This window comes from Micromonospora sp. NPDC047738, from assembly GCF_040642675.1.
In the GTDB taxonomy this organism is placed as follows: Bacteria; Actinomycetota; Actinomycetes; order Mycobacteriales; family Micromonosporaceae; genus Micromonospora.
Window position 1 is genome coordinate 1 of sequence record NZ_JBEYSO010000043.1, and the last position, 45,046, is coordinate 45,046.

37 protein-coding genes and 3 pseudogenes are annotated in these 45,046 nt (G+C 69.8%); 26 read left to right on the top strand and 14 right to left on the bottom strand.

Translation table 11 applies throughout. From position 1 onward, the window contains the following. Nucleotides 1-614: 614 nt before the first annotated feature. The 3 genes from ABZ783_RS34165 to ABZ783_RS34175 all read right to left on the bottom strand — a co-directional run bounded on the left by ABZ783_RS34165 (nucleotide 615) and on the right by ABZ783_RS34175 (nucleotide 3,910). Complete coding sequence (locus ABZ783_RS34165; protein WP_357446181.1) at nucleotides 615-1,778, bottom strand: DNA methyltransferase; 1,164 nt, start codon at nucleotides 1,776-1,778, stop codon at nucleotides 615-617. 4 nt (nucleotides 1,779-1,782) lie between these two features. Further along, the gene (locus tag ABZ783_RS34170; protein ID WP_357446183.1) at nucleotides 1,783-2,676 is read right to left on the bottom strand and encodes a hypothetical protein; all 894 of its coding nucleotides are present in this window, start codon (nucleotides 2,674-2,676) and stop codon (nucleotides 1,783-1,785) included. A 364-nt stretch (nucleotides 2,677-3,040) separates the two neighbouring features. After that, nucleotides 3,041-3,910 carry a hypothetical protein gene (locus tag ABZ783_RS34175; RefSeq protein WP_357446186.1) on the bottom strand — a complete coding sequence of 290 codons (870 nt, stop codon included), beginning with the start codon at nucleotides 3,908-3,910 and terminating at the stop codon, nucleotides 3,041-3,043. A 1,080-nt stretch (nucleotides 3,911-4,990) separates the two neighbouring features. Between ABZ783_RS34175 and ABZ783_RS34180 the strand changes: the two genes are divergently transcribed. From ABZ783_RS34180 to ABZ783_RS34205, 6 genes are all read left to right on the top strand, one after another. Then, nucleotides 4,991-5,365 (top strand): pilin, encoded by a 375-nt coding sequence (locus tag ABZ783_RS34180; protein ID WP_357446189.1) that lies wholly within the window; start codon nucleotides 4,991-4,993, stop codon nucleotides 5,363-5,365. A 1-nt stretch (nucleotide 5,366) separates the two neighbouring features. Further along, the gene (locus tag ABZ783_RS34185; RefSeq protein WP_357446192.1) at nucleotides 5,367-6,284 is read left to right on the top strand and encodes a hypothetical protein; all 918 of its coding nucleotides are present in this window, start codon (nucleotides 5,367-5,369) and stop codon (nucleotides 6,282-6,284) included. Beyond that, nucleotides 6,281-7,249, top strand: coding sequence for a PrgI family protein (locus tag ABZ783_RS34190; RefSeq protein WP_357446195.1), 969 nt, complete (start codon nucleotides 6,281-6,283; stop codon nucleotides 7,247-7,249). The genes ABZ783_RS34185 and ABZ783_RS34190 overlap by 4 nt, the downstream gene beginning before the upstream one ends. Beyond that, nucleotides 7,246-9,036 (top strand): DUF87 domain-containing protein, encoded by a 1,791-nt coding sequence (locus ABZ783_RS34195; protein WP_357446198.1) that lies wholly within the window; start codon nucleotides 7,246-7,248, stop codon nucleotides 9,034-9,036. The genes ABZ783_RS34190 and ABZ783_RS34195 overlap by 4 nt, the downstream gene beginning before the upstream one ends. A 38-nt stretch (nucleotides 9,037-9,074) precedes the next feature. After that, entirely contained in the window at nucleotides 9,075-11,573 is a 2,499-nt protein-coding gene (locus ABZ783_RS34200; RefSeq protein WP_357446285.1) for a DUF87 domain-containing protein, read from the top strand. Nucleotides 11,574-11,841: 268 nt separating this feature from the next. Then, entirely contained in the window at nucleotides 11,842-12,750 is a 909-nt protein-coding gene (locus ABZ783_RS34205; RefSeq protein WP_357446201.1) for a replication-relaxation family protein, read from the top strand. 339 nt (nucleotides 12,751-13,089) lie between these two features. Here ABZ783_RS34205 and ABZ783_RS34210 read toward each other — a convergent pair whose 3' ends face one another. Both ABZ783_RS34210 and ABZ783_RS34215 read right to left on the bottom strand, forming a co-directional pair. Next, on the bottom strand, nucleotides 13,090-13,599 hold the full coding sequence (locus tag ABZ783_RS34210) for a hypothetical protein (protein WP_357446204.1): 510 nt from the start codon (nucleotides 13,597-13,599) through the stop codon (nucleotides 13,090-13,092). Between the two features lie 709 nt (nucleotides 13,600-14,308). Beyond that, nucleotides 14,309-15,268 carry an SdrD B-like domain-containing protein gene (locus tag ABZ783_RS34215; RefSeq protein WP_357446207.1) on the bottom strand — a complete coding sequence of 320 codons (960 nt, stop codon included), beginning with the start codon at nucleotides 15,266-15,268 and terminating at the stop codon, nucleotides 14,309-14,311. An 860-nt stretch (nucleotides 15,269-16,128) separates the two neighbouring features. On the opposite strand from ABZ783_RS34215, the gene ABZ783_RS34220 reads away from it, so the two are divergent. The 15 genes from ABZ783_RS34220 to ABZ783_RS34290 all read left to right on the top strand — a co-directional run bounded on the left by ABZ783_RS34220 (nucleotide 16,129) and on the right by ABZ783_RS34290 (nucleotide 32,290). Continuing rightward, a complete protein-coding gene (locus tag ABZ783_RS34220) occupies nucleotides 16,129-16,773 on the top strand; it encodes a hypothetical protein (protein WP_357446210.1) in 645 nt (214 codons plus the stop codon). A 624-nt stretch (nucleotides 16,774-17,397) separates the two neighbouring features. Beyond that, entirely contained in the window at nucleotides 17,398-18,297 is a 900-nt protein-coding gene (locus tag ABZ783_RS34225) for a MarR family winged helix-turn-helix transcriptional regulator (protein WP_357446213.1), read from the top strand. Between the two features lie 89 nt (nucleotides 18,298-18,386). Continuing rightward, the gene (locus tag ABZ783_RS34230; protein WP_357446216.1) at nucleotides 18,387-19,025 is read left to right on the top strand and encodes a GGDEF domain-containing protein; all 639 of its coding nucleotides are present in this window, start codon (nucleotides 18,387-18,389) and stop codon (nucleotides 19,023-19,025) included. Between the two features lie 80 nt (nucleotides 19,026-19,105). After that, nucleotides 19,106-19,948 carry a hypothetical protein gene (locus ABZ783_RS34235; RefSeq protein ID WP_357446219.1) on the top strand — a complete coding sequence of 281 codons (843 nt, stop codon included), beginning with the start codon at nucleotides 19,106-19,108 and terminating at the stop codon, nucleotides 19,946-19,948. Nucleotides 19,949-20,039: 91 nt separating this feature from the next. Then, nucleotides 20,040-20,567: a hypothetical protein gene (locus ABZ783_RS34240; RefSeq protein ID WP_357446222.1), complete on the top strand. Its 528-nt coding sequence runs from the start codon at nucleotides 20,040-20,042 to the stop codon at nucleotides 20,565-20,567. After that, a complete protein-coding gene (locus tag ABZ783_RS34245; RefSeq protein WP_357446225.1) occupies nucleotides 20,564-21,670 on the top strand; it encodes a C40 family peptidase in 1,107 nt (368 codons plus the stop codon). The genes ABZ783_RS34240 and ABZ783_RS34245 overlap by 4 nt, the downstream gene beginning before the upstream one ends. Nucleotides 21,671-21,764: 94 nt before the next feature. Beyond that, nucleotides 21,765-22,649 carry a hypothetical protein gene (locus tag ABZ783_RS34250; protein ID WP_357446228.1) on the top strand — a complete coding sequence of 295 codons (885 nt, stop codon included), beginning with the start codon at nucleotides 21,765-21,767 and terminating at the stop codon, nucleotides 22,647-22,649. Then, a complete protein-coding gene (locus ABZ783_RS34255; RefSeq protein WP_357446231.1) occupies nucleotides 22,646-23,761 on the top strand; it encodes a DUF4314 domain-containing protein in 1,116 nt (371 codons plus the stop codon). Before ABZ783_RS34250 ends, ABZ783_RS34255 begins: the two co-directional genes overlap by 4 nt. Continuing rightward, entirely contained in the window at nucleotides 23,754-24,056 is a 303-nt protein-coding gene (locus ABZ783_RS34260; RefSeq protein WP_357446234.1) for a hypothetical protein, read from the top strand. Before ABZ783_RS34255 ends, ABZ783_RS34260 begins: the two co-directional genes overlap by 8 nt. Nucleotides 24,057-24,328: 272 nt before the next feature. After that, nucleotides 24,329-25,465: an AAA family ATPase gene (locus ABZ783_RS34265; protein WP_357446237.1), complete on the top strand. Its 1,137-nt coding sequence runs from the start codon at nucleotides 24,329-24,331 to the stop codon at nucleotides 25,463-25,465. Nucleotides 25,466-25,478: 13 nt separating this feature from the next. Then, complete coding sequence (locus ABZ783_RS34270; protein WP_357446240.1) at nucleotides 25,479-27,077, top strand: VWA domain-containing protein; 1,599 nt, start codon at nucleotides 25,479-25,481, stop codon at nucleotides 27,075-27,077. Between the two features lie 195 nt (nucleotides 27,078-27,272). Then, complete coding sequence (locus ABZ783_RS34275; protein WP_357446243.1) at nucleotides 27,273-28,274, top strand: DUF4192 domain-containing protein; 1,002 nt, start codon at nucleotides 27,273-27,275, stop codon at nucleotides 28,272-28,274. A 117-nt stretch (nucleotides 28,275-28,391) separates the two neighbouring features. Then, nucleotides 28,392-28,919 (top strand): hypothetical protein, encoded by a 528-nt coding sequence (locus tag ABZ783_RS34280; protein ID WP_357446246.1) that lies wholly within the window; start codon nucleotides 28,392-28,394, stop codon nucleotides 28,917-28,919. A 911-nt stretch (nucleotides 28,920-29,830) separates the two neighbouring features. After that, a complete protein-coding gene (locus ABZ783_RS34285; RefSeq protein WP_357446249.1) occupies nucleotides 29,831-31,099 on the top strand; it encodes a helix-turn-helix domain-containing protein in 1,269 nt (422 codons plus the stop codon). A 9-nt stretch (nucleotides 31,100-31,108) separates the two neighbouring features. Next, the gene (locus ABZ783_RS34290; RefSeq protein ID WP_357446252.1) at nucleotides 31,109-32,290 is read left to right on the top strand and encodes a hypothetical protein; all 1,182 of its coding nucleotides are present in this window, start codon (nucleotides 31,109-31,111) and stop codon (nucleotides 32,288-32,290) included. Between the two features lie 388 nt (nucleotides 32,291-32,678). On the opposite strand, the gene ABZ783_RS34295 is transcribed toward ABZ783_RS34290, so the two are convergent. Beyond that, nucleotides 32,679-33,404, bottom strand: a complete 726-nt coding sequence (locus ABZ783_RS34295) for a hypothetical protein (RefSeq protein ID WP_357446255.1) — start codon at nucleotides 33,402-33,404, stop codon at nucleotides 32,679-32,681. Nucleotides 33,405-34,094: 690 nt separating this feature from the next. Here ABZ783_RS34295 and ABZ783_RS34300 point away from each other — a divergent pair. Continuing rightward, a pseudogene (locus ABZ783_RS34300) lies at nucleotides 34,095-34,436 on the top strand (IS21 family transposase); the annotation flags it as partial. Here the strand turns inward: ABZ783_RS34300 and ABZ783_RS34305 are convergent. Beyond that, nucleotides 34,436-35,386 (bottom strand): hypothetical protein, encoded by a 951-nt coding sequence (locus ABZ783_RS34305; protein WP_357446288.1) that lies wholly within the window; start codon nucleotides 35,384-35,386, stop codon nucleotides 34,436-34,438. The pseudogene ABZ783_RS34300 and the gene ABZ783_RS34305 sit on opposite strands and share 1 nt — an antisense overlap. A gap of 265 nt (nucleotides 35,387-35,651) precedes the next feature. Continuing rightward, complete coding sequence (locus tag ABZ783_RS34310) at nucleotides 35,652-36,077, bottom strand: DUF4259 domain-containing protein (RefSeq protein WP_357446258.1); 426 nt, start codon at nucleotides 36,075-36,077, stop codon at nucleotides 35,652-35,654. A gap of 353 nt (nucleotides 36,078-36,430) precedes the next feature. On the opposite strand from ABZ783_RS34310, the gene ABZ783_RS34315 reads away from it, so the two are divergent. Beyond that, complete coding sequence (locus tag ABZ783_RS34315) at nucleotides 36,431-37,177, top strand: hypothetical protein (protein WP_357446261.1); 747 nt, start codon at nucleotides 36,431-36,433, stop codon at nucleotides 37,175-37,177. Between the two features lie 176 nt (nucleotides 37,178-37,353). Here ABZ783_RS34315 and ABZ783_RS34320 read toward each other — a convergent pair whose 3' ends face one another. Beyond that, nucleotides 37,354-37,782, bottom strand: coding sequence for a hypothetical protein (locus tag ABZ783_RS34320; RefSeq protein WP_357446264.1), 429 nt, complete (start codon nucleotides 37,780-37,782; stop codon nucleotides 37,354-37,356). Nucleotides 37,783-37,832: 50 nt separating this feature from the next. Then, nucleotides 37,833-38,543, bottom strand: a complete 711-nt coding sequence (locus ABZ783_RS34325; RefSeq protein WP_357446267.1) for a tyrosine-type recombinase/integrase — start codon at nucleotides 38,541-38,543, stop codon at nucleotides 37,833-37,835. A gap of 143 nt (nucleotides 38,544-38,686) precedes the next feature. Between ABZ783_RS34325 and ABZ783_RS34330 the strand changes: the two genes are divergently transcribed. Both ABZ783_RS34330 and ABZ783_RS34335 read left to right on the top strand, forming a co-directional pair. Continuing rightward, a complete protein-coding gene (locus ABZ783_RS34330) occupies nucleotides 38,687-39,322 on the top strand; it encodes a hypothetical protein (RefSeq protein ID WP_357446270.1) in 636 nt (211 codons plus the stop codon). Nucleotides 39,323-39,467: 145 nt separating this feature from the next. Then, nucleotides 39,468-39,755 (top strand): hypothetical protein, encoded by a 288-nt coding sequence (locus ABZ783_RS34335; RefSeq protein ID WP_357446273.1) that lies wholly within the window; start codon nucleotides 39,468-39,470, stop codon nucleotides 39,753-39,755. Nucleotides 39,756-40,310: 555 nt separating this feature from the next. Here the strand turns inward: ABZ783_RS34335 and ABZ783_RS34340 are convergent. Together ABZ783_RS34340 and ABZ783_RS34345 are read right to left on the bottom strand one after the other, a co-directional pair. Further along, nucleotides 40,311-41,189 (bottom strand): hypothetical protein, encoded by an 879-nt coding sequence (locus ABZ783_RS34340; RefSeq protein WP_357446276.1) that lies wholly within the window; start codon nucleotides 41,187-41,189, stop codon nucleotides 40,311-40,313. After that, nucleotides 41,189-42,967 (bottom strand): hypothetical protein, encoded by a 1,779-nt coding sequence (locus tag ABZ783_RS34345; protein WP_357446279.1) that lies wholly within the window; start codon nucleotides 42,965-42,967, stop codon nucleotides 41,189-41,191. Before ABZ783_RS34345 ends, ABZ783_RS34340 begins: the two co-directional genes overlap by 1 nt. 566 nt (nucleotides 42,968-43,533) lie before the next feature. Here ABZ783_RS34345 and ABZ783_RS34350 point away from each other — a divergent pair. Continuing rightward, nucleotides 43,534-43,899, top strand: a complete 366-nt coding sequence (locus ABZ783_RS34350) for a hypothetical protein (RefSeq protein WP_357446282.1) — start codon at nucleotides 43,534-43,536, stop codon at nucleotides 43,897-43,899. A 460-nt stretch (nucleotides 43,900-44,359) separates the two neighbouring features. Here ABZ783_RS34350 and ABZ783_RS34355 read toward each other — a convergent pair. After that, a pseudogene (locus ABZ783_RS34355) lies at nucleotides 44,360-44,593 on the bottom strand (hypothetical protein); the annotation flags it as partial. A 14-nt stretch (nucleotides 44,594-44,607) separates the two neighbouring features. Beyond that, nucleotides 44,608-44,893, bottom strand: a pseudogene (locus ABZ783_RS34360) (IS5/IS1182 family transposase); the annotation flags it as partial. Nucleotides 44,894-45,046: the final 153 nt, after the last annotated feature.

The window sequence follows — 45,046 nt, forward strand, 5'->3', positions numbered from 1 at the left end:
AACGTGGCCACCAAGGCCACCACCAGCCCCCCGATCAGGAAGCCCCGCGATCGTCTCTTCACCATCACCCTCCGGTCCATCAGAGACACGACGAGCGAAGGCTAAAGGTCATCAATATACGCAGCGATATACGTCAGATACATTCCGTGCCTAACCTGGGGTTGCGAAGCGAGACCCCTGCGCTACATCAAGGCCAAGACGGGCGGCGACGCCGGTAGTATGCTTCGCCGTCCAGGCACTGCCGACGCACAGCGCAACCCGCCGCCACGAACCCCTCGATACGCAGACCCCCGATCGGGAGCACCGGCGCTGCCGTGCCCGGTCGCTCCGCTCTTCGAGGGCAGGTGGCGCGACAGATCCTTCAGCCGCAGCGACGCGGTCGCCGTTGCCCCCGGGCTCCGACGCGGCGAGCTGCGCTGTCAGGGCCCGTTCTCGTCGTCGTCGAGAAGGTACTGATGGGTGATGGTGGGCCTGGGCTCGGCGCATGAACCGACATACGATCCTGCTCGCGGCAGCATCAAGATCAAGGGGAAGCTCCTCTGTCCCATCGACCTCGACGAGCATCAGGCGCCCGTCGACCGGGCCGCCCAGCAACCACGCGTCTCTCGCCGGCATCACATCGTCCCTCGGCACCGGGGATCGCGGCCAGCCGCGCCGCGATCGCTGCGCTGAGTCCCGTCAGCCGAGCGATGGGGCCCGCTGACGACTGCTCGGTACGGCGTTCCGATCCCCTGCCGCGCCTTTCCTTGACGAAACCCATTAGGAACACCCCCCGGCACACCAGTCCAGAACTTGGCGCCCACGGGGTGGTCGTCAGTCATCGGCCGAAGTACCCGGAAGATCAACACATCTTCGTGTGTGATCAGGTGCAGTGGGGTGCCGGCGGTGCGGGCCTTACGCACGGCTTGGAGTTGGAAGAACGACGGGCGGGCGACGAGTCGCCCGTCGCGGACGGCGGCAAGGAGTGCGACGCACCGCTCGGTCGGGATGAGGCCCGCGCGGATGCCGGCGGCGATGACCGCGCTGGGCAGGTCGACGAGCTGCCCGTTCTTGCGCCAGGGGCGGGCGGTGACCACGACGGTGCCGCCGGGGCGCAGCAGGGTCGCGCAGCCGGACAGGATCTGCTCGAACCCGTCGGTGAGGCCGGTGAGGTCACGGTAGGCGAGGTTTCCTTTGTCGGTGCCGTCGTTGTAGGCGTTGTCGAACTTCGCCACCCCGTCGGCGCCGGGGCGGACGAGGCCGTGAACGGTGGGCCCGTACGGCGGTGAGGTGACGACGAGGGCGACCTGCCCGGTGAGGGCGGCGGGCAGCAGCGATCGCAGGCGGGTGGCGTCGCCTCGGACCACGGAGGCCCGTCCGCCGGCGCCCTGCTGCTGTGCGTGGGTGATGTTGGCGTCGGCGATGTTCGACCATCGCGGCTCGTACTCCACCCCGATCGCGTCGCGGCCCGCGTGGATCGCTTCGACAAGGGTGGTGCCGATCCCGCACATCGGATCGAGGACCAGGTCCCCGGGCTGGGTGTAGGCGGCGATGGCGTGGGCGGCGATCGCGGGCAGCATCCGGGCTGGGTGCTTGACCGACTCGGGCACGTACCGGCCGCGGCGCTGCACCGGTCCGGTCTGTTGGGCGGTCGCCCACACCGATAGGCCCTGGGGCCCGCCCGGCGTGCGGTGGCGTCCGTCGGTGTCGCGGTGGCGGCCCTCGTAGAGGCGGTGCTGGCCGCGGTGGGTGTCCTCGGCCGGGGTGGCCGGCTGGTTCGGGTCGGCGGGGAAGGGCATGTGCTCAACCACGGCGACCGCCCCCCGAGCGCGGGTTCCGTTGGGGAGCCGGCGCCTGGTGATTGCTGAACACCAGCAGGTCCGCGTGCACCCGCAGGTGCGCCGCCGCCGACGGCTGCTCGGCCTGCGTGGCGAGGGCGAGGAGTTCCTCGTCGGTGACGTGGTAGACGAACGCGTCTCCGCACGCGTCGGCGGTGACGGCGACGATGTGCTGCAGGTAGCCCAGCCTGACGCCTGCGGCCGCCCGCACGACGGGTGTGAAGTCCTCCGGGGCGGCGGGGCTGGCGGGGGCGGTGACGACGAGGATCAGGCAGCCGCCGGGGCGCAGCAGCCGCGCGCACGCGGTCAACAGCCATGCCAGTCGGATGCGGTTGGTCGCGTCGGTGGTGTCGAGGGGCCAGCAGGCCACGACCAGGCTGGTCGCCTCTGCCAGGGACGCGCTGTCGGGCGCAGGGATAGCCGGGTTGCTGGACGGGGGCAGGTCGGCGTCGGTGAGGTCGTCACCGAACCAGGCGGCCGTGTCCGGCAGGTCGCTGTCGTCGGGCGGGGCGGCCGGGTCGGTGGGGGTTGGCGGGGTCGCTGGGCCAATGATCAGGCTGGATGCGTCGGTGAACCAGCTGGGGTGGTGCCGGCGGCCGCCTGTGGCGCAGGCGGTGGTGAGGGCGTGGTCTCTGGTGAGGTCGACGACCGCGTCTCCGGGGTGGCTGTAGGCGGCCACGAGCCGGTAGGCCAGCCGGGCCCCGATCGCGCGGCCGGTATCGGGTTCGGTGTGGGCGGTGCGCCACAGGGTGACCGGGACGGGCGGGTCACCGGCCACCAGGTCGATGAGGGCCGGGTCGACATCGGGGTCGACGGGGTGGGCGGGGTCATGGTGGTGCTGCGGCGTGTGCTCGCTCATCTGGATGTCGGCTCCGCGCCGCGCGGGTAGTGCGCTGACACCCCCAAACCGGCGGTTGTGTGCTCTGGCGAACGCCCCCGGTTCTCACAGCGGCTCGCAAGCGCTCACGGTGGGGCGTTCGTGGCACTCACATCGCAGGTCGGCGGCGGTATAGCCGTACTGAACGGAGGTGAGGGGGTCGCGGGGGGCTCGTCTTCTGGTTCCAGCGGCGTGCGCCCGCTCACCCCGGCCTGGGCGAGGCGGGGTTTGTCGTTCGGTTCCTGCTCTGCGGAGACATACGGCGGCGCCCTCACCTGAAATGGTGAGGGCGCCTCCAGGTGTTGCGGGTTCGCGTCGGCCAGGCATGGCCGTGGCAGTGAGCGCCTCAGGCGGCTGCCGCGGCTTCAGACACGGGTTGTGGTCGGCCGGTGGTGGCCCGGCCGGCGCGAGTGGCTGCTCGGTGTTCGGCTTGAGCCGTGAGGGTTGCGGCGGCGTGCGGGGAGGCGATGCCGGTGAGCAGGCCCTTGTGCAGTGCGTCGGCGATGCGGGTGTCGATGCGGCCCAGACGCATGCGTAGGGCGTCGACGGTGATGCCGAGTGCGGCGGCGATCGGCTCGATCGCCCGGCGCCCGAGCCGCACGTCGATGTAGGGCTGTTCGTCTTCTGGGTCGAGGATGCCCAGGCCGACGGCGCGGCGCACGAGCACGTCGGGGTGTCCGTAGGGCACCTTGGGGGTGTGGGGGCCGGGCAGGTCGTCGACGTCGGCGATCGAGGTGTACTCGCCGATCTGTAGGCGGAGCCGGTGCCCGGCGCGCCAGGCAGCCCGGCACAGCGCCGCGTACGGGGCGTCCTGGGTCAGGTCGACGCGGTCGCGCAGGGCGGTGAGGAATCCGGTGAGGATCTCGGCGTCGATGTCGTCGGGGTCGCCGTCGTAGCCGGTGCACAACTGGCCGGCGTAGCGGCGCAGGGCGGGCATGGCCATCCCGACTGCGGCGATCACCCACGCCGGCCCGTCCAGGCGGGCACGGCGGACCAGTTCCCGCCACACGCTGTCACGTTGCGCGTATGCCTGAGGGTGACGCAGGAGCCAGTCGCGCAGCGCCGGCAGTGTCATGACATCCGACCCATCTGCGTTGGGCACGCCGCAGGTGTCTAGGTCGAGCGTCAGAGGTGCTGGCTCGCCGGTCAGCGCGGTGAAGGCGGCGTCGGCGGCGGCGAGCGGCGAGGTTGGCCAGTCGTTGGCGGACACGCTCATGTCACAACTCCCCGTGTCAGAGGTGATCGTCGATTGACAGGGCCGCGATGCCATGGCTGCGCGGCGGCACCGATTGGGCCACGGCGGTCACACAACTCCTCACAGCGCAGGCCACGGCCCTGGGGCGGCGCCGGCACTGGTGACACTGCCTGTGACTGGCAACCCATGACATCGACTCACGCCGTTGACATTCGGATTTGTCAGCGTCGTTGAGCTGGGCTGCGATACAGGCCCGGCACTGATGCCACCAGTCGCCGAGGGCAACGCCGTCGACAGCCGAATGGAGCACTACGGCGATGCCATCGGCCGGACGTGACACTCACCGCCGCCCACGGCCGCTCACAACGACTCACATCCCGGTACCGGTGACATCGGTCGGACGGCGCCAATGTCACCGCTGCCGGATCTCGCGCAGGCGGCATCGGCGTCAGCGCCACCAGGACGTTACAAAGCCGGTCGGACACCGCGACCGAGTGTCATGTCAGCGGCAGGGCGACAGGAGCAGCGGTGACATCGGTGGCGATTGTCGCAGAACGTTTCGTCCGCGCAGCTTCATCGACGCTTATCGCTGGCTTGGGCGGCCTGTCAGTGGTGCTTCGTGTCTGACAGCCGCGCCTGACACCGTCACGACTCGACCAGATGTCGCACGTCGGTCACCCTTGGCCGACATCCGCCTTCACCCCGGTCCGAGCGGAGCCCAACCGGTTCGAGATGTTGTGCGTTGCTGTGTGCCGCTGTGAGTGGCGGTGAGAGCCGGGGGCGTTCGCCAGAGCACACAACCGGCGGTTTGGGGGTGCGGGACTTCTCGTCGCCCTCCACGGGTGGCGTGGAGCCCGCCCGCCGCCGGGTCCGCACCCGGTCGGGTCGCCCGCCGTGCCGGCCGCCTCGGGTGCCGCGCAGTGCTTGGTGCGCTGACACCTCATCGAACACCCGCTACCCGACAAGGGAGGAAGGGCTCCTCCCGGGGACGGTCTGGTTCGTGGCGCGTCCCGTCCGCGGGCCCGGCGGCGGTTTTCCGTGACCGTCCGCTAGCACCCCGCCGCGTCCCCGGACGTCGGCGGGGCCGGAGGTGAAAGAGTCATGTTCCGCATTCCGGCACGTCTTCGTGCCCTCACCCGCTCCCGTACCGTCCGCCGCGCCGCCGTCACCGGCGTGGTGGTGTTGTTGTTGTCGGTGCCGACCGCCGCGCACGCCGCCCCCGTGGATCCCAAGGACGGTGGTCCGTATCCGCTGCCGGTCGTGATCGGCAACCTGCAGACCTGGGTGATGGGCATCCTCGCCGCGCTCGCCACTCTGTTCCTTGTCCTCGCCGGGGTCTATTGGGCCACTGCCGGCGGCGACCCCGCCCAGGTCGATAAGGCCAAGGCCGCGTTGAAGAACGCCTTGATCGGTTACGGCCTCGCCGTTCTCGCGCCGATCCTGCTGCAGGTCGTCCGCGGAATCGTCGGAGGCTGACATGGGTTGGCTGCTCGACCAGATCCTGGACTGGCTGGCGGCGGCGATCCTCGCGACGTTGGACGCGCTGTTCGAGGTGATCACCGGCGTGCTGCTGGTCACCCCGAACGTCACGGACTTGCCTCAGGTGCAGGCCCTGACCGGCCGTTCCGTCCTCGTCGTCGACACCGTCTTCGTCCTGGCCTTTGTCACCGCCGGCGTGCTCACCATGACCGCCGGCGGCAGTGAGACCACCCGCTACACCGTCAAGGACCTACTCCCCCGGCTGATCGTCGGGTTCGTCACCGCGCACTTCTCACAGCTGTGGTGCGGCATGCTCATCGACCTGGCCAACGCCCTGACCGGCGCGCTCACCACGCCGGTGGGGGACAGCGACGGTGCCCTGCGGGCGATCAAGACACACATCGCCGCCGGGCAGGACAAGACGGCTGTGCTGCTGTTCGTGATCTGCGTGGCGATCATCGCCGTCCTGCTCGCCGGCACCGCGTTCAGCGTGATCGTCCGTTTCGCCGTCGTGCTCGTCCTCACCGCCGCCGCACCTCTCGCCCTGGCCTGTCACGCCCTGCCGCACACCGACCCGCTGGCGCGCCTGTGGTGGCGCTCCTACACCGGTGTGCTCGCGGTGCCCGTGGTGCAGGGCTTCACCCTCTACGCCGGGCAGTGGATGCTCACCGACCCCAACCATCTGCTGCCCGTTCTCGGCCTGCCGGCCGAACCCGGCGCAGTGATCAACCTGTTCGTCGTGATCGTCATGCTGTGGACGACGCTGCGGGTACCCACCCTCATGCGGCGTTACGTGGCCACCGGCAGCGGCCGCGGGGTGAACATGCTCGGCGCGGCGGTGCGGGTGATCGTCGTGCAGCAGGTCACCCGCTCGGTCCCCGGCCTCGGCCGGGCGGTGAAGGCGGTGGGCCGATGAGCGCCCACGACTCCACCGAGGCGGGGCGGGCGCGGATGCCCGGCGACGTCGACGCCCCCGACAAGGTCCTCTACGGGCTGACGTTCCGGCAGCTGGCGATCCTCGCCGTCGCCGCCCTGGCCTTCTACGGCGCTTGGCGGGCCCTGCATCAGGTCGTGCCCGCGCCGGTGCTCGTCGGCGCCGCCGTCGTCATCGGCGGCCTCGTCTTCGGCGTCGCTGTCGGCCGCCGCGACGGTCTGCCGCTGGACGTGTGGCTGCTCGCCGCCGTCCGTCACGTGCGGGCTCCGCGCGCGCTATCGACAACTGACACGACGTCGAAGACACCGGACTGGGTGCAGGCGCCGACGACGAAGGTGATGGTGCCGGCGCCGCTGAAGCTGCCCGCCGACGCCATCGACGACGGAGGGGAAATCCGACTCGGCGCCGCGCGAGCGGCGATGGTCGCTACGACGAACGTCAACCTCGCGCTGCGCACCGGCGATGAGCAGGCGGCCCTTGTCGACACCTTCGGCCGCTGGCTCAACAGCCTGTCGACCCCGACGCAAATCGTGGTATCGGCGCAGCCGGTGGACCTGCACTCGGCCGCCCGAATCCTCGCCCAAGCAGCCGTGCGGCTGCCGCACCCGGCGCTGACCGACGCGGCCAGCGACCACGCCCGCTTCCTCGACGATCTCGCGGCGCGCAAGGATCCGCTGCGCCGGCAGGTCCTCATCGTCACCCGCACGAGCGCCGGTGAGCGCGGCGAGCACGCGGCTCGACGGCGCGCCGACGACACGGTCCGTGCCCTGTCCGGACTGGGCGTCACCACCCGCGCCCTCGACGGTGCGGCGGTCACCGCGGCGCTCGCCGCAGCCGCCGACCCCTACCGGCCGCCCCGTCCTGGCGGCCTCGCGGCCCCCGACGCCGTCATCACCTCAACCACAGCCCATCAGCGTCGCCGGCAGGGAAGGAGCCGACCTACATGAAGCTGCGTCATCGATCCCAGCCTGCCGGCGGTGGCTGTCAGGCGGACGGGCTGGCGGCTGCCGTCGCCCCCGCCGCCGTCGAGGTCACCCCGCGGTTCCTGCGGGTCGGGGACGGCTACGCCGCCACCCTCGTGGTGACCGGCTACCCGGCCGAGGTTGGACCGGCCTGGCTCGAACCCCTGTTGTCTTGGCCGGGCCGGCTCGACCTTGCCCTGCACATCGATCCGCTGCCCGCCCCGGTCGCCGCAGCCCGGCTGCGTAATCAGCGGGCCCGCTTTGAGTCGTCCCGGCGGGCGGACGCGGGGCGGGGCAAGCTGCCTGACCCGTCCGTGGAGGCTGCCGCCGACGACGCCGCGGACCTCGCCCAGCGGTTGGCGCGTGGTGCGGCGAAGCTGTTCCGCGTCGGCCTCTACCTGACCGTGCACGCCCGTACCGAAGACGAACTCCGCGAGGCGTGCGCGCAGGTGAAGGCCGCTGCCGCGTCCACGCTGATCGAGGTGCAGCCCGCCACGTGGCGGCACCTGGCCGGGTGGACCACCACCCTGCCGCTTGCCACGGACTCCCTGCAGATGCGCCGCACGATGGACACCGCCGCCCTCGCTGCCGCGTTCCCCCTCGCCAGCGCAGATCTGCCCGCGCCGCTGCCTGGCGACCCACCCGCCGACGGCGGGGTGCTCTACGGCGTGAACCCCGATTCCAGCGGGATCGTGTGGTGGGACCGCTGGGCACAGGAGAACCACAACAGCGTGGTCCTGGCCCGCTCCGGCGCCGGGAAGTCGTACTTCGTGAAGCTGGAGATCCTGCGCAACCTCTACCAGCAGGTCCAGGTTGCCGTCATCGACCCCGAAGACGAATACCTCCGCCTGGCCGACGCGGTCGGCGGAGCTGTGGTCCGCCTCGGCATGACCGGCGTGAAGGTCAACCCCCTCGACCTGCCGGCAGGTGACTCCCGCCCGGACGTGCTCACCCGCCGGGGCCTGTTCCTGCACACCCTCATCGCGGTGCTGCTCGGGCAACAGCCGCCACCGGCGGAGCGGGCGGCCCTGGACCGGGCGATCCTGGCCGTCTACCGGGCCGCGGGCATCACCCCGGACCCGGCCACCCACCACCGGCCCGCCCCGCTCCTGCGCGACCTCGCCGACTGCCTGCACGCCGATCCCGATCCCGCCGCCGGCCAGCTCGCCGCCCGCCTCGCCCCCTGGGTGGAAGGTTCCTTCTCGGATCTGTTCGACGGGCCCACCACCACCCGCCCCGACGGGCATCTCGTGGTGTGGTCGCTGCGGCACCTGCCCGAGGAGCTCCGCGGCGTCGGCACCCTCCTTGCCCTCGACGCGATCTGGCGGCAGGTCGACGCTCCCGACCGTATGGCCGCGCGGCGGCTCGTCGTGGTGGACGAGGCGTGGCTGCTCATGCGCGACGGCGAAGGTGCCCGGTTCCTGTTCCGCATGTCGAAGGCCGCCCGCAAACGAAACGCGGGCCTGACCGTCATTACCCAGGACGTCGCCGACCTCCTCGGCACCGACCTCGGCCAAGCCGTCGTCGCCAACGCCGCCACCCAAGTCCTGCTCAAGCAAGCCCCCCAGGCCATCGACGTCATCGGCGACGCCTTCGGGCTCACCGCCGGCGAACGTCGACTGCTCCTCGCCGCACGGGTCGGCACCGGCCTGCTGATCTCTGGCACCAACCGGACCAGCTTCGAAGCGATCGCCTCCCATGCCGAGGACCTGCGGTGCACCACGACCCCGGGCGAGGTGGCCGACCTCGACGACGAAGGAGACGGCCTGTGACACCACCCCTCATCAGCGACCTGCTCTCACCTGCGCCGATGCCCAGCCCGTCCGCGCCGGGCACTGACGTCCTCCCGCCCCCGGCCGGGCCGGCGCGGTGGCTGCTCGACGCCGCCGGCTGGGCGGCGCAGCGGCCCTGGCTGCTCGCCATCGCCGCAGCCGCACTCGTCGCCTACATCGCCGGCCGCAACCTCCTGCAGCTGTGGCGGCACCACCGGCACGCCCACGGCGCCCGTCTCGTCACGATCGCCCCACCACCTGCAGTTGACCCTCACAGCGCGTCCGCGCTGTGGGCCAACCTCGCCGGCACCCTCACCCCGTCCCGGCGCTTCCGGTGGCTCTACGGCAGCCCCCACGTCGCCTGGCAATACACCTGGACCGGTCGGCGACTGCTCATCTCCGTGTGGGTGCCCGGCACCGTCCCACCCCGTGCCGTCGAAGCCGCCGTCCGCGCCGCCTGGCCCGGCGCCGCCTGCACCACCGACGACACCCCCGCCCCGCCCATCCCGCTCGACGCGACAACGGTGGTGGGCGGATATCTGCTGCCCACCGCCGCCGAATGGCTGCCCCTGGCGACTGACCACAACAACGACCCGCTGCGCGCGCTCATCTCGGCCGGCTCCCAACTGCGGGCCGACGAGCACGCCTGCGTGCAGGTCCTCGCCCGCCCCGCCGCACCCCGCCGTGCCTTGCGCGCCCGACGCATCGCCGGCAGGTTGCGCGACGGCAAGACTGCCGTACCCGCCGTCAACCCGGCCGCGCCGCTGCTGTGGCTCGTGGAGGCATTCCTACCCGGCCGCGCCGCCAGCGCCCGCCGGCCGTGGCCGACGGGCCGCCGCGACCCGGGAGTGGAACGCGACGTGCGTGCCATCCTCGACAAGACCTCCCATCCTCTGTGGGAGATCGCCATTCGATACGCGGTCGGCAAGGACAGTCGACGCGCCGGCACCGATCAGCGGCCGCGGTTGAGGGGCATCGCCGACACCATCGCCTCATCGTTCGCCGTGTACTCGGGCCGCAATCGGCTTACTCCACGGGCGCGGATGCCCGCCGCCGCCGCGGTCCTCGCGCAGCGGCGCCTCGGTGCCGGGTTCCTCACCTCCACGCCCGAGCTGGCCGCGCTCGCCGCGCTGCCCCAAGATCTGGCCGTCCCGGGTCTGGACCGGGCGCGGGCGAAGTCCATGCCCGTACCGGTCGCTGTCCCGACCGGTGGGCGCGGCGTCAAGGTCCTCGGCACCGCCGAGGTCGGCGGCCACGGCGTGGCCCTGTCCGTGCCGGATGCGAGGTATCACCTGCACGTGATCGGATCCACCGGCAGCGGGAAGACGACGCTGCTGGTCAACATGGCGGTCGACGACATCACCGCCGGCCGCGGCACTGTCGTCATCGACCCGCACGGCGACTTGGTCCTGGACATCCTCGACCGGCTTCCTGTCTCTGTCGCGGACCGTCTCGTCATCTTCGACCCGGACCAGCCGAATCCGCCGACCATCAACCCTCTCGCCGGTGACGACCCCGACCTGGTCGTGGACAATCTCGTGTCGATCTTCGGGAACATCTTCGCCAAGGCGTGGGGCCCCAGGATGGACGACGTGATGCGGGTGGCCTGCCTGACCCTGCTACGTCACGCCAACGTCACCCTGCAACACATCCCGCCCTTGTTGAACTCGGCGCAGTTCCGGTCGGCGATGACCGTCGACCTGGACGACCCGGCCGGCCTGTCCGGGTTCTGGCAGTGGTACGACGACCTCAACCCTGCTCTGCGCTCGCAGGTCATCGGCCCCGTCCTCGCCCGCCTCCGCGCGTTTCTCCTGCGCGACTTCGTCAAGCGCACCATGCGGTACCCGCGCTCGAGCTTCGACATGGGCAAGGTCCTCGACGGCGGCGCGCTGCTCGTGCGCATCCCGAAAGGCCAGCTGGGGGAGGACACCAGCAAGCTGCTCGGCTCCCTGGTCCTGGCGCAGGTGTGGCAGGCCGCCACCGCCCGCGCCCGCATCGCCCCCGACAAACGCCGAGACGCCACGTTGATCATCGACGAGGCCCAGAACTTCCTCACCCTCGCCAACAGCCTCGACACGATGCTCGCCGAGGCCCGCAAGTACCGGCTGTCCCTCGTCCTCAGCCATCAGGACCTCGCCCAGTTCCCGAAAGACCTCCTCGCCGCCGCCTCGGCGAACGCCCGCAACAAGGTCTACTTCACGTGCGCGCCCGAGGACGCCCGCGTCCTCGCCCGCCACACCCTGCCCGAGCTCGACGAACACGACCTGACCCACCTCGACGCCTACACCACCGCGACGCGTCTCGTCGCCGACGGCCGCCAAACACCGCCATTCACCATGAAGACGCGCCCGCCGAAACCGGTGGTCGGCGCGGCGACCGCGATCCGGCAGACCGCCGCCGAAGCCATCAAACCCCAGGACACCAGCGCCATCGACGCCCTCGTCGACAGGTTCTCCCGCCCAGACAAGAGCGACCGGCCCACCGGAGCGGACACTCGCGACGCCAGACGGAGCAATCTTCCATCCCGCCCCGCCTGACCGCCAACCACCGGGTGGCCGACACCGTCGCCGTCAGCGGCGGCGGGGGCTGATCCGGCGGCGTGCGTGGGCTTTCCATGACGCCTTCCGCGGCGGCTTCACCACGCCTTCACCACCTCTCACCACATCCGGCCCCGCACCGCAGCCCTGCGTGGCTGTCAGCGCAGCACACCGCCCGTGAGGACCTCCGCTGAACGGCGGTGACATTTCCAGACTCCCTCCCCATAGGAGGGAGTCTCTCTACGTCTACTCCCTGAGGAGATCCCTCGTGCCCCGCGAATCCACCAACCCCGAGTCCCGCCCGTCCCGCTCCCCCTCCAGCAAACTGCAGCGGCTGACCCACCTGCGCCGGCTGACCCTGCGCGACCGTCAACTCCTAGCCTGGCTCGCCGAGCACTATGTGCTGTCCACCGCCCAGATCGCCACGGCCCTGTTCCCGTCACCGCGCTCCGCGCGGCTGCGCCTGGCCGCCCTGCACCGCATCGACGCCGTGCACCGCTTCGTCGACATCACCACCGGCGACGGCCAACACCTCTACACCCTCGGCCCCCTCGGCATGCTCGTACACCCCACCACCTACACCGACCCCGAACACCCTGATGCCCGGCCGCCGCGCTCCAGCATCGAACGCACCGAACGCATCATCGGCAGCCCCCGCCTGCGGCACCTACTCGGCACCAACCAACTCTTCATCGACCTGCACGCCTACACCCGCACCGACCCCAACACGAAGCTGGCACGGTGGTGGTCCGAGCAGCACGCCACCACCGCCTACACCCTCGCCGGCATCCGCCCCGACGGCCACGGCATCTGGTCCGCGGCCGGCCGCACCGTCGGGTTCTTCCTCGAGCACGACAACGGCACCGAACCCCTCGCCAGGGTGCTGCGCAAGCTGCGCGGCTACGAACGCCTCGCCGAATTCGGCCCCCGCTACCCCGTCCTTCTACGGGTGCCGACCCGGCGCCGCGAAGCCCACCTCCTCGACGCCCTCGCTGGCGTCCCGACCGTCATGCCCGTCGCCACCGGCCTGCACCACGAGCACCCCGCCGGCCCCGCCTGGACCCTCGCCGCCCAGCCCGGCCCGCGCCGGTGGCTGCACGAACTGCCCTCCGATCACGGCCCCCGCAACACCGCCACGAACCCACACCGATACACCGGCCCCGACGGCGACCTCTGACACCCAGATCCCCGCTCACATCGCAGGACAGGGGTCAGAGTTCAGCCGGCGTTGACATCGGGCATCCCGGGAAGCGAATCGGCAGGATCCCGGAAGTGCGCTCTCGGGCAGGACGACCAGTCGCCCGGTGAGGGCCAGCAACAACGCCGCTCCTCGGCGTGGTCGGCCTCACACGACGAGCCGACACCGCACGACCAGCGGCAGATCAGTGCGCCGTGGCGGGACATGAGCCGTCGATCGAGTGGATGGTTTCTCAGCGGTGGTCGATGCTGACCTCTCGGAGAGGAGGGCAGGTCAATCCCTTACGCCGGCCGTCGAGGTCCGATGTTGGCTGGCTGGTCAGGCTGGCGGATCATCTCGAAAGAGATGCTCTTTCACACCTCGCCCGCCCCAGCGGGTTGCAACGAGTTCGGGGCGAGGGCGGGTCGGCTTGGGCACCCAGCCGCGTTGTCTAGTGTCGGGCGCAGGGCTGTCCCAGTCGGCGATCAGCGCAAAAGGATCCGTGGCGCGATCAGGCTCATCGTCACACGGCTCCCGGACGACCATCGCTGGGTAAAAGCGCGTCTCCTGAGCCACCCTGCAGTCATCCGTCCGGGAGGCGACCAAGGCACCGCAGCCTTCGCAAGCCACACACGGGGTCCACCCCACCACGGACCAGCAGCCCGTTCGAACAAGGTCATGGACGAAGCGTGTCCCGCGTACGTCGCCGGGTGAGAGGACGAAGGTGCCGACGACCTGATCACGGCCATACGCGGCCTCGTCGATCGCATAGGTGCCGGGGTCGAGGAGCGGCGGGTTCACGTGATGGCAATCCAGGAGCGACCAGTGCAGCCCCTCCGGCAGCTCCACCAACCGGACCGGGACGCTCAGCGTGTTCCCGCAGCTCGCACACCGAAAGCCCTCCACTACGGCATTGTGACATTCGGGCCAGGCGAAGGCATCCGAGAATATGAGGGAGCAGGCGTTCGCGTGACGGACCATCTCGAAGTGCTCGCCTTCGTGAATGCACTCATCTCGGCATGTCCGGGAGCTGGGCGGCCCGACTCGTCGTGACGTTCCGCAGCGCGCTGATCACGGCATGAGCGTAAACCTGATCTCGTCGGTGGAATTGACTCGACGGCGGTCTCCCAAGACTCTGCCCTGATAGTGGCGGGCGCGCCGGTGCAGCCGGATCGGTCGCTCTCGTTGCTCGTCGACCGTGCGGTACCTGCTCGGTATGCGCACCGAGTACTTCGTTGCCGATCGGAGGGGCGCTGACCGCGATGGAAAGGTGGACGCCGCCGGGCCGAAAACTTCACTATGCGAACCTCCCCGACCAGGGCAACGTTCAACGCCACAGACCCCACAGAAGATCCCGAAGTCGAGGATGTTCGAGTGGCCGACGAGGACCATGAACGTGAACACCCGACGGAGCGCGCGCTCAAGGCGTTGTCGCGGCCGGAAGCGCGGCGCCGAGGCTCCCGCGGGGTGTTGGGGCCTCGGCGCCCTTCGCCTTGCTCGACATAGCGGGGGACGCTACAGCCTGCGGGTGTTCGGCCGCTGGAGCGATCTCGGTCGATCAGGCCTGCAGGTGTACGCGGCGGCGCCGTGCGACGAGCGCCAGCGCGATGCCGACCGCGACGGCGACCGCACCCGCGCCGACGAGCAGCATGGTGTTGCCGCCGGTGACCGGCAGGCCCGGGCCGGCGCTCGACGACGCCGACGCCGACGGCGAGACGCTGCTCGACGACGCCGACGCCGACGCCGACGGCGAGACGCTCGGCGAGCTCACGGCGACCTTCTTCGCCGGCACGAAGATGCGCGGCTCGTCGCTGTCGTCGGCGCTGACCTGCGCCGGAGTGTGGTCGTCCTCGCCGTTCTCGCCGGCCAGGATCTTCCAGCCTGCCGGGGCGGTGAAGGTCAGCAGGACATCGCCGGCTGGGAGGTGGGCGAGACGGAACAGGCCGTTGGTGTCCGTGATGGCCTCGGCGTACTTCGTCTTGCCGTCGGCACTGGTGGCGACGACCTTGACACCCGGGACGCCGGGCGTCTGGGGCGTCCACTCGGCGTCATAGGACTCACCCTGGAAGACGTAGCCGCCGAGATCGTCGAAGGCGCCCGCCACCAGCAGCCGCACGCTGGTGGTGTTGTCGGCGTCGTTGGCCTCGCCGTTGTCGGCGGTAAGCTCGAAGGCGACGTATCCGTGGCCGTACTGCCACGCCACGTGGTTGGTCTTGCCGGTGAGCTGAACGGTCTTGGTGGCGCCGGCGGCGAGGTCGAAGCCGGTCGACAGCTCACCGTAGACGACGCCGTCGACGCCCTCGCTGTCGCCGCCGGTGTAGTGCACGTGCTTGGCGTCGACGGAGCTCTTGTTCTTCACCGTAACCGTGATGGTGAAGGTCTCGCCCTCGGCGTAGTTGGCCTTGTCGGCGGCGGAGGTCACCGCGATATCCGGCTTGGCGTCGGCGGCCAGGGCGGCCGTTGCCGGGAGGGCGGCCACGAGCACGCCCGCGAGGGCGGCGGCGGCAAGTGCGCGCATGGAGGTCTCCGTAAGGGGGACGGGAATCAGCGCGATGCTAGCGGCTGGGCGAGTCGCTCCGCTATCCCACGAGCGAGAACCGTGATCGGAAAGGTATCCGATCACGGTTAGCTTGATGATCGAGTGCACGCTCATCGACAGAAGCGGATGCGCCATACGGTCGATGCCGGCTCGCTGGTAACGGAACGTCACGATGACCGCCGCCTGTTCCTGTGGGCGGTTGAAGGCTCGGACGCACGATGTACCTGGCTGTGCACGTTGACGCCTACGCCGACACTTGCTGACTGTCACACCGCAAGATCGGCTGTGAGTGGATCGACCACTCACAGCGCGAACCGCCTCAGCCGTCCGACAGCGGCTGTTGATCTCTCACGGCGCAGGTCAACCGCCCTCCTGTCGCTGTTGCCGGTGGGATGCGCTGTGAGTGGCAGCCGCTACCTTTCCGGCAACACCACACCCCAGATATCGCTCCACCCCGGTTCGGTCCCACCTCAGGGATCCCCCGCCGCACCCCAGCGGTACGCGACGCCCACCCGCTTCGGCCGGTCGGCACGCGGCCCGCGCGGCGGCCCCTCGAGGTCGCACCAGCCACCCGCACCACCTCTCCCCTTTCCGCCTTGATCCGACCCACGCACCCGGTGGGCCGGTCATTCCTACGCGCCCGCGTGCACCCATCGAAGGAGGACAGCCGTATGTCCACTGTCAACGGCACCCCGCTGACCCGCCACGGCAGCCGTGTGCCAGCCATCCAGGCACGACCGGTCTCGGTGACGGCGCCGCCCGTACCCGCGCCTCGCCCAGGCCCTGCCCGGGCCGCCACCAATGCGCGACCAGTCACGCCGGCCCCGACGATCGCCACGATGGTCATCTGCCTACCCGACGCGCTGCCTGCCGAGGCACTCACCAGCTCCCAGCTCGACACCCACTTCGGTGTTACCGGCACTCTCGCGCCCCTGTTCTGGGCGGTCGCGCAGCTGCGCGTGTGGCAGCGCCAGCAGATGATCGGGCTGCGCAAGGGCAGGCCCGCGCCGTGCGCAGGCGGCCCGGTGCGGCTGCTCGACCTGCACGGACTGCGGCACGCCGCCGCTGTCGGCGCCGGGATCCGCTACCAGATCTGGCAGCAGGTCGTGCACGGCACGAAACCGGCCACCCCGTGGCCGGTTTTCGAAACCCGCCACCTCGCCGACCCCTACCGCTACCCCCTCGACACGGCTATCGCGGACTTCCACGCCCAACCCCGCGTCCACGCCATGCGCCTGCACGCCGCCACCGCTCCCGGCCAGCCCGGCGTCGGCGAGCTGGAGATGTACCAGGCGGGCCAGATCGCCTACCAGCATTACCGCGCCGCCAGCACCATCGCCGGCGACGCGATGCTCACCGCCGACGGCCGCAAACTCGCCCCGGCCAGCGACGCCCTCGCCCACCGCATCACTTACCTCGAGCAGGCCCTGGCCCACCTCGACACCCTCGAACCCGATCAACGGCTACTCGCCGTCGCTCTATAGCCCCATCGCCCCCCGGCGTCGAGCGAACCGGAATCCGCTGCGGGCCCAACCCCAGCTGTGGGGCACCAGCGATCGGTCCATGCCGCGTCAACCTGAGGCGCCGGCTTTCCTCTTGGGCCGTCGACGCACCGCAGCTGCCCCAACGGCCAGCTGCCGCACCGCCTCACACAGCGGCGGTCAGTGCTCTACAGGCCGGGTGCTCCGGGCCAGGGGCGCCCTCTCCCGCCTGGCCTGTACAGGCCGCCGTGTTCCTCTTTCAGCCCGCTTCATCGGCAGGAGGTTCCTCCCCCACGGTGTCGGCATCGAAGACGTGCTGCCCCGTGCGGAGTACGCCATGGCCTGGCCGGCCCACCACCTCAACGGGGCGCAAGTCCCCGCGGCCGAGCGCAGCGAGCCGGCCCCGGCTGGCATCTCCCGCCGACGTCGCGTCCTCGTTCTAACCGCACCCAGCCGGCGCCCGCCGGCCGATCACTCATTCCTTCCCACGCACGCCACGCCCCCGGCTGGCGGCCGACCGCGGCGCGGATCTCGAGGGGATGTCCCGAGATCTGGTCATCGCACTTGATCAGCGGCGCGATCGAAGCGTGGATCACTGCTGACCTCCACACCAGAAAGGACGTGCCCATGACGGATGCAACGGAGCCCGTGCCGGCGCACACGATGTTCACGGTGCTCGCCGCGCTCAGCGAGCTCGGCGAGGCCACGGCCATGGCCGTGGCCGAGCACGCCGGGCTCGGCTATTCCACGGCGACGGCGAAGCTGCGCGCTTGGGAGAAGACCGGGCAGGCCGAGCGGTTCCGCAGCGACGACAACCGCGCCATGTGGCGGTTGACCGACATCGGCCGCACCACCACCGGCACACCACCCTCCACCCAGGGGGCGGCTGACACGCCACCCGACGGGACCGCTGTCGCCACCTCGGACACCGCCACCCCGACCGATCCCCTCGGCGCCGACAGGCCTGAACGGGACGGCGAACCCCCTGTACCGGCAGCCCCGGACACGGACAGTGCGTCCCCGGCCCTGGCTTCCACCGGCGGCGCGCCTGCTCCCCTGGACACGGTCACGTATCCCAGTAGCGGCGACGAGCAGCCGTCCTCGGGAGAGGCGGGCCACGACCGTCAGCAGTCCGACGCCGCCCCCGACGGCGCCGACGCCGACGCCGACGCCGAGGCCGAGGCCGAGGCCGGGGGCGAGGCCGAGGCCGGGGGCGAGGCCGAGGCCGGGGGCGAGGCCGAGGCCGACACGCATGGGCAGGCAGCCGCGACGGGGAACAGCCGCCGGGTGAAGGGTTCCCTGCGGGGTGCGGTACTGGACATCCTCGAAGGCCACCCCGACCGGCAGTACAAGACCAGTGAGCTGTGCAAGCTCATCGACGCCGCGAACGCCGGCAGCGGCGCGAGGAAAGCCAGCCAGGGCGCGGTGTACAACGCGGCGATCAAGCTGGTCGCCGCCGGCACGGCCGTGCAGACCGTCGAACGCCCGGCCACCTTTCAACTCGCCCCCGCCGCCGGCGGCCGGTAGTCCCACTCGTCAGGTAGCCCGAGGGCGGGCGTCGAAGTTTGCGGCCTCACGCCCGCCCCCGGTGCTCCTTCCTGCAAAGGAGCAACTCAGTGTCTCCCATCCTGCAAGGAATCGTCACCACCGTCGGCGGGATCCTCGCCGGCTTCGCCCTCGCCAGCGCCCTCCTGTGGCGTCAACAGCAAGCCCTCGAAGTCGCGCGCTACCAGGCCACCCACGACGAGATCACCGGGCTGCCCAACCGGCGGCTGTTCCTCACCCGACTGCGCGCCGCCCTCGCCGACCGGGCGGCGGTCGGGGTGGTGCTGCTCGACCTCGACGGGTTCAAGACCGTCAACGACACCCTCGGCCACGACACCGGCAACATGCTGCTCGCCCACGTCGGCCGCCTCCTCGCCGCCCTTGACGTACCGGTGGAGATGGCCGCGCGGCTGTCCGGCGACGAGTTCGCCCTCCTCGTGCGCGGCGACCACGAGGACGTGGCCGCTGCCGCCCGCGCCGCATGGCAGGCCATCGGCGCCGCCCCCTTCCCGCTCGACAGCGGCGAGGTCAGTGTCAGCGGCTCCGTCGGCTACACCCACAACCCCGCCTACCTATCCACCAACCCCCGTCAGCTGCTGGCCGAGGCGGACGCGGCGATGTACCACGCGAAACGTTCCGGCGCCGGTGTGCACGGCCACCGTCCCTTGGCCACCCCAGTGGGGCGCAGCCGCGACCGCCACCACCACTGACAGATCTGACTCCTTGAGGGCCCCGCAACCACCCAGTTGCGGGGCCCTCCCCCATTTCCGCCCTGACAAGGGAGATCCCTGTGCTGTCCTTCACCGCTGTCCACGCCCTGGCTGGTTGCCTCCTGGCGACCGACGTCGACGCCGAGCATCTGGGCTGGGGCCAGCTCCCGACGCTGCTGCTCATCCATACCCGGCCCCTGCACACGGCCTCGCCCGCGCACGCTTTGCGCAGCGTGGAATTCCCGCTGCGCCGCGGCGACCTGCTCGCTGATCCCGCTGGCCTGCCCGCTCTGCTGCACCGCCTCGCCGCGGGCTTGCGCCAGCGCCACGCGTCAACGCCCTACCAGGCCACCCTCGACACGATCGTCCGCCTCATCCGGGCGACCGAACCCGATGCGCGGCTGCTGGCCTGGGCCACCTGCTACTCCGACATCCGCACGATCGACGGCGGGCCACGGCAGGCCCGCCGCATCGATGCGGTCGACGCCGACGGCCGCCTCTATCAGCTCACCCATCCGCGCGGCGATGACCATCCGCTGCTGCTCATCGACGACATCCCCGACCCGGGCGACGTCCCCGCCACCTACCCGGGACTGACCGCTCTCCTCACCGCCACCGCCCAGCCGGCCAGCAGCAGCGGGGCGCGGGGGCATGGCATGACCGGCCGGCGACGGCGACCTGACGCCACCGACGAGGAGCCGATCTTCATCACGTGGGGGCCCGACGGGACGTCACTGCGCTGCCGGGTGTGCGGGGCCGTCGACGAGTTCGTCCAGGACGAGATGCCGTCCATGGCCGGCTTTGGCGAAGACACCTACATCCGCTGCAGCCGCTGCGGATCGGTCGAGACCAGCGACCCGATCTTCGGCTGGCGCGCCAAGCCCGCCCCCTGGCCGGCGCCCCCGCAACAGGACGAGCCGTGACCGTCCCAGCAGCCGCCGGCACGTCCAGCGTCTCGACCGCCGGCCGCGCATGCCTCCCATTCCCGCATCTGCTGCGAAGGAGACCTGCCCCGTGAGCACCCACTGCTTCATCGGCACCACCGATTCCGCGAAACCGCACCTCGTGCACGCCCGGTTCGTGCTCTTCGACGGCCACCCAGGCGTCGTCGTGCCCACCCTCGCCGCGATCTGGGTCGGCCACGCCCGCCGCGACGCCGAAGCGCTGAACACCGCGATCCTCGCCTCCGACTGGGAGTACCTCGACCCGGCTACCACCGCGGCTACCGGATCCGGGTTCGGCGGGCAGCGCCCGGTGCCCGGCGTCGGCATGACCCTCGCCAGCACCACCGACGGTGCCATCGAGGCGCCGGAACCGGTCACCGTGTTCCCGCTGTCCCAGGCCCGGCACCTCGACGCGGAGTGGATCTACCTGATCGACCCGCTCACCGCCACGGTCGCCGTGCACACCGACGACGGGCAGCACCTGGCCCGCTACCGGCTCGCCGGCTGCCTGTCCAAGTCACCGGATGCGACCTGCACCCCCGCGAGCCGCTCCCCCGCAGCGCGCTACGCCCCGCAGCCAGTGGCGGCCCCGCGGTGAGCGGGCGCGGTCTCGCCGCCATCGTCGCCGGGGTGCTCGCCGTGCTGATGCTGTGCGCAGGCGGGATCGGAATGCTGTTCACCGGCGGTGGCACCGCCTCGGCCGCCTGCGACGGCACTATCGGCCCGGACCGGCAGCCACTGCTGCCCACCGTCACCGTGCCCCCGCCCGCCGCCGACGTCGGAGGGTGGACCGGCGAGCAGGTCACCAACGCCACGGTGATCGTGTCCGTCGGCGTCGAGCTCAAGGTCCCGCCCCGAGGCTGGGTCATCGCCCTGGCCACCGCCATGCAGGAGTCCACCCTGCGCAACCTCCCCGGCGGGGACCGCGACTCGGTGGGGCTGTTCCAGCAGCGCCCGTCCCAAGGCTGGGGCACACCCGCCCAACTACAGGGCCCGCGCTACGCGGCCGGCAGGTTCTACCGGGCGTTGCTAGCCGTCGACGGTTGGCAGGCCATGCCGTTGACCGACGCCGCCCAAGCGGTGCAGCGCTCCGCCTACCCCGGCGCCTACGCGAAGTGGGAGGACGACGCGATCGCCCTGGTCCGCGTCCTTGCCGGCGGCACCCCCGCCGGGCCAGTCGCAGAGGGTCTGGAGCAGGCGATGAGCAACCCGCTGTGCCTGTTCGACGCAGGTGACGGCCAGGCCGGCGGTGAGCAGGTGCCGCTGCCGGCGGGGTTCACCCTGCCGGCGGGCACGCCGGGGCCGGTCGTGACGGCGATTGGCTGGGCCCTGGCGCAGCTCGGCAGCCCGTACACCTTTGGCGGGGACTGCACCGCACCGCACTCCGGCATCCCCGCCCGCCAATGCGACTGCTCGTCGCTGATGCAACAGGCCTACCGGGCCGCCGGCATCAGCCTGCCCCGCACCACCAGCGACCAGATCGACGCCGGCCGGCCGGTCACCGACTACCGGGACCTGCGGCCGGGGGACCTGCTGTTCATTCCCGGCAGCCGTGGCACCACCGCCAAGCCCGGGCACGTGGGCCTCTACCTCGGGCAAGGGCTGATCGTGCAGGCCCCGCACAGCGGCGACGTCGTCAAGATCAGCCGCCTGTCCGCGTGGGCCGCGCACCTCGCCGCCGCGCGCCGCGTCATCGGCTGAACCACCACATCCACAAACCGCGGATCCCGCCGGCGGGGCGGCCTTCTGGGCGCCGACCGCTGCGGATCCCCATCCCTTCCGAGAGGACATCACCGTGACCGACACGGACCACATCAGCAGCAGGAAACAACCGGGGACCCGGCCCGAGGACCACACGGACTGGGTCGCCCTGGGCCGCCGGCTGCAGAACATCCAGAACACCCTGGTCCACCACGACGAGACCCCGCGCTACGGCGACGACTACTACGCCGAGGCGCTGCGCCGGCTGCTGAGCGACTCCCGCTCCGGTTGGATCAGCACCGCGGAGCACCAGTGGCTGCTCGACCTGCACACCCACGTGGACCGGCGCAACGCGCAGGAGGCGAACCGGCGGGCCCGCGAGGCCCGCGCCCGCTACGCCACCGCCTCCCGCAAGATCCGCGCCGAGCTGGCCGGGTGGCTGCGCCGGGTCACCAATGAGCGGACCGTGGCGGGCCGCTACCGCCGTGAGGGGGTGCTGCTCGCCGCCGACTGGCTCGACCCGGCCACCTCCGCATCCCCCTACGCCAGTCTCCAAACCAGCGCCGTTTCCCGTAGCCCCCAGCAGGCGGCCGTTTCGCCGGTCGGCTCGGACGTGCTGCTGGCGTTGCGTAACGCGGGTGAGCGTGAGGGGATGCTCGCCGTGGGCTGGTGGCAGCAGCACGCCCTCGAGGGACGCGGCGCGTCCGAGCAGGCGCAGACCGCCCGAACGGTCCTGGGCGGTATCGACAGCAGCGACGACGGCGTCCTGGCGGCGTTGCCCCGCTTCGACGTCGCCGGCTACGACGCCGACCGCTACCAGGCCCACGCGCCGGCCGGCGCCCCCGGCTGGTCGGAGCTGCTCGACCACGATCAGGCGCTGGTGGTCGACGCGGTGCGGGACGGGTTCACCGACGCCGTCCGCGACGGTGTCGCCGCCCGCTGCCACGCCGTCCTGACGGCGCGGGCGGTGACCCGATGACCTACCAGCCTGGCGAGCGGGTGGCGCTTGAGCACACCAGCGACCCGCACACTCTTCTGCGTCCGGGTGACGAGGGCACGGTGCGCCACTACAACCCGGATCAGCAGGTCCTCGAGGTGAACTGGGACAGCGGTTCCCGCCTGTCGATGCTTCTCGAGGCCGGCGACCGCGTCCGGCGGATCCCCGCCGACAAGACCGGCGACCCCGGCTGGGAGCAGGTGCTCGACGGCTTGCGGATCGCTGGCGCGGCGGCTGGCCGGGACGCAGCCGTGTGGTGGGCGCAGAACGTCATCGGCGGGAGGGCCACCGGCGATGGCCGCGAGGTCGCGCGGCAGGTGCTGGCCGGCATCGACGACGTGGACCCGCCCGTCATCGACGGGCTGCCAGCCGCCGACCGGTACATCCTCGCCGAGGACCGCCACCGGTATGCCGAGCACGCCCCGCAGGGTGCTCCGACGTGGGAGGACCTGACAGCCCGCCAGCGCGACCAGACGCGGTGGGCGTGGTGCGACGGATTCGACAACGCCGCCGAAGCCGAGGTGGCCCGGCAGTGCCGGATCGTGCTGCACCCGCACGGCGACGACCGCGACATCAGCCACCTCGCTCCCGACCGGGTGCGCCCCGGCGGGCCAGGCGTCTTCGGCGGAGACTGGGCGTGGGCGCCGAACGGCGACGGGCAGATGCGGATCCCGGTCGGGTTCGTCGGCACCCTGGTGGACACGTGGAACGGGTGGGCGGTGTTCACCTGCACCCGGCAGGTAGCCGAGGCGATCGTCGCCGAGCAGCGCGATGCCCGCGACCGCTACCGGCAACAGCTCGCAGCTGAGGGCATCAGCGGGCAGCGGCAGGACCGGATGGTCGACGAGGCTATGGCGCGGCTGTGGTTCGACGGCGACGTCATCGTCGCCGACGAAACCCGCGTGCACGACGACCCGGACGCCACCGAACGGATCAGCCCCAACTCCGACGGCCGGTACGTCGTGATGGGCCGGGCCTGGACCTGGCTGCCGGTGCACCCGTACGACTGCGACCGCATCGCAGGCGACATCCCCGACCCGCCCTCCCCCGCCAGCACTCCAGCTACGGCGACGAAGGGAGCAGCTGATGCCTGACGACCTGACTGACGAGTTCGGCGAGTACACCCACGAGGAAATCCTGCAAGCCCTCGTCCTGAGGCTGCTGACCAGCGCCGACCTGGACGAGCTGTGCGACGACGTCGACCTGCCGCAGCTCACCCACGACGACGGGCTGCCGGTGGCGATCACGTCGGCGCGCACGTACCGGGACGCCGGGGTCCTGACTCTGGACCGCGGGGTGTGGCTGGAGCTGTCCGACGGCAGCGTGTTCGGCCTGACCATCGGCATTTCCCGACGCCCCCGCGGCGAGGTCACCCTCCGCCGCAGGTAACCGCACTGACGCACCCGTTGCCGGATCGACTTGATCAATCCCGGTGCGGGTGTGTTCCTTGTCGTCGCCCACCACCCGGTGGCGGCGGCATCACCGAGCCGCAGCCCTTCTGGGCTGCCTGCTGAGCACCTCACGGAGCTTGCCGGCCGTCCCTGCCAACGGGGCCCGGCCCGTCAACCGCCCCGTCTCCACCGCGCGGACACCGCACCCGCTTGCCCGCACACCCGGAGACGGGGGTGCGCGGGCCCAATCCCAGATCACAGGAGGCCTGCATGGACCCTGCAACCCCAACCCCAACCCCGATCGCCGGCGGCGCCCCTCCGCCGCCAGACCCGGGTGATGGCCGCCGGCCCGGCTACCTCTACCGGCAGGTGGCCGCTCATCTGGCCGCGCACCCCGACCGGGTGTTCAAGGTCGGGGAGCTGACCACGGCGATCGCCGCCCGCTCCACCGGCGCCGTGTTCGAAGCCCTGAAGAAGATGGCGGCCGCCGGGTACGCCGCGCACCAGACGGGCCCGCACCGGTTTCAGATCACCCAGGCCGGGATCGACGCGGCCGGGGCGATGCCACCGCCCGCCCCGCGCACACCCCGCAGTGGCCGCGGGGCAGGTCGGCGGCAGCCCGTCTCTCGCCCCAACGGTGACCTGTACTTCCCGCGCAAGCTCGCGGGCGCCACCGACGTGGACGTGCTGCGCAGGCTGCGGGAGAAGCGTATCCCCGTGCTGCTCTACGGGCCGCCGGGCACGGGCAAGACCGCGCTCGTCGAAGCCGCGTTCCCGGACCTGCTCACCATCGCCGGCACGGGCGACACGGTGGTGGAGGACTTCCTCGGCAACTTCATCCCGCTGCCCGACGGCGGGTTCGAGTTCGTCTACGGGCCCCTCGTCACCGCCATGCGCCAAGGGCGGGCGCTGCTGGTCGACGACGCCACCCTCATCCCCCCGAAAGTCCTCGCCGTGCTCTACCCGGCCATGGACGGCCGGCGGGTCATCACCATCCCCGGCTACCGCAACGAACGCGTCGAAGCCGTCGATGGGTTCTACGTCATCGCCGGCCACAACCCCGGCGTGCACGGCGCCATCCTCACCGAGGCCCTCGCCTCCCGGTTCGACGTGCACATCGAGGTCACCACCGACTGGGACCTCGCCCGCCACCTCGGCGTCCCCAACCCCGCCGTCCAAGCCGCCATCGCCCTCAACGGCGACCTCGCCGCCGGGCGCGTCGGCTGGGCGCCGCAACTGCGGGAGCTGCTCGGCTTCGCCCGCGTCCGCAAAACCCTCGGCCTGCCCGCAGCCGTGGCGAACCTCGCCGGCCGCGCCCCCACCGACGACCGCGAGCAGGTCCTCGCCGCGCTGCGGCAGCAGTTCGGCACCGACATCACCGCGCTGACCCTCGGCAAACAGCGCTGACAAGGAGAACCTGATGCCTCACCCTCACAGTCACCTGCAGACCGGCCCGGCCGCGACCACGGCGGGTGACCCGGACTGGCAGGTATGGAGCGACGCCTGGACCCGGCACATCCCGACCCTGACCGGCCGCACCGACCTGACCGTCACCGTCGCCCCCGGCGCCGGTGGCGGCGCCCCTGCCTGCTGCTACCCGGACGCCGGCCGCATCGAGGTCGACGCCACCTACATCGGCGCCCCCGACATCGCCAACCCCCGCCGCCCAGGCCACAAACGCCTCGTCCCGACCGCGTACGGGCTGCTGGTGCACGAAGCCGCCCACGCCGCCCACAGCCTGTGGCGCACCCCGCCCGGCACCCCCGCTGTTGTCGCCGCAGTCGCGGAGCTGCTGGAGGAGTCCCGCATCGAGTACCGGCAGCGCAGCCGCCGGCGCGGTGACCGCAGGTGGCTGCGGCACACCGTCACCACCCTGATCAGCCCCGACGACGGCGCTGTCGACGACCTCTGGCACGCCGCACACCTTGCAGGTCTTCTGCTGGCGCGGGTCGACGCCCGCATCCTCACCGCCAAAGACACCAAAGGAATCCGAGCCGCCATCACCACCGTCCTCGGGCGCAAGCGGCTGCTGCAGCTGCGTGACCTGTGGCGGCAGGCCCACACCACCGACGACAGCGACGCCGACACCATGATCGACCTGGCGTGGCGGTGGTGCCGGATCCTCGACATCAACCCGCACCGCCAACCCCACACACCCGCCCCGGACAGGGGCGTGTTCGCCGGCCTGCTCGCCCAAGCGCTCACCGACTACCTCGCCCACACCACCGGCCTCACCCCCGCGCAATACCGCGACCAGCAGCTCACCGCCCGGTTCTCCGCACCGGCCAGGTGGACCCGCCGCGACCCCACCCACACCGAACACGCCGCCGCACGTCACCTCGCCGCCCAGCTGCGCCGCGCCCGCACCCACCAGCCCGAACCCGACACCCGCCCCAGCCAGGCTCCGCCGGGACGACTGCGCACCCGCCACGCCATCACCGCCCACGCGCAGATCGCCGCCGGCACCCTGCCCACCGCCACACCATGGGCGCGACGCACGCAGCTGCCGCCACCGAAACCAACCCTGCACCTGGGCGTCATCGTCGACGCCTCCTACTCCATGCACCCCTACGCGGCGCCGATGTCGTCGGCCGGATGGATCCTCGCCCACGCCGCCGGCAGCAACCAGGCGGTCACCGCCACCATCGCCTTCGGCAACAGACCGACCCTGCTCGTGCCGCCCCGGCGACGACCCAGCCAGGTGCTGGAACTCGCCGCCGCAGGCGGCAGCAGGGCCTTCACCGACGCGGTGAAACTCGCCGACCAGCTCCTACAGCTGCGCCAGCCCGGCCGGCTGCGAATGCTCGCCGTCGTCTCCGACGGCGACCTGCCCGACACCGGTCCCGCCCAACGCCTCATCACCGCACTGCACCAGGCGGGCTGCCCGGTGCTGTGGCTACGCCCCGCCGACCTGCCGGGGCACACGTTCACCCACACCACCACCATCGAGGTCGCCGACCCGGTGCAGGCGATCGGGCACATCGCCGACGCCGCCGTCACCGCCCTCGAGCACGCCTAACTGCTCAGGCCCCCTGCGCTCGCCGAGCCCCTCGCGGTCCACCAGATGACTGGCCCGCACGGCGGTGAGCGGCAACCGACTGAGAAACCCACCCCACCGTTATCGGCCGCATGCCCGGCCACTTCGCGCATTCCAGCCCGGGCACGGCCGATCAGCCGTGCCCGGGCCCTCATCTCGGAAACAACAGGAGACATCGTGAGCGACCCGAACATCCCCCGGCTACCGATCACCTCACCCGGCGACCTGCTCACCGCCGTGCCCTACCTGCTCGGCTTCAATCCCATCGACAGCATTGTGATCATCGGCCTCACCGGCACCCGCGTCGTCGTAGCCAGCCGCACCGACCTCCCCCACCCCGGCGGCGTCGCCGCCTGGGCCGACGAATACACCCCGACACAGATCCGCATGCTCGCCAACGTGGCGGCCACCCGCGCCATCGCCGTCGGCTACGGGCCTACCACCACCGTCACCGCGGTTATGGACACTGTCATCCCGCGGCTGACCGCCGCCGGCATCGACATCTTCGACGCCCTGCGAGTCACCGATGGCCGCTACTTCTCCTACACCTGCCAGGACCCCGCCTGCTGCCCCATCGATGGGGTGCCGTTCGACCCGCGCCGCAGCGACATCACGATGCACGCCATTGTCGCCGGCTGCCACGCCCTGCCCGACCGGGCCGCGCTCGTCGCCAGCGTCGCGCCCACCACCGGGCCTGCCCGAGTCGCCGTCACCCGCGCCACCGCTCACGCCAGATCCCGCCGCCGCGCCCTGATCACCCAGGCCGGGCGTGACGGGCTGATCCGCGCCGGCGACGACGCCGTCCGGGATGCGTTCGCCCGCTACGCCGCCGAGCACACCCTCACCGACGACGAACTGGCCTGGCTCACCGTCCTGCTCCCCGTCCCGGCGATCCGCGACGCCGCCTGGCGGGCCACCGACGACAAGCCCTGGCAGGCCGCCATGTGGGCCGACATCACCCGACGCGCCCACCCGCCCCTCGCAGCCCCACCGGCCAGCCTGCTCGCCTTCGCCGCTTGGCGCCGCGGCGAGGGCGCGCTCGCCTGCGTCGCCATCGACCGCGCTCTGGCCGCCCACCCCGGCTACACCCTCGCGCAGCTCATCGACCGGGCGCTGCGTGCCGGGTTGCCCCCGTCCGTGCTCGACGGCTGGCCCCACCCCGAACAGCCCACTGCCTGACCGCCTGCCCCGCGCATCCATCCCGACGCGCCGGGCGTCGCCCTGACCAGCACGACCGCACCCGCCGTCTGACACAGGCGGCGGGTGCGCCCCCAACTACGCCATAGAGGAACCCGAATGACCGAACCCACGGCGGCCAGCCAGGCACCACCGATGCTCGAATCCGTCCTGCGCCACGCCTGGGACGCCTTCCATCCCGGCCAGCCCGCCCCACTCGGATGGCTCACCCACACCACCACCCAAATCCGGGCCTACTTGGACGAGCACCACACCGCCCCGCAGACGCAGCCGCCGACCGTGCCCGCGGAATCGCTGCCGCAGCTGCGCAGCCGGGTGTTGCACGCGCTACGCGACGCGGTCATCTCGCATGACATCGACGTCGACGCCGCCAACCAGGTCCTGGACGCCGTAGACCTGCCGCTGCTGCCGCGCCGCTGGCAGGTCCGCCTCACCTTGACCGTGGTCACCGAGGTGACGTCCACCTGCCGTGAGGACGCCTTCGACACCGCCGAAACCGCCGTCGAGACCGCCCTCACCGGCGCCGAACTCGAGGCCCGTATCGAGTGGGACGGCCGCGAACGCGACAACGCCGACCCCGGAGAGCTCGACGTCACGGCAGCCGAATACCCAGGCCTCGACCAGTGACGAGCACAGCCGTTCCTCGCATTGGCGTCCGCATCGCCGTGGCGACGCCACCCGGTCGACGGGCGGGCGGCTGCGGTCAAGACAGCCCGCCGGCGGCTGCCTCCTTACCGATCCGGCGCCCGGCCGCCTCTCGCTGGTGACAGCTGATCCCAGAAGCCGGTCGGCGACTTGATCTAGGCGCAAAGTCGAGCGTCACTCGTGCCGGCCGCCACCCCGGCGTACCCGACAGCGCACATCCCCACAGCGCTGGCCGGGGTGGCGGCCACCAGGCCAACACTGCCCGCGAAGGGACTACCGATGAACCAGCCGCACCGCCACCGCATACCCCCCACCGTCACCGACGTGCCGCTGTGGCTGCTCGCCACCGATGTCGCATCCGCTCACCTCCCCCACGCCCACCGTCCCGACCGCTGCGCCAACCTGCGCTGCGCCGGCCAGCCGTACCCGTGCCCGCCGGCACGCGACGCCCACCGCGCCTACCAAGCGGCGACCCGCCCCCGACCATTCGCACGAGGTCGGGCGCAAGTCACTACCCCGGCCACTGCCGCGCGGTACACCGACTGGTTCCGGCCCACACGACCGCTGGCACCCCCACACCGGCTACTGCCCACACCGAGAGCCGCCTGACGGCCTGGCCACCACTGCGGTGACGTCAGGCGGGACACCGCCTCATCGCCGAACCCGCCACACGTCGCTGGCAGCAGCGTTTCCGCCTAACCGTCGTAGGGCCTGTCGATGCCTCAACGCCGCCACCAAGCGCGGCTGCCAGGCCGCCGCAGAGCCGAGCAGGGGAACTGCTGCTCGGCCCGCTATGCCGCAGCTGCGACCGCAGCCCATGAGCCGCACGCACGCTCCGGGTTGCGGGCTCCGCCCTCTGAACCACCGACAAACATCGGAGAATCCGCCCCGCCATGAGTATTGAAGCTGTCTCCTGGGCGCTCAGCTACGCCCCCGACGTCCCACCACAGTGCCTCGCCGTGCTCATCGGCCTGGCCAATCACGCCGACGCCGCCGGTCGCGCCGCCTTCCCCTCCCAGGAACGCCTCGCCCACTACGCCCGCAAGACCGTGCGATCCGTACGCCGCGACTTGGACGAGCTGGAACGCCTCGGCCTCATCCGCCGCGGCGACCAGCGACACACAGCGTTCCTGCCCGCGGACCGCCGGCCCGTCGTCTGGGACCTCGCGACGCACCGCCGCCGCCCGCTGCCGGCAAGCCTCGACCCGTACGCCGAACCGCACCCCGGCCGCCCCACCGACGTCCACGAACCTGTGGATAACCGGCACGAACCTGTGGATAACCGGGAGGACGTCCACGTCCCCCCGGTTATCCACCGGCCGGACGCACACGTCCAGACGGCCGGACGTACACGTCCGAACGACCGGACGCACACGTCCGACGAACCGTCCTTAACCATCCATAACCAAAAACGCGCGCGCCCGCGAGGCGGCATCGCCGCACCGGCCGACGTCCGGAGCCGGCAGTGTCCCCAGCACCGCGGATCGCCGGCGCACAACTGTGGGCCCTGTCGGGCGGAGCGTCTCGGGCGTGGGGCCAACGACGGCCCGTCGCGCGACCAGCGCGCCACGGTTGACGAGCTGCGGCCGGCCGCTGCTCCGAGCGCCGCACCGTATGACCGCCGACGCCCAGCAGGCCCGCGCACCAAGGTGGTGGATCGGCCCGCTGCCTCGCCGGCCCTACATCGGAGGCACCGTGATCATGATGTCGGCGACGGCCTCACCCGCCGTGGTGCGAGGAAGGTCGCCACACTCTGCCCTGCCGCCGCCCACGCTGCAAAGGAGCCCCTGTTCCTGCATGTTGAGGCACTTCATCGTGCATGTGTCGTCGGAGCGGACCGGCTGCTGCCAGCCCATCCAGGCACCGGTCGTACGTCGACCGCCGTCGCAGCAACAGCCGTTCACGGATCGCCGCTCAATTCGCCACTGCACCGAGCGGGGCGACCGCTCCAGCTCATCGCTGACCCATCGACACGGGGTCAGAAGCGGCACCCACGGCCGGTGGGCCGGGGCCCACAGGGGGCAGTCCCTATGGGCCCTTCCGTACCGGATCAACTGGGGCGGGCTGACTTCCCGGTGAGCGCTGGTGGAGCAGGCCCCGCACATCGTGGCACGGCGCCGCTGACCAGGTTCACCACGCTGCGTCGGTGGGTGCTGGCATGATGCCTGGCTGTGGACTGCTCGCGCTTCGCTGACCAGTTCGGCCCGCCGCCGCAAAGCCCGCCGGTTCCCATCGACTGGGCGGTGGTGGAGTCGTGGCTCGGTCTGCGGCTGCCCGCCGACTACAAGGCAATCGCCTCGGCGTACGAGCCGCTAGACATCGGCGAGTACATCTGGCTGCACGTCCCCTGCGCCCAGGCGGAACGGTTCGACTACGGCACCTGGATACGCCAGCAGCACCGGTGGGCCCGGATCTCCTCCCGGCTGGTCCCGCCGCACGAGCCGCCCGCGTTCCACCCGGCCGCCCGCGGCCTACTCGCCTGGGGCGAGACCCGACGATCAGACCTGCTGTTCTGGAACACCGCCGCCTCCGACAACCCGGATGAATGGCCCGTGGTGACATTCCACGCGGACGCCGTGCACGCTGGCGTCAACCCATGGCGCGACTTCGGCACGCCGCTGTTGGACACACTGACCGCACTGGTACACACCGGCCTGGACCTGCCCGGCGGTGGCAGCCTGGGCCCGCTGCCGGCGAGTGCACGCCGGACCGCCTTCCTGCCCGACGCGCACGCCTGGGCTCCGCCAGCACCTGTACCGCGCCTGGTGCCTGAGCAGGTGCAACGCGAGGCCCTCACCGCAGGCAGCGGGCTGGACACATTGCGCCTCCTCGTGCCCCCACCCGACACGCCCTGCCTCGGCGACGGCAGCTGGGACGACCTGTTCGCCGAACTCGGCACCTCCCTGCCGACCGAATACGTCGCCCTCATGGACCTCTACGGCGCCGGCATCTGGTCGAACTGGCTGACGTTCCCCGCACCGCTGCGCCCAGGCGCAACCCTCGCCGCCTACGCCCGCGAGCGGCTCGGGTGGTATCGGGACCTGCGAGACCAGTTCCCCGAATACCACCCGCTGCCCATCTGGCCGGAACCCGGCGGGTTCCTGCCGTTCGCGAGCTCCATCGACGGCGACAGCCTCGGCTGGCTGACCGACGGCGAGCCCGACCGTTGGCCGCTCATCGTCGAACCCCGCCACCATGAACAGGGCCCGCCACTGGCGGGCACACTCACCGACCTCCTGCTCAGCTGGCTGCGGGGCCAGCCAGCCGCCCGCGAGTTCCCCCGCCTGGATCCGCTCGACGATCCGCTGGAGTTCATCGACTTCCAACCACGGACCGACACCGCGTACTGGTGAAGTGCCCGCCAACGGTCACGTCCGCGCAGACCCGAGTCCTCAGCGACCGAACCGAACTCGGGAATTCGCGCGCCGTGACGGGAATATTCGCCATGGAGCCGGCTCGGGTAAGCATCCGAATCTTGCCGCTGATCGGGCGTTCAAGGCGCGGCACGGCGACTCTGCCCGATGAGTGAAGCCGCGCCACTGTCGGCGTGCAAGAACGATGGAGCATCGGCCGGTCGGGCAGCTCCCGCGGGGGCTCAAGGTCGGTGGCCCGTCGGAGGTGTCCGCCAGCCGGGAGGCGGTGACGTTGTCGCGGCACGTCACCGGCCTCTGCGGTCGGGTTCTATCCCGCGCCTTGAAGCGACGCTGCTGCTGGCCTGTTCTGACCCGGCGCCAGGTTCCCCTACTCAGAGGCTGCTCCGGCTTGCCGGCGGCGCAGCGTGCGGATCCACCCCTGGGCAGTGTGCCGCGGCACGTCGTAGTGGTCGGCGACGGCATTCACACTCCCGGCCTGCTGGTAGACCGCTTCGAGATCGGCCGGTGAGCGCCGGTACACCCGCCCCTCGCCCCCGGAGGCCGCACCTTCGGAGGTCCGCTTCGTGGCCTTCCCTGCCGTACGCGTGGCCTTGGCGCCCGCCGCGGTCTTCCCCTTGCCCCCTCGGCTTCGGGTCGCGCCAGCGCCCGACGCCCGGCTGGCCTTCTTCACCTCGCTTGCCGTGGTCGCCGGTGACACCTGCTTGGGCACCACGACGTCAACCGCGTCAGCTTCCATCGTGCTACTCGCAGCCGGCTCATCGGCAACCGTTGTAGGGGCGGTGGACTGGACCGCCGTCGACTCGGCGGCGGGCTCCCCGTCGTCAACGGACATACCGCCGGCTGCGGGCACCTCGTCGGATACGGCAGCGGGCGGCGTCGTTATCGCCTGCGGCCCGCTGGCGGCGGGCGCGATCGCCTTCAAGAGCAGGTCCAGATCGACCGCGGGGATCCGGCCTGCGGTCAGCCCGTCCCCCTGCCCTGCGCGTACCACCAGTTCGGTGATGCGCGAGATGGTGTCGCTGACCTCGACCTTCAGGGTTGTGGTCGCTCGACTGGCATCGTCTGCGGCGATTGTGATGGTGTAGGAACTCATCGAGACATGGCCTCCAATGTGGATATGGTTGTCGCCTCACGTAAGACGTCCGGCAATGGGACAGAAACTGCACCTGTTCACTGGTCGGTGTTGGTGAAGAAGATACCGCAGGCCCCTGAGCTGATATTTCAACCCATCACCCATCCAGGTCGGTCGCTGAAGCGGTCTTGCCCCGGTGTTCCGGATCCTGTTCGCGACGGCGGTTGCGGCATCGTGGTGCAGCCGCTTGACGGCGCTTTGTCCTTGTCACGGATCTGCCGCAGACAATGCGCGGGTCGGCGCCAATCGCCGCTCGGTAAGCACCAGCGCTGACTACGTTCGGTAGCCGAGAGCAGCGACAGTCGGCCCGTGGTGGGGCCAGTTGGCCGTCCCGGTGGAGCCCATCTCGTCCGTCATGGCCAGACACAAGGCCGCGATCCCGGCCCGGCTCTGCCGGTTGATCAACGAGTCTGCCTGGCGATCGGACGGTTCCACGCGCCGCTCGCGCCGCGCCTCGAGGCAGTGCCAGCGGACACGGCATGCTCCGGGTAGGCGGACAGTTTGCTCCGGGCTGGCGGACATGAGATTTCCGTGCCTGCGGTCACGTGCTCTTCCGGAATCGCCTGACTTTCGTCGATGAACATAGAGATCCCCTCGGTCGGGGTTGGCTGCTGACTGCTGATCAAGTGCCGATCCGATCCGAGGGGATCCGTGACCAAGTCTGACAGGGAGATCGTGGAGATTTTGGAGGCGTTCGACCTGACCCGCTGTGCGCATTCGGCTGCGCGGCTGGTCGGGGTCGACGAGAAGACCGTCGCGCGGTATGTGCAGCTGCGTGAGGAAGGTCGGGACCCGTTGGTGCGGGTCCGCCGGCCGAAGGCGGTTGACGTGTTCATGCCGAAGATCGAGGAGTTGGTGGAGGCGTCGCAGGGCCGTATCCGCGCCGATGTGGTGCATGCCCGCCTTCTTGCCATGGGGTTTACCGGCACCGACCGCACGACCCGACGGGCGGTGGCGCAGGCGAAGGCGGCGTGGCGGGCCGGGCATCGGCGTTACGCCGACTCGGTGGTCCAGTCCGGTGCGATCGTGGCCGCGTGTCGCGCCCAAGCCATCGTTCCGCCGGGCAGCGGCCAGGCTCTGGTACGGCCTTCGGTACGTGCGATGTCTTCGAGGTCAGCGGCGATGCGGCGGGTCATATTGGTGAGATGCGCCTTTGCTATCTGGTCGTCCTGCTCGGCAAGCGCCTGTAAATGGCCCAGGCGGCCTTGGTACTCCCGAATCGGCCGGCGCTGGACGGATGAGATCCACGACGGATCGGCTGCGGGAGCGAGTACGAGCACGTCGGGCACGACATTTTCGGCCAGGGCCGCGGTGATCCGGTCGTGACCGTCGAGCACGAGGAGCGTTTGCAGCCCGCTCACCCACCACAGCAACACCGGTGGGAGGATACCCTCGCGATATTGACGACGGCAGGAACGTACCCGGCCGGCGTCCACCGCCGATAGCCGGCGCAGCGGTAGCACGTCCCGCTGGTCCTCGTCCGGATCGCCGTAACCGAACCATGTGATGTGACCCTGGTCAGGGTCAACCACGCGCAGACGCTGCCAGTGCGTGGTGACAGCCCACCTCGGCATGCCCCAGGCCAACATCCAGCGGCCGGCGTGCAACGGCCCGTCGACCGCGGCCTGCAGCCAACTCGTGAACTGGTGTGTCCACCGCGCTGCCCACGCATCCTCGTCCTCGCTGCTCGCACGCAGGTGCCGGGCCTGCGCGGCCGTGATCGGCGGTATCGGCGAGCGGTATCGGCCAGTTCGTGCGTAGTACACACCCTGATGCATCGCCCGCTGCCGGCCCAGCAACACAACCCGGTCGTCCTGACGCAGCAGCAGCCGCCGACCACCGGCAACCTCGACGCGCAAGCGCGGTCGGACCGGTACCTCCACCTCAACGACAAGCCCCGCCCAACGGCCACCGACCGACGCGGGCAATCGGGAGGGCGTCACGCCGTCATGGTAAAGCCACGCGCCAGGCTGGACGATCAAGAATCCACCGACGCCACCAGCAAGACCCCTGACGACCGGCGAACGAGCCCGCGACACCAGCCGACGAACGACCTAATCAATGGGGCAGTTGAGACCGGCGGCCAACCGACGTCGAGTCACGCTGCGTAACGCGCGCATCGCGGCAGATCCGGACGCCGGGCCGTTGACGTCGGGGTAGCAGCCGTCGGCCGGGTTGGGATGCAGGGGCCGGCAGCTGGCTTGGCAGTCACCCGGCCACCCTAGAAGGCCCCTGGAGCGCGTCGATGTTCGCCTGCACTCGGACCCGCCAGTCATCGTCGTACACCGTGTCGGCCCACAGGTTGCTGAGTTCTGACTCTTGACCCATGACACGCAGCAAAGCCGCGACAGCTACCTCGACGAGATCGTCCAGCTTAGTGGGAACCTTCACGTCCAAGCCGCAACACTGTAGCGTCTCGTTGTCGCCTCTTCGTCCGGCGGCAACGATCGCGGCCGCCGCAACTGCTGCCTCCGCCTCGTCCTTCTCGAGATACTCGTGCTCGTCGAAGCCGGCGACGGTCGTCAGCGTTAACCTCAGAAGATCACGCACGGCCTCACCGTCGAGGTCGCGCAACTCGTCACAGAGATCCAGCGCTCCGTCGTTCTCGAACGGTCCGGTACCCGAGGCGCCCATCCGCCACCCCTCTGCTCGCTGCCAGCGAAGTTTGATCCCATGATCGACATAGGCAATCCTGGCCGCCAATCGAACGACCCGGTCGTTTGCTGGCGAAGGCCAGTGCCCGGATCGCGGCCAGATGAGTGCGGCCTTGGGAGCGCATTACCGCAGCCGGCTCGCGTCCGGGTGATAGTCCCGGCGCGCCGTCCACCATCAGCACGTTGCCTCCTCCGTTGGCGACGTGTCTGATTCCTTCCGGAGCCAACGTCATCCACCTCGCTCACCTACCCAAACACCCGGCCATCGACCGTTGGCCGCCGCAACCCACCACGGGTCAACGCAGCGGATGCGTCCGCCCGTATCCTGCTGCGGTGCTCCTCACCTCGACCGCAAACCGCCCTCGTCGGCGTCTGCACGCAGAGTCAGAATCTCTCAAGGTGATTGCGGGATTCCTGGCCACGCTGCTGCTCGCCGGCTGCGGGCTCATCGCTCGCCCCCACCTCGCCGCCACGCTGCGGTTCGAGTTCGCGGCCACCACCGGGGACGGGTACATGAACCAAGTGCTCACGATCTACAACGACAGCACTCAAATGCTCGCCCCGACGCTGCGGTTCACGGCGCTCGACGCCACCCGAAGCCCGCTACCGGCCGTAAAGGTCACCACTGTCTACGGCAGCGACCAGGGCAACCTGGTCGTCCCACCGGGCGGTGGCGTCGACGTGCTGATCTTCACAGGCGAGGGAGCCCAATTCGCCGAGGACGTGGTCGTGACCGCGCTCACCACGGAGACGATCGAGGCCCCAGCCGTCCATGTCGAGCCCGTTGTCACCCCGGTGGACGAATCCGGCCGCGTGCTCGACCGCAACAGCCGGTTCACCGCCGTGTCGCTGCGCAATGACGACAGCGAACAAATGAGCGTCCGGCTGGTCTACATCATCTGGACCGTTCCCGAGGGAGACCAGCGCCAGCAGGCCGCTCAGGTCGTACCGGTCGGTGACCTGATAGTCGTACCGCCCAAGCAGACCACTCTGGTGGCGGTGACGGGCGAGGCGCGGACCGCCATGGCGGGCGCTGCAGGGCGCTTCCCGACAAGCATCAAGGCGTACCTCTCCCGATAGCCCGCATGTCGCTTCAACAGTCCCGGACCGGCCGAAGAAAATCGGCTACGTCAATACGTAGGCGCCTATCGTGCCGTCTGCCGGCTGCACTCCAGGACGCGCGGTCTGCGGCTACGTGCACCTGATCTTGGTCCGACGCGCGGCCATCGGCCAACTGTGCGCTCCTCGCCGGTGCTTCAGCAGATCCGGCAGTAGAGCGAACTCTTCGTTCGCGCTGCGTTCGCTGCCAAAGCAGCGACCTCACCAACGAGTTCATGGGCCAAGTCGTCGTCGATGGCTTCGCCTTCCTCGGACCGCAAGTCGATCCACCGCTCGGCGGTCCTGCCCAGCGTCTCGCCGCCGGCGTCGGCCAACGCCTTCGTGAGATCGGGAGGGACGAGTAGGACCAAAGGTCTGTCGTCGCCGCTGACCACGTCCGGCCCCCCGCCGGCGATGAGTTCATCGAGGTCCCGATCCATTAGGAGGCTCTCCCACTCCTCAAGCGTCGACCAGACGTCAAAGTTGCCGTAGGTGGCCGACTCGAAGCCTGGTCCAGGGCCGCTTTCCACGACGCTGGCCGCGGCCGCATTGTCGGGAGCGACGAAGAACTTGATGATCGAACTCACGGGCGGATTATGCTACCCGCCCCGGCTGCCCCGTATTACAAACCCTGTCCTCATGCACGCTCATCGGCAAATCCGCTCGTTGTGCTCGCTACGTCCCGCGAGGCCATGTAGGCGGCGAGAATGTAGTTGGGATGCCGGTCGAGGTTCTTGCGGGCGCGGTCGTAGCGCATGGTCGTACGCGGGTCGGCGTGACGGGCCGCGATCTGCACGTCGCGTAGGCTCACGCCGGCGTCGAGCATGGTGGTGACGAAGGTGGGGCGCAGCATGTGCGGGTGCATCCTCGGCATCCGGATTCCGGCGCTGGCAGCGAGATGCTTGAGCCGGCGGGTCGCGGCGTGCCGGTCCATCCGCGCGCCCAGAGTGTTGCGCAGGATCGGACCATCGAGGCCCTGGCCACCGCTGGTGGCAGCGGGACGAGGACGACCTTGCCGCACTTGCCGCGCACTCGCAGGACGCGGTGCCCGTGTTCCTTGCCGATGTCGCGGATGGTGGCGCCGCAGGCTTCGGCCGAGCAGGGCGATCAGGGCGAAGTCGTTTGGGTTGCTCGACTGCCGTGCGGTGGTGATCAGGGCTTCGAACTGGAGGTGGCCAAGGCCGAGGGTGGGGGATTCGGGTGGTACTACCGGTCGGCGGACGTAGTCGGCCGGTGAGTGCGGCAGGATGGAATCGATGACGCACACGCGGTAGAGGCCGATCACCACCGATAGGCGGCGGGAGACGGTCGAGCGCTGGGATCGGCGCACGTCCTGGAGCCAGCGCACGTATCGCTCGATGTCCGCGCGTGTGGTCGGCAGTGGCTACAGCTCCTGGCCGGTGCACCAGGTCAGGAAGACACGCAGGTCGGACTCGTGATGGGGCGGGCCGGGCCCAACTCGGCAAGCATCACGAAAAGGAGCCGCGGGAAATGTCTGACCGGCCAGCTGCGATCCAGCTCGCACAAGACGGCGATGACCTGCTCTACGCGCCAGGCATACGTGAGTTCATCGAGCCGTCACTGGGAGCCGACCGCGTCACGGCCTACGAGACGCTGATGGTGATGGCCCTCCTCTGGCCCGCGCTGCGCGCGTTCGGCGCCGCGAGGTGGGACCGCTACGGCAGTGACCAGCTGAAGGCGCTGATCGAGCTGAGACGTCACCGTGAAGGCATGCCGGTGGACGACTTGAGCTACGTCCTTGATCTCGACGATGTCGAGTCGTTGCTGGATGAGTTGGTGCGCCTGGGGCGCCTGACCCGTTCGACCGGGCCGACGGGCGACCAGACACGCTGCCTCCGGATCACCGAACGGGCTGAGCGGATCGTGGACGAGTACCTGGAGCGGATGGCCGACCAGCAGGCACTGCTGTTCGACTCGGTCGCCCCCGACCGGCTGGCCCTGCTTCGCCACGTCTGCCTGCGCATGGATTCGAACGTCGAGGCCCGCTTCAAGCGCCAGATGCGGGAGGTGTCCGGGGGGCCTCGCTCGACGGGGACGTCCGCCGGTTTGAATACGAAGTGGACCTGCTCTACGACCCCGCCGTGCGCGAGTTTCTGGGGCCGTTGAGCCCCGGTCGGATCCTCAACTACGAGACCGCAGTGGCCCTACGCGCGGCGGTGTTCTCGTTGAAGGATTTCGCTGGAGGCCCGCGCATGGACCGGGGGACGATGCAGCTGCTGTTGCGGTTGCATCGGCATTCGGGGGCATGCCGGTGGCCGAGATGATCGCCGATCTCGACCGCGACGATTCGGTGCGGCTGCTGGACGAGGCCGAGCGCATGGGGGCGGTCACCCGTTCGCCGAGCCCGGCCGGCGACGGCATAGTTTTGGTCCGCCTCACCGCGGCGGTCGGACGACGGATGGATGAGTATCTGCGCGGCCTGACCGACGAGCTGGCATGGAGACTTGACGGCGTGGCTCCGGAGCAGCTGCCCGCGGTCCGCGACGCGTGCTGGCGGATCGCCATGAACCTACCCGGCTTGGTCAGCAGCCGTCAGTAGCCGGCACCGCGACGGAGCGATGGACTTTCCTGGATCTCATACGGGACGCCCGGTTGCTCCCGGCCGTCGGGAATGACGAGGCGCAAGACGTCGTCCCCCGGTTGTCACCGCGATGACACGATCTTCCCTCCGACCGGGCGGTGAGCAGCTTGTCCGTCCGCTTGTTCCTGCGGTCCTGCCTGTCCGCCCGTGTCCCCGCCTGGTACTGGCGGCGGTCGCCGGGTTGCGGCTACTGCGCCTCCGGCGGGGGCGCAACGACTCCAGGATGACCGGGGCTCGGTGCGCGCGTTGCGGTCCGTGGGTGGTTGCGGTAGGCCATCCCGCCCACCGTCGACCCGGGCAAGCCGAGCACACCACCGCCCGGCCCGCCAGCGTCCGTACGAGCTGCCAAGGTCCGCTTGACGTGGCGGGCCGGGCGGCGGCCCGCTCCCCAGGAGGGCGGGTCGGCGGCAGACGGGATGGCAAGAGCCGTCCTGTGAGTGTCAATCAGCGGAATCCTCAGCAAGCGCAGGAGGGGCAAACGGGGGATGGGTTCAGGCGATGCCAGATACCACGTTAGCTCGAAACAACGACAGTGACACCGATTGCACCGACCGGCTCCCCCTTCTCTGAACCTTGCACGGATTGCTCAATGAGAACTTTCGCCGCGCTGCCCGGAGAGGCGTCGTCGGGTACGTCGATTACAGCCTGGACCCCTCTGATCTCGCCGGCCTCGAGAGTGACCTCCATTGACCCAGTTACCGCCTGCCCGACCGATGGGTCGAATAGGCGCAAGGACCCTTCCGGGAAGAACAGGACCGGCTCGCTCGTCTCAAGTTGCCGCAACCTGATTTCGTACCGCTGGTCACCGAGGTCTGAGACGTCGAACGGAATCACCAAACGTTGGGCGGCTTGGACCGTATGGGCCAGCACATTCTGTTGCCCATAGTGGCGGTCCTTCACAGCGTTATACGTGCCAGGTGCCGGGTCGAGGGATGTGGTTACCTCCACAAAAAAACAGAAGTGGTCAGGAGTTGGAAGACCGAAGCGACCGAAGTATTCGGAAGGAGTAAAATCGATAGCAGTAGGAGATTCGGTCGGCCCCGTCTGGGCTCCGATGAGGAAGGTGGTTGATCCAACCACTCGGGGAGTCCATGCAGTAGCGGGGCTGTTGCAATAGAACCGGGCTGTCACGAGACAACTGAGAGCACCTAAGTTCCTAACCTTCACGGAGAGCTTAACCAGCGTGTCGGGGTCCAACGGATTCGCAGGATCGTACGGGTCGTGATCGATGAGAATGCTGGGGCATTCGTAGTAGACGACATTGGGGTCGGTCCAAGTTCTTGCCCCGTTATCCGACGGGGTGTAGGGGACCACAAGGAAGGGGGTGTCTGGGCGCTTCTTTTCGTCGTTAGCATCATGGCCATTCCTTTGCCTGGCCATACTGTCTCCCATCACGTTACGTCGAGATATTCGAGGATTTCGACTGGAACTGGGTTCTCCTGTATAGAGTGCCCAACTGGCACTCGCCAGCACTGATGTCCGAAGCCGCGGTCAGCATCGGCATTCAGGTTGATGTCTGATTCGCCTGGGTTCGCTCGGGGCTGATGTCGTAGCCATACTTCTGCCCCGAATTCACCGACGGTCGGCGCAGGCCCACCCGATGTTCCCTCTAACACGACAGCCGGCGTACTTGACGCTGGATACAGCGAGGGATCTTCAACTGGCTCCTCTATCCGAGAAGATGGCCGGAGAAGGTGCCAGCCGATTTCTGTCCCAGGTGCAGGTGTCACAGGGGTGGAGGGATATAGGCCTGGCTTGGCCGGCAGATGCGTAAATTGTGCTAGGGGATCCGTGAAGTCAAACTCATCGGGATAGAGGAGCCCGATTCGTTTGAAATGTTGGAGCAGGACCGATGCCGATTCGTACAGTTGAGTGTGGGCGTGGAAGGCATAGGCCGCAACTTTGCAGGCGTTGTCGGACTCCAGGAATCTTGTCAGCGCCTGACGGGATGACGAAGGGTTTTCGCCGGAGGAGTCATCGGCAATGAGGATGACAATGATGATCCCGACGATCGTCACGCAGAGAAGAACCAGAAGTAGGCCAAAGCACCCGTTGTCGCCGACCTTGCCCTCTGCGCCGACCACCGGCGGTTGTGGGTCTCCCAAACCGTCGGTGGGCGCACTAATTCCTTGTTGCGGATCCTGCAGAACGTCGGCCGCGTTCGGCTCGCCGCCGCCGCCTCCAATGGCACCCTCCATTGTCCTTTGAAGAAGCGCGGCATCGATGTCCGGCGGAATGGGCAGCCGCGGAAACGAGTCCAGCAGTTCCAGGTGGCGCAAAAGCTTTGCGTAACCGGCCTGAAGGTCAGGTGCAGCGGCCGGCCCACCGGCACCTGCGGGGAATGCACGATCAAGGGCCGTGAGGATTTGGGTCTCGATTACGTCAGGCAGCTTCGGGCTGGCGCCGTTCTCCAACACCAGCGCCTCTCGCAACTTAGAGAAGGACGGCCAAATCGTGGGATCCCCCGCCTTCGCCCGCAACCAGCCCCCCATTACGTACCGCGCGACTCGGTCGCGCATCCCATGTGAACGGCGCGGTCCACCGACCGTGGCCGTCAGGTAGCTGCTGCCTATGCAGTTGGATGCATAGCTCGTTGCGGCACCAAAGGAGAAGGCGAGAGCCGTGGGAGTGCCATCCCCGGCGGCCTCCACTTCCCGGACCAACGCGTCGGTGCGCCGGCTCAGAACGACATCCCGCCAGAGCCACGACTCGACGGGCTGATCCTCAGAAGCGCCATGAGGAGGGATATGGGAGTAGGGCGGCATAGCCCTCTTCTTGAGATCCTTGACCTGGTCGATCTTCTGAGACATAGATGCCTCGAGTGATCGCATGCTTTCGATCAGTTCCCGGTACCGCTCGAGGGAGGCGGTGGCTGGAGACTTCGCCATGCGCTCGAACTCGCTGCGGAACTTCGCCATTTGGGACATGGCGTCTGCAGCCAGGGCGTAGACAGAGGCGCCCTCCTCCAGCAGGTCGTGTTCCCGCTCGACTCCGTCCGACCGTTCGAGGAGATGATCGACGAGGGCACCGAGCAGCGCGCAACCGGGCTCCGCGTCGACAGCGGCCCTAGTCGCCGACCAGGCGTCACCGTACGGAGTAGATGGCGCGACGGAGTCTAGCGTCTGCCTGATCGCATTGAGGGAAAGTACGTGCGCGCAGTAATCAATCACCCTCTACCTCCTGCGCAGTCTGACATCCCGCCTTCGGCCCGGGAGGCGGCGTTGCCGGAAGGTCTGCGGCAACTAGCCTGAGTGTCAGTTACGGCATGGCTTCCCGGCGGCGGGTCGCATGGAGGGTCACCCGTTCGCGGAAGACGGGTTCTACAGGGCGGCGACGTGCTGACCCCGGTCGAGCTGACGATCGCCAGTCAGCAGCAAATCAGCGAACGTGCTACAGCCGCCATCCGCTGGTGAAGGACAGCAAAGCCCCTGACGCCAACACCAGTCGTCGGCAATGATCGGCAAGCATCAACTACACCGAGCTGCCTTTGCAACACAGGGCTAGGGGTTCGGTCCACGCGCCGCCGTGCCCGACCCGTGCACGATGGAGCGGTCAGCAGGGGTCAACAACGGCCTGTCGCATGAAATCACCGGTCCCTTCCGTGCTCGACAGCCAGGTGGGACGACCACTCACCACCGTGATCAATCCGATTCCAAGCTGACAGTGCAGGCTGGCTTCGCAGGGGGAGGCCAGCGGCCAATCGGCGGAGCAGGCGGGGCGCGTCTAGGGTGTCGCCGTGGACGATCACGACGTCGAGGCTCACGAGCATTCGGACCAGCACGAGGTGTTCCGGTCTTTGCCCTTCCCCTTCAGCGATGGCCGATTCCCTGGCAACCTCGGGGCGGTGGTCCAACGAACCGTGCTGGATGGTGTTGAGCCAGCGCGTGAGGTCATCCATACCGGCGACAACTCCTGGATCGTCGGCGACGGCGTGAACGACCCGAACCAACCCGGCGCCGTGGTCGTGACGTGTATCAACCATGTCGTTGAGCGGAACTCGTCGGTGGCGCAGTTGGCCAGCCTTCCGATCGGCCAGGTGGCCTACCGCGAGAACCCCGGCCAGCCATGGTTGATCGAGCCCCACTCATGGCACGAGGAATAACGGGGTCGCCAGGGAGGACCAGGCCCAGGCGCAAGGCGGATCAGACGGTAGCCAGGCCGTCGCCAGGTCGTCGGCCGTCAGAAGGTTGTCAAGCCCCGGGTTTGGTGGAGAGTGTCTCCATCAAACCCGGTGCGAGACAGTGGATCTGACCGCTGTATTCCAGGAGTGGCCGGGCCCCCTGAACCCCTCCGGCGGCATGTGGATCATCTTAGATCGGGCGGATCGGCGTCCTGACCTGGGCGAGGTCTCTCGTTGCCTTACAGCGGTTGACAGCCCTTGTCGGCGTCAGTTGTGCCCAGCTTGTGCCCGACGATCTCGCCAGTCCTTCGCTGGTCGTCGAGGTTCCGGCCTCAGCGGCGGGGACGCGCGCCGGCGGCGGTGCCATCCCGCTCGGCCGTGGCGGCTTTCATGCCCTGATTGAGGGATTCGGCATGACGAACTGGTCGCAACGGCTGAGCTGTCACTTGCGGTAGTAGAAGTCAGCGGCCTCACCAGCATGTGCCGGCGCGTTGATCTTCAAAGGCTTCCCATGATCACTCATCGTGGTGGTTATCGTCAGTTTCGGGCCGTCGCCCGGGGTCAGCTCCACCTTGATCGAGGTGACCCAGCCCTGGTCGTCGGTGGTGATCGTGAAGGGCGACATGGGTGTGCCGATCGAGACGATGCTCGGGGCGCCCACGGGGAGGAACGACTTACTTAGGGCGCGTCTCAGTTGGTGGCCTTGGTCAGCCTGCGGTAGCAGATGAGCAGGCAGCCGATGTCGGCGAACGCGAGGAAGCGGTCGTAGCGGCGGACCAGGCGGCGGTTGCGCAGGAGCCAGGACAGGCAGGACTCGACGATCCAGCGGTGGCGGCCGAGGCGCTGTGAGGACTCGATGCCTTTGCGGGCGATGCGTACCTAGGGCGCGCTGGTCATAGGCCTTGTCCGCGTGCAGCTTCGCTGGGCGGTGACGGGGTCGCCCGCGCGGGGAGCGGATCGGAGCGATCGAGTCCAGCAGGCGTGTGCTCATCTCCGCCGCGAACACCCACGACTCCCAACTCCTGCTACCCCTTAGGGCGCATCTCATTTGGTGAGGCGGCGGTAGCAGATCAGGGTGCTGGCGATGGTGGCGAAGGCTTCGAAGTGATCGCCCTTGCGGTCATAGCGG

Excerpts from the sequence above, each read along its gene's own strand:
- ABZ783_RS34165 (WP_357446181.1), bottom strand. The coding sequence starts at position 1,778 with ATGCCCTTCCCCGCCGACCCGAACCAGCCGGCCACCCCGGCCGAGGAC.
- ABZ783_RS34170 (WP_357446183.1), bottom strand. The coding sequence starts at position 2,676 with ATGAGCGAGCACACGCCGCAGCACCACCATGACCCCGCCCACCCCGTC.
- ABZ783_RS34175 (WP_357446186.1), bottom strand. The coding sequence starts at position 3,910 with ATGAGCGTGTCCGCCAACGACTGGCCAACCTCGCCGCTCGCCGCCGCC.
- ABZ783_RS34180 (WP_357446189.1), top strand. The coding sequence starts at position 4,991 with ATGTTCCGCATTCCGGCACGTCTTCGTGCCCTCACCCGCTCCCGTACC.
- ABZ783_RS34185 (WP_357446192.1), top strand. The coding sequence starts at position 5,367 with ATGGGTTGGCTGCTCGACCAGATCCTGGACTGGCTGGCGGCGGCGATC.
- ABZ783_RS34190 (WP_357446195.1), top strand. The coding sequence starts at position 6,281 with ATGAGCGCCCACGACTCCACCGAGGCGGGGCGGGCGCGGATGCCCGGC.
- ABZ783_RS34195 (WP_357446198.1), top strand. The coding sequence starts at position 7,246 with ATGAAGCTGCGTCATCGATCCCAGCCTGCCGGCGGTGGCTGTCAGGCG.
- ABZ783_RS34200 (WP_357446285.1), top strand. The coding sequence starts at position 9,075 with ATGCCCAGCCCGTCCGCGCCGGGCACTGACGTCCTCCCGCCCCCGGCC.
- ABZ783_RS34215 (WP_357446207.1), bottom strand. The coding sequence starts at position 15,268 with ATGCGCGCACTTGCCGCCGCCGCCCTCGCGGGCGTGCTCGTGGCCGCC.
- ABZ783_RS34220 (WP_357446210.1), top strand. The coding sequence starts at position 16,129 with ATGGTCATCTGCCTACCCGACGCGCTGCCTGCCGAGGCACTCACCAGC.
- ABZ783_RS34225 (WP_357446213.1), top strand. The coding sequence starts at position 17,398 with ATGACGGATGCAACGGAGCCCGTGCCGGCGCACACGATGTTCACGGTG.
- ABZ783_RS34255 (WP_357446231.1), top strand. The coding sequence starts at position 22,646 with ATGACCTACCAGCCTGGCGAGCGGGTGGCGCTTGAGCACACCAGCGAC.
- ABZ783_RS34260 (WP_357446234.1), top strand. The coding sequence starts at position 23,754 with ATGCCTGACGACCTGACTGACGAGTTCGGCGAGTACACCCACGAGGAA.
- ABZ783_RS34265 (WP_357446237.1), top strand. The coding sequence starts at position 24,329 with ATGGACCCTGCAACCCCAACCCCAACCCCGATCGCCGGCGGCGCCCCT.
- ABZ783_RS34270 (WP_357446240.1), top strand. The coding sequence starts at position 25,479 with ATGCCTCACCCTCACAGTCACCTGCAGACCGGCCCGGCCGCGACCACG.
- ABZ783_RS34280 (WP_357446246.1), top strand. The coding sequence starts at position 28,392 with ATGACCGAACCCACGGCGGCCAGCCAGGCACCACCGATGCTCGAATCC.
- ABZ783_RS34285 (WP_357446249.1), top strand. The coding sequence starts at position 29,831 with ATGAGTATTGAAGCTGTCTCCTGGGCGCTCAGCTACGCCCCCGACGTC.
- ABZ783_RS34295 (WP_357446255.1), bottom strand. The coding sequence starts at position 33,404 with ATGAGTTCCTACACCATCACAATCGCCGCAGACGATGCCAGTCGAGCG.
- ABZ783_RS34310 (WP_357446258.1), bottom strand. The coding sequence starts at position 36,077 with ATGGGCGCCTCGGGTACCGGACCGTTCGAGAACGACGGAGCGCTGGAT.
- ABZ783_RS34330 (WP_357446270.1), top strand. The coding sequence starts at position 38,687 with ATGTCTGACCGGCCAGCTGCGATCCAGCTCGCACAAGACGGCGATGAC.
- ABZ783_RS34340 (WP_357446276.1), bottom strand. The coding sequence starts at position 41,189 with ATGGGAGACAGTATGGCCAGGCAAAGGAATGGCCATGATGCTAACGAC.